The organism is Micromonospora sp. NPDC048040 (assembly GCF_055587185.1).
This window is the reverse complement of sequence record NZ_JBVJGT010000048.1, coordinates 1466-53042: the sequence shown is the minus strand read 5'-3', so window position 1 is coordinate 53042 and position 51577 is coordinate 1466. Positions and strand designations below refer to the sequence as shown.

The window sequence follows — 51577 nt, the reverse complement described above, 5'->3', positions numbered from 1 at the left end:
GCAGATCGCGTCGGCCTCGGCGGACATCAACGCCTGCGCGAACGTTCTGATCATCGCCTGCAACACGTCCGGCGACGCGCCCTCGATCTGCTCGCACAGCAGGTCAACAGGGTTCACACTCTCTGATGCGGCCATCGCGTCCTCTCTTCCTTCTCTGACTTGGTCGTCTCGAAGGATCGACGCGATGGCCGTCTCTCATCTACGCAACACGCCCATCACGGGCAAGTCGTACACCACTTCCCTGGACGCAGCCGGCCCAGCGGCATGCTCACGCACGTTTGCCCAGGTCGCCTGAAGCATAAACCGGCCGAGTAAAGGGGTCGTCGCACCACTCCCCGCCACCATCGACTCCCCTGCCCCCAGCCAGACGAGCAGCGCATGACCTCCGTCGGCTGTCGTGGGAGTTGTCGGAGGGCGGGGTCGACCACGAATTCATGATCGCCGTTCATAGCGAATAGCAACGGCGACGGCAGGCTGCTCATGATTCCGAACCGTCCGGCTCCGTGTGGCCGCCTGATATCGACCTATTCATGCCAGCCGCATTCAGAGGATCATCGACGGCTTGAGGGAGCAGATCCCGATTGGCGCGCAGCGCGCGAAGGCCAAGGGTCTCCTGCGGGATTCTCTGCCGCCCGTGGAGTAGTCGGACGACCGCCTCGTGCAGTGCTTCCGGCATCCACGCAAGGAGTGCGCTGGGGTCGCTGATGCCGGTGTTGGACCTGTCTGGGCGAGGAACGCCATGAGCGAGGAGCCAGTCATACAGCGCGACCGCCGGTCGAAGGGGCGGCAACTTGTGCGCGTTCGCCGTCGCGGCGGCGCCGGCTGCGATGCGCAGTCCGGCGGCGTCGAGGTCGCCCACGTAGTACAGAGCGGTTGGCGCCGGATCGAGCAGGTTGACGGCTGTGATGGAGGAGGGGAACTGGTTGCCGCAGCCCCATCCGATGTGCAGGTCGGGGCGCACGTCGGGATCCAGTTGCCGGGCGGCCTGCAGAAGCGAATGGAACGTCGCGTTGTTTTCCGCCACCAGCAGCCGCGTCGGCCCTACCCCGGGGATGTGCTGGGAGGGAAAAGGTACGGGCGTCGGGTAGCACGCAAGCAGGTCGAGGGTCAGTGCGCCGGTGGTGAACAGTCGTTTGGTCGTTTCGATGGCGAGGGCCTTCTCGTCGTCGAGGATCTCCAACGAGCGTTCCTCAAGGGGGACGGGTTCGGCGTTGGGGTTGTTCCGCAACCAGATGCCGATTTTGTCCAGAAGTTGGTATTCGTCCGGTCGGCTTGCGATCGCGGCGGCTGCTTCGAGTGCTTGTGGCCAGACTCGCGGTGTCGGTGCCGCTTGGGTCCGACGTGGCTTCGTCGGCTTGCCCACCCAGATCGGCAATGGCGGTTTCGTTCGATCGTCCCAGCCGGAGCGTGCCCTCGGCAGCACGACGGCGCCCGCTTCGGCGAGGCCGGTCAGGATGGCGGCGAGCCGGGCCCGTGCTGCCGGATCGCCGACGAGCGTAGGGTCGACGGCGGTGGCATGCCGTAGCAGGCCGTCGACCCGGACTCGATTGGTCGGCTGCTCCGCGATGTAGGCAGCGATGATGTCACCCAGCGTCGTAGTCATGTCGACGTCTCGGGCTGGGCGTGCTTGCCGTGACCGCTGGACGACTCGTCGTGTGCGACCCGGACGCCGGTGATGAGGCGCTGGTTGGCTTCGTCGGTTAGCGTGTCGTCCGCGACGATGTAGCGGCGGTTCCGGGTGCGGCCCGGGCGGTTGTCCAGCCGGATGACGTTGGGGAACCGGGATACGGCATCGGGGTCTTTCACCCCGGTGGTGTACACGAGCTGGACTTTGTGTGCCGCAGCGACGGCTCGTTGGAGGCCGACGAGGCTGCCGTGTGAGGCACGGCCGATCGGGTTGTCGAGTAGCAGCACGCCGCCCGAGCGATCCCGGCGTCCGGCGTTGACGGCGCGCAGTGCCGCGATGGTGCAGTAGAGCGCGACGCAGACGGTCAGCTTCTCTCCGCCGGACCATTTGCCAAGCCGGGTGATGTCCTCGGTGGTGGGCACGAGGTCCAGGGCGGGTTTGAGGACCTTGACGGTGAAGCCCCGGGTTCCGGCTGCCTCGTGGACGGCATCCTTGAGCAGCGGCAGTCCTTCCGGCTTGACGCCATCGGCGATGCGCCGCTCCACGACGCGGTTGACGTAGGTGCGCAGATCCGCGTCGCTGGCAGGTGGTTCGAAGGAAATTCGGAGCATCTGCTTCCCGGCCCAGCCTCCGGTCTTCGTCGCCACTCGCGAGTACCGTTCGGCCTTGCGTAAGGTGTCGAGGGTGTTCGAGACGAGGCGGCGAGGGAGTCGGTCACGATCGCCTGGTCCTTGGCGATGTCGGCGAGTTCCCCGTCGATCATGTCCGCGCGCAGTCTGAGCTGGTTGGCCAGCGTTCCCGCGTGCTGCGCCAGCACCTCTTCGGTGTCGTGGAGCAATCGATCTTTGGCGGGTGTGGCGACCCCCGGGTACCTGCCGCCTGTTGTCCGCAGGTCTCCGACCGCGTTCGCCCGGGAGACCGCCGCGTCGCTCGCGCGCTTCTCCGCGGCACGCAGCGCTTGCACGACAGCCTGTTTGTGGGCCTTCGCCTCGTCGTCGGACCCGGCGAAGGGCGTGACACCCCAGCCGGCCGGGTCGGGAAGGCCGTCGGCGAGCAATTCGAACGCGGTGACCCGGCCCCGGTATTCGCCCTGCTTGCCCTCAAGGTTGCGGAGTTCTCGCTCTGCAATTGCCCGCTTTTCGATGGACGCTTGACCGATCCCCTCATATTCGGCGGCCAGGTTGTCGGCCTCCTCCGCTGTGGTCGGTTCAACGGGCAACGCGCGCTTGGGTGGATCGGTGCGCCGTGCTCGAATTCGGGTGAGGGTCGCCGAGTGCTGGGCGATGTCGCCGGAGGCGCGGCCCTTTCGGCCGACCGCCTCCTCCTTGGTTTCTCGAGCGGCGGCCAGTGCCGCCGCCCGAGCCGGCCTGGTCTGTCCCTCCGCGGTGGTGAGCAGGACACCGGCACGTTCCAAAACTTCGGCACTGACTGCGGCGAGGGCCTGCGTTTCGGTCGCCAGCGCAGCTGCGAGGTTGCGTTCCCGCTCGGCGAGTACGGACTGGGAGGCTTGGACCTCCCAGGCGCGGGCGGCCTCTTGGCGCCGAGCGCGGAGGACATCGAGGGACACCACCGGATCGTCGGGAACCTCCGGTTCCGAGTCGAGGAATGTCAGGCCGGCCGCCTCGCCCCGGTATGCATTGGCGGTCCTGCCCTCGGCGTCGGCGAGCCTGCTTTGCTCGGTGGCGTGGTCGAGCGCCCGGTTGGCCTTCTCCGTGAGGCGCTCGGCCCGGGTGTGGGCGTCCTCGGCTCGGGACTCGGCCTCGGCGAGGTCCCTACGCCATTCGACAGCTGCCTCCATCTTTTGGATCAGGCCGGACAGGCGGGCGCGGGATGTCTCGATGTCGGAGATCCCGCGCTGCGTACGCTGCTCGGCTGCGGTGTCAGCCGCCTCTGCCTGGTCGATCTCGGCGAGATCCACGCGAGCCTTGTCGAGTGCTGCGGCGACATCGCGCAGGGTGCTGTCGAGGTCGTCGACGCGGCTGGTCAGGCTGTCGAGGTGCCCGGCGGGGCAGCCGGCGAGCAGTTCGGTGAGCTCGCCGAGCAAGGACCTGTCGGCCTCACGCGCCTCGGTCAGGCGGGACCGCTGCCCGTCGTACGCCTCGGCGCGGCCCGCGACCTGGCGAACGGTGCCTTCGGCCCACGCCGGATCCACCAAGCCCCGATGCAGTCCGGCCCACACCGGAGCAGGTGCATCGGGGTCCGCACGGGTGGAGCCGACGATCGCGGCGGCGGCCTGCGCGGTGTAGACGCCGACGAGTGCTGTGGTCGCCGTGTCGACGCCGGTCAACGTGGCCGCGGCGGCGTCGGCCTGGGAGGTGGGAATGACGAGACCGACGCCGAGGCGCGCGAGGTCCGGGTCCGTGACCGTCTCGAGCAGGCGTGCACCGGGTAGCAGCGTACGCAGGTGGGCCCAGCCGGTTTCGGCCATGACGCCGTGTTCGGCCAGAACAGCCTGGACTCGTTCGGCGTCAAGCGTGGTGGGTAGCAGCCCGGTGCGCGCGTGTACGTCGAGGATGCGCTGGTCGTCGATGCGTTCGGCTTCCAGCCGCACCAGCGCCACGTCGGTGTCGACGATCGCGTCGGACAACCGGCGGGTCAGAGTGTCCGCCTCTGCCCAGAGGTCCACGGGCGCGTCGCCGGTGGCCTCGGTCAGGTCCTGCACGCGTTCGCGTGCGACGAGTTTGGCTGCGCGTTCGGCGAACGCGGCACGGTCCTCCGCGAGCCGGGTACGCTCCGCGTCGAGCCGGACCTGCTCACCCGTCAGCGTAGTGAGCGCGCCCGTCAGGGCGCGCCGAAGCGCCGGGCGTTGCTCACGACGGCTCTGGATCTCGGCAAGAACGCCCGTGAGAATGGTGTGCTGTTCGGCGAGAATGACGTCATGCTCGGCCGGGTCGGTCTGCTCATTCGGGAGCACGCCGTCGCGGACAGCCGTGCGTAGGTCTGTGGCCAGCGACTCCAGCCGGGCGGTCGCGGTCGCCACATCCTTGTCCGCTGCCTGGGCCTCCTGGCCGGCCTTCTTCGCTGCCGCGCGGTGGGCCTCGACGTCTGCCCTCGCCTTGGTGGCGGCTTCGGTGGCCGTTGCCGCCGTAGCCTCGTGGGCGTCGACAAGTGTACGCAGCCGGGTTCGCAGGCGAGCTGTGTGCTCGTCGTGCTCTCGCCGCAGTGGCGCGGTGCGCTCCCATTCCTCGCCGGCCTCCCGCCGCGTGCGCTCCAGCGCGTCCTGCAACTCCTTCTTCTCCGCCAGGTGTCCGGCGGCCTCCCAGGCTTCGATGAGTTCGGCGGCGTTGCTGATGTCGGCGTCGGCCTTGCTGAACTGGTCTTCTGCGGTGACCAGTCGTATCTGCGCGGCGCGTTCCTCGTACAGGTAGACAAGCTCGTACGCGGCGCCGCCTTCGGTCACCGCTGCCGCGCGTCGCTTCTCGATGCCGTCGCGCTGCGCGGCGAGCGCCTCGATCTGACTGTTCGCCTGCGTGACCGTCGCGGCGAAAGCGGTGGACAGTTTGGCCGCCTCCTCGACGGCCTGTTGGAGGGCGACCGCTGACGCGTCGACCTCCTGCTGGCAGACGTGGATGCGGTCCAGGCCCGTTGCCGAGTCGAGGCAGAAGTCCCGCTCAGCCGTCTTGGTCGGCTTGGTCGCTAGCAGCGACGCTATCGAGGCCAGGCGATCGGCGACGCTGACTGCGTCTTCGGGTGCGACCGTGAGGTCGATGAGCAGGTCGATGAACTCGCGGGCGGACGAGAACCGGAACATGTCCTCCACGCCGCCCTCGACGTGGTTCATCTGCTTCTGGGTGCGAAACAGCGCCGGGTCGAGGCCCCGGCTGGTCAGCGCGGTCGTCCACTCGTGTTGCTTCTCGGTGGTGACCAGATCCATAGCTTGCGGGTAGGTCGTCGCGCACTCCTTCAGGGCTGCGACATAGGCCGCCCGGCGCCGGGGCGCGCCCGTGGCGTCGAGGATGGGGAGCCGGTGCAGGTCCAGCACGCCTGGCACGGCATAGAACGCGTAGAAGGTCGTGTCGAGCCGGTCCCGGGCGCGGTCGGCGTCGGCGGGACGGCGCAGGTCGGACCATTCGTAGACGACGCCGGTAATGAGAATGCGGTCCGGCGAGCCGTCCAACGTGTCCGAGGCGGCCGGGTGCCACGCTGCGACGGTGTGCGCGGTGTCGCCGCTGTCGATGTAGTCGGTGAGGCTGCGTTTCACCGCACGCCCCATGAAGTCGATTGCTCGCGGCAGCAGCAGCGCGTAGAACAGCGACAACAGCGAGGACTTGCCGCCTCCGTTACGCAGCCACACGACCGAGTCGGCGGGATGACTGCTGCCGCCGTCCGGGCCGGTGAGGTCGAGCGTGACGTCGGTGAAGCGAGCGGATCTCTCCCCGATCGAGTGGAGCCGGAACGCGGCCAGATGGTAGGTCATGCTCACTCCCCGTCGTCCGCGGCGTGCGGCTGGACAGCGGGGCTCGACGGCCGGATGTGCGGCCGTCGAGCAATGTCCGCCAGGAAGGTATATCCAGGTTCACCGGCCATGTCCTTAACCTGGACGCGGAACCGCTCGGTGAGCATCCAGGTCCCGCCTGTGCTGTCGGCACGGGCCATGCCCTGCTCCACGAGCCAGGCAAGGACGTTGCGAACCCAGTACAGGGTGCATTTCGGCGACAGCCGCCCGGAGCCGCGGCCCTTGTCGCCGACGAGCGTGGACGGCATCTCGTGGTAGGCCCGCCACGCCTCGTCCAGGCCGTCGTCGGGGACCAGCTCGCCAGCGGCGTCGTGCTCTTGCAGGCGCTCGCACATCGCGCGCATCCACTGCTCAAACTCGACGTCCGCCACGCGGCGAATTCGTTCCTCCTCCAGGTCAGCCGGGCTGGGGTAGGCGTAGGCGGCCACGCCGACCAGGACCAGCCCGGCCATCAGGCGCCCGATCCGGGTCGCCGCGTGGGGCATGTCGCCGACCCGGTAGGCGAACGGGGACTCGGGGCTGACGCCGAGGACGAGTCCGAAGTCGCCGTCGGACAGGACGCTAGCGTGCAGGCCGTGCAGAACAGCATCGGCGGCGATGCGGAAGTCGGACTCCGTGCGGTACCGGCCGAGCACCCGACGGTATTCATGGCTGCGCCCGGGTCGCTGGGTGGGTTGCAGCGCATACGCAATGAGGGTCCCGATGTCGGTGTGATCGTTCTGCGTCAGCGTCATCGCGTCTCCGCGTGTATCCAGGGGTGGTCGGTGACCGGTTGCGGGTCGGCGGTCGCCAGGGCGTCGGGATGCGGAACGATGATCAGGTCGTAGCCGTCCCATCCCGGCAGATCGAGCTTCAGATCGTCGGCGTCCGCAACGGCACGCGGCCCCAGGATCCGTGCGGTCAGATCGACCGATGCGGTGTGCTCGGTATCGGTCTCCTCGGGCGCGAAGCACCACAGCGCAGCCAGCGCCAGGATCTCCGCGGTCCGCTGCCGATCGATGCCGCTGTCCAGGCCGGGATCGGCCAGGGCACTGGCGAGCAGCGCCGACAGGCGGGCGGGCAGGCCGATCCTGGCGACGACCCGCCGCGCAGCGTCCACGATGTCCGGTCCGATCGTCGGCGGATCCGGGTCTCCCGCCTCATCATCGCCGTCGTCGTCGTCACGATCGTCGGTGGAGTCGCGCACCGCCCACAGGTCGTAGACCAGCCGGTACAGCCGGGGCAGTTTTGGAGGGCGCGGACCGGTGATGTCCGACAGCCACCTGTCGGTGACCACGAGGGCGATCTCGCTGTCCAGGCCGAGCAAGGGGGTGAGGATCTCCCGGCTGAGGTCGGGCAGGTGGCCTAGCGCCGGTGGCCGAAACGATTGCCGATCCTGTTCCTCCAGGAACACGCTGCGGGCGGCGATGACCTGCCGGTGCAGCGCGTCGTGCCGACGCGAGCATTCGGTGAGCAGCGCGGCGATCCGGGCTGCCGTCATGGTCACCTGCTGGTCGTCGGACTCCAGCGACTCGCGGACCTTGGCGAGCAGGCGGTGCTCGGCCTCCATCCTGCCCGCGATGTGTTCCCGGGCTGTGGCTAGGCGTTGCGGAACGACCGTTGCCCACTCCTGGATGACGGCACGCAGGTCCCGGCGGGTGTTCTTGATCAGCTCGTGGAGGTCCTCGGCGAGCGAGACAGACAGCAGCCGAGCCCGGACCGCAGCGCGTTCCGCGGCGTCGAACGCCCCTTTGGCCAGCTGGCGTTCCAGTAGCACCTCGTTGGCGACCTGCTCGTCTTCGACGTCGAACTCCAGTCCACCGACCAGCGCGTTAATCGCGTCGCGGGTGGCGTTGAGGACGACCTCGCCACGCACCGGGTCCTCTCGCTCGATCAGCAGCCGGAACTGCACCTGCCGTCGCTGGTGGGTCCGGGCCTCGTCTGTGAAGTCGCTGATCCGGTAGGTGAACGGCGCCTCGCGCTCGCCCCGGTTCAGGAGCGCGTCGACGGTGTACTCGCCGACGCGGCGGTGCTCCGATGCGGGCCGCTCCGGTGCGGTACGGCGGGCGAGCGTGGTGAGGCCGTCCACGACGTCGTCGTAGGTGGCTTCCTCCTCGAAGCCCTGCTGTGCAATGACCAGATCAATCGCGGCGAGGGCGAACGTCGCGACGTCGTAGAGGGCCGCCGGCCAGTCCTGCCGGTTCGCGGCGACGATCGCCTCGGTGATCGGGCGGGATCGCATGAGCACCGCAACCCGCGCCGGGAAGGTGCGGTCAAAGACTGAGAGTTCCGCCGAAGCCGGTGACCCGGACACGGCGGTGCCGCCGGCTAGGTCGAAGAGCTCGCCCACTCATCCCCCTTTCAATGCGGACCGGTAGTACACGGTAACCGCAAGTGGCGACCTGCCAGCCGCGCCCGCCGTCGAGGAGCGTCAGGCCCAGCCAGCCGTCCGAGACCTCCCCCGCCCGGGCTCGGGCCGCCGTCCTCGAACGCCAATAGGCCGAGCGGCAGGCCCTGCGCGCCGAGCGAACCGCCCGGTCAACCCGGTGGCTCGCCGCGACCGCTGCCGCTTAGGGTGCGCGGGTGAACGAAGCCGGATTCCCGAAGCGCCTGTTCGACCGTATCGACGAGCTAGAACGGCTCCGGCATCCCGATGACGGTTCCCTCGCGGTACACGCAGGGTCGATTCTGGCGGTCGCCGATGCTGCGGCCGCACCCTTCACGGTCAGCCATTACGCTGCCCGGCATCTCGACTTCGCCATCGACCATCTGACGGCGATCCGGGCACTGATCGTCAACGCGGACATACTGCCGACATACGCGGCGTTCACCCTGCTGCGTGCGGCGGTGGAAAACCTCGGATCCGCCATGTGGCTCATATCCGGCAAGGACGCGACCGAGCGTGTATTGAGGGCGCTGCAGGCGCAGTACAGGGACGCAGTGGATTTCCGGAAGGCCGACGCCTTGCTGGAGCCACACTTCCCCGAACTCACACGCAGTGACGGTATTGGCGAGCGCTTGGACCAAGTGCGGGCGGTTGCCGGCCGAAACAGCTTGTCGATGGCCAAAGTCAAGAAAAAGGACCCGTGGAACCAGATCGTGCGGTCGCTCGGCTTCGACGACACGACTAAGGACATGGCCGAAAACCTATGGAAGAGCTGCAGCGCGTGCGCGCACGGCGACGAATGGACATACACCTTGATGGACTTTGAGGAACTACCTGGCTCCACCGTTGGGATCGTGCGGCTGAAGATCGCACCGCCGGCTGCCATGCTCGCCAGCATGCTGTCCCTAACGCTGACCATGGCAGAACACGTTCTCGATCTTTTCGACAGCCTGCGGCTACCGTCGCTGGGCCGCTGACATCGTCTTCGCCACGGCGCGCATCCCTTGCACGCGCCGCGGCGTTCGACGGCTGCCATCCAACCGGCACGCAGCCGCTCCAGCGTCGACTCCTCGACGACACGGCGTAGCTCGGCTCGGACGTCTCCGGTCGGCAAGAGTGTGTTCCCGGCTTCGTCGGCCAGCTCGGTGGCCTGTGCCCCGTCGGGAAACTCGAGCATCGAGGCGCCTGGCACGGCAGCGCCGGCAGGGCTCATCGAGCGCACGAGCGCGGCCATGCCGGTTCCGTTCAGTTCGGAGCCGTCGAGTGCCACGGTCGTGGATATCAGCTGGAAGTCGGCCGGGGTGAAAGGCTCAGCGAGCCCGGGGCCTTTGTCGAAGGGCAGCAGCTCGGCCGGGGCGAAAGAGATCCCGGCGGCCTTGATTCGAGAGTCGATGCGACGCATCCGCCGGGGAATCAGCGCGGTCGTGTCCCGGCCCGGAAGTCGCTTCGCCGCGTCCTGCGCCAGATCGCCGGCGTCCTCACCGCCCGTGACGGGATCCGGCAAGGCGAGGGCGACAGCGGAGAGGAAGGCGGCTCGGACGGTCGGCTCAGGCACCGCGTGCCCGTCGCCGAACGCGCGCAGCGCTACGTCGTGAGTGCGCTGCCCCCGGCGAGCGTGGGAGCCGAGCCAGCTGACCAGGTCGGCCGCTCCGGGCGCGGGCTGTGAGGAACTCCCCCGAAGCTCTGCCTGATGGGCGTGTTCGCGGGAAGCAGTCCCACGCGACGCCAGTGCTCAAGCTGCGTATCGGTCACGAGGACGTCCTGTTTCCGGGCGTAGTCGATCAACGCCTGGTCTGCAGGGCTTGGTGGCTTCCGGGGCACGCCGTCGAAGATACGCGGCTGAGTGCACACAGCCCCGCAAACTCATCCGGTTTAGGGACCAGCGGCGATGTTCTTCTGATCGTGCCGCGGCCACCAGGGTCGCGGTCTTCCCGACGAAGGAGAGCCTGAACCATGTCTCGCCGCGGAACGCCAACCCGCAGGAAGCCGCCCCGCCGGCCTCTGCCTTCTGCTACCACGAGTACGCGCCGGGCCGCGGGCCGCCGAACCACGGTCACCGGCGGCCTTGCCCTCGTGGCGGCCCTGGCTGGTCTGCTCGCCGCTCACAGCTCGTCGTGGGCCACCGGCCTCGACACGGCGCTGACCGTCGCCGCCGCCTGTGCCGCGTTCGCCGCACGCCCGCCCCGCTAACCGCCGTGCGCTCACCTGCCTGACCGGTGGTCCAAGGGAAGGTGTCACACCCTGCTGATTCACTGTCGGCAAACCCCGTCAAGGAAAAGTGTGTCCTATTGAACCAAATCCTCGCTCCGGTTAAGCGGCGTGACAGCGCGCCAGGGACATCTGCCGAACAGCCGTGCCCTTGTCATCCGGAGTCGAACATCGGTGCCGACCGTCGCCGAACACCGCCAGCGCCGGGCAGGTCGCCGGCGGCAGACCACTGCCCGATGTTCCCGAGGGGCACGGATACCGCTTGGCGGTCTCCGAACTTGGCGTCGTGGTCCAGTATCCTGAGCGGCCGGTCCGCACGAACAGGTCGTTCCTGGAAGGAGCGTGGGCGGTGCGTCTGATCGCCGGCCGGTATGCCGAGATCGCGAACACCCGTCGTGTTGGTGGTCAGGCGGAGGTCTTTCAAGCCGCCGACTTGCATCAGGGCGGCAGGCACGTGGCCGTGAAGCTGGTTCCCGCCACCTCCGATGAGATCTACCGCATCTACTTCGAGCGGGAGACCGCGGCGCACCACAAGCTGGACCACCCGAACATCGTGTCGCTGCTGGACAGCGGCACCGACCACGACGCCGGCGTGTACTACGTCGTGCTCAGCTGGGTTCCGGTGTCGCTCAAGGATTGGCTGGTAACCGCGCCCGAGACTCCGGGCTGGGACGATGTTGCTGAGGTCATCGCGCTGCCGTTGGCGTCGGCGTTGGCCCACGCACACTCGATGGCGGTGCTGCACCGCGACATCAAGCCCAGCAACGTGCTGTGGGACGGTGAGAAGCCGCTGCTCGCCGACTTCGCCCTGAGCAAGATCAAGGACCAACTCGCGGGCGCAACCGACGCGACGGTTGCCGGGATGACCAGCGCGCCCTGGGCACCACCGGACCTGGCCTCGCGCGGCTCGACCAGGTTCGACGTCTACAGCCTGGCCGCGACGCTGCTGCAATGCGTCACCGGCTGGGAGCTACGTGACCTGCCAGACATCGCCCGCGCGCTCGATGAGGCCGACCTGCCGCCCGCTGTCCTGGCGCTGCTGCGACGCTGCCTGAGCGTCGATGCGGCGAAGCGGCCGGCCGACGGACAGCAGTTCTACCTCGAGCTGCAGGCCATCCAGGCGGCGCGCAGCGAAAACTGGCACGACCAGAAGGTGCTGTCGTTCGAGCTGTCTGGTACGGCGCGCCGATCGCTGGAGGAGGCCGGTGACGGCCGCTCTGCCGACAACGTCATCGCGGGGCTGCTCGGCGCGGCTTCCTACGTACTACCCCGGCTAAAGAACATCGCCGGGCGCACGGTGCTTACCGCCGACGAGTTCCGCCTTATAGGGGACCAGGTCGAGTTGGTGCTGGTCTTCAAGAATCGCCACCAGCTGCTCTGTACCCGCGCTGAGATCAAAGACTTCGACGAGCTCGAACGCTGGCGCCAGAAAGACGAAGCGATCGTCCTGGACAGCCGCGACCTCACCTGGACGACACTGCGGTCGACAAACCCGCAGAGAGCCGCCGCAGCCGCTGACGAGCTGCGTCTGCTGCTGGAAAAGGCTGTCCAAGACGCGGGTGATCGCCACAGCGACACCTTCAAGCAGGCACGGCTGACCAACTGGTCACAGCTGATCGAGGCCAAGGAAGCGCTGGAGAAACGCCTTGAGGAACCCATCACCTACACGCGGGTCAGCCGCGACGGCGCCCTGTTCGACGTGGAGACGACGACTCCGCTGACCGGCGCGTTCCTTGACCAGGAGCGCATGGCCCGCCCCGTCGACGAACCCGCGATGCGGGGCGTTGCGGTGACGATCGCCGAGGTCGACGGCACGGACATCACGGTGCGGGCGACCCGACCCGGCGCCGATCTGCCCTTCCACGGGGTGCTGGTGCGAGACCGCACCCCGTCCCAGGCCGCGATCCGCCGGCAGAAGACCGCGCTCGCCGCCCTGCGCGACGGCAGCTCCGCCCGCCCGCATCTGCGTGAGCTGGTGCTGGATCCGTCAGTGGCGAGCGCGCCGGAGCCGGTGGCGTTCGAGCCGCTGCGCCCGGACTTCGACGACGACAAGAAAATCGCCGTCGCGCACGCGCTCGGCTCGCCGGACCTGTTCCTCGTCCAAGGTCCCCCCGGCACGGGCAAAACCTCGTTCATCGCCGAACTCGTTCACCAGCACCTTGCCGCACGCCCTGGCGACAAGATCCTGCTGGTCAGTCAGATGCACGTCGCGATCGACAACGCGGTCACTCGGCTGTACCGCTCCGGCGTCACCTCGGTCGTGCGTCTGTCGAGCCGCGACGACAACGTCGACCCGGACGCCGCTCACCTACTGCTGTCGAACAAGCTGCGCGCGTGGGCGGACGAGATTCGCGCTCGCGCCCGCGCCGGCATGGCCGCGTTGGCCGATCGCGAGGGTCTACAGGTCGACCATCTGTCCCTGGCACTTCGTGTCGAGGAAGCCTTGGCCACCCTGCGGCAGAAGACCGAGATCGCCGAGCTGCTTGGCCCGCTTGATGACGACGACCGGCTCGACAACGAAGACCTGCCCGAGGAACGGGCCGAGCTGCTGGCGGACTATCTGCGCGCCGTCGAGCGCGCCGACACCGCCGCCGCTGAAGTCCGCACCGCAGCCAGGGCCCTTGAGGTCATCGTGCCGGACGACTTGGGGGAGCCGGAGCTGGAGAAGCTCGTCGCCACCCTGCTGGACGCGCCCGGCGCCGGGCCGCAGCTGCGGGAACTGCTGCGGACCCAAGGCGACTGGCTGGCCAGCCTCAACGACCCGCAGACGGCTGAACCGATGTTCCTTCCCACCCAGAGCGTGGTCGCCGGGACCTGCATGGGCTTCTTGGCCAACCCTCACATCCAAAACATGCAGTTCGATCTGTGCATCATCGACGAGGCATCGCGGGCGACCGCCCCTGAACTGCTGGTGCCGATGACCCGGGCCAAGCGGTGGGTGATGGTGGGCGACACCAAACAGCTCCCACCCATGGTGGAGGAGGTGTTCGAGCATCGTGACCTGGTCGAAACCTTCGACTTGGACAAGATGTTCCTCACCTCGTCGCTGTTCGACATCCTGCTCGGCGAGGCACCGCCGGCCTGCACGGCCAGTCTGGTCACCCAGCACCGCATGGCCGAACCGATCGGTGAGCTGATCTCTCAGGTCTTCTACAGCGGCACCCTCGTGCACGACCCTGTACCGGTCCTCGCGCCCGAGTCTGTTGACGACAGCGACCGGCTGGTGTGGTTCTCCACCAGCCGACGCACGAACCGCCACGAGGACGCCCGCCACGCCGGCAGCGTGAGCACGTCGAACAAGCTTGAGGCGAAGAAGGTCGCCGGACTCGTCGCGCGCCTCGACACGGACGTCCACGCCGGCAAGTACGCCCGCACCGACGGCGGCAAGCTGGAAGTACTGATCCTCACCGGATACCGCCGGCAATGCACTGAGATCGAACGCGCGCTCCGGCGCCTCACCCTGCGGCACGTCGCCGTGCAGGTCAAGACCGTGGACGCGGTCCAAGGACGCGAAGCCGACGTGGTCATCTTCTCCGTCACCCGCAGCAACCTCAGCGGCGAACTCGGCTTCCTCGCCGACCAATACGAGGGCCGCGTCAACGTGGCCCTGTCCCGCGCCCGGGAACTGCTCTGGATCGTCGGCGACTCCGAATTCTGCAGCAGCAAACAAGGCCCCCTCAACCGAGTACTCACCCACATCACGACCACCGGCGGAAGGGTGCAGTACCTGTGAGCCGCGACATCTTCGCCGACGCCGCACGCCGCCACGCCCACGCGCTGCCGGGACACACCCTGCTCGCCGCGGAGCCGTGCGCCATCCCCGCCTCCGTGCTGACTGTCGACGTTCTGGTTGAGCAGTCCGAAGACCTCGAAGCGAGCCAGAAGTACACCCTGCGCGCCCTGCTCGGCGGCATCGACACCGTCGAAGACCTGCAACTGTTTCTCGGCCTCAACGACGGCGACACCGGCCGCGCCGTCGCCGGACTCCTCCTCGCCGAGTACATCACCTACCAGCCACCCGCCGACGGCGGCGTGCGGCGCCTGCAGCTGCTGCCCGCCGGGCAGGAAGCCGCCCGCGACGCCCAGCTACGCCGCCCAATGCCCACCACCATGCCGGTCGTCTACGACCGCCTCACCGGCACCGTGACCGACTGGCGACGCAACTCCCTACGCCGCTCCAGCCAGGCGAAAGCTGATCCCGGGCGCCTCCTACTGCCACCGGCGAACAGCATGCCGGTCCGCGCCGTCGACCTCAGCCTCGCCGCGCTCACCAGCACCCTAGACCCGCGCAGCCGCGACGGGGCACGCCTGCTCGGCATCAGCGGCGTCACCGAGAACCGCAACTTCTACCACGACGCCATCCTGCTCGTCTTCACCGACGACGAGACCCGCCAGATACGCCTCGGCGTCGACGTCGACGGCAAGTGGAGCGAACCGCACACCGCCGCGCTGGAGAGCATCGGCGCCGTCGAACGCCTCCGACTGTCGGCCGCGCCGGTCGAACACCCCCACGCACCCGTCACCGACCCCGGCGAGCGGCTCAGCAAAGCAGAAGTCCTCGCCCTCCAAGCGGGCGGAGACGATCCGGACGGAGACGGTGCGGATGCCAGGTTGAGCCGGGCGGCGATCCGCTGGCTGGGCGTGTACGAACACCCGGCCTGGCTCGACGCCGCCCTCGCCACCTCACGGCGGCGGCTGCTCATCAGCAGCCCACAGATCCGCACGGCCGTCGCGTCCAGGCCGTGGATCCGTGCCCTGGAGAAGCTGTCCCGCACCGTCGACGTGACGATCGTGTGGGGCCCCGGTGACAACGACCAAAGCGATCAGGAAGCCCTCGACGCCTTGCACGCAGCCGCGGGCCGCGCCAACCGCCTCGCCGTCGTACGTGTCGCCACCACCCCGGCGAAAATGCTCATCAGCGACAGCTACTACATCACCACCAACTTCAACTGGCTGTCATTCCGCGGCGAGCCGTCACGCATCTACCGCCCAGACGACGGCGAACTCGTCCAGGACCATGCACTCACCGACCGCGCCTACGACACCTACCTGACCGAGGCATGCGCCCACGCGGTCGACGTGGTCGGCACCCTTCCCGCCAAATACCGCGCCGAGGCCGGGCACGACTCTGACGCCACCCAAACGAACCAATACCTCGCACCAAGCAGCGAGATCGAACGAGAGGCCCGTCGGCCGACGGCGCCATCGAAGGCAGAACGACGCCGGGCAGCACTCAGCAAGCTCGCAGCAGGCCAGACCGTCGCAGGACCGGTGAAGAGCCTGACGCCTTTCGGTGCCTTCGTCACCCTGGGCGAGATCGACGGCTTGATCCACATCTCGCAAATGGCAGACCACCGTGTCGAGCACCCGTCCGAGGTCGTCAACGTGGGTGAGACGGTCACCGTGCAGATCCTCGACGTCGATATCGCGCGCGAGCGGGTATCGCTGTCGCTGAAGGCGGCGGCCTCCGCCAGCTCTGAACCGGGCCGGCCGGGACCTGAGCCGCCAGCCTCGCCCTCGAAGACACGTCGTTCCCGCTGATGCAGCCCTGCCCGGCTGCGGGCTGCTGTCCGGCTCACGCAGAGGCCGACCGGCAAACGGTGCAGCCTAGTACTCCAGCCGCACTTGGCTGAGTCGTTGTCGTCGCTGGTAGTTGCTTGTTTTGGCTCGGAACTGGTGGCGGCGCCCCCACCATGACCATCGATTGATGTGGTCGCGGGTTCGTCTGTGAGTGATCAGGTGTGCCAGGAGACGTCGAGTCTCGGCGAGGCTGAGGGGGACAAGTCCGGCCCGGTCGGCGGTGCCCCCTTTTGAGCCCCGGTGGCGGTGACGGCGAGGAAGGCGTGGGCGCACATAGCGAGGGTTATGTGGCGGTACCAGGCGTCGTAGCGGCGCACCTGATAGTCGTCCAGGCCGACCTGAGGTTCCCCCGGCAGCTCGGAGACTTTTGATCATGGCCTGACACGCCCGACCAGGAGATTCTCTGTGCTCGCCCCTCGTAAGTATCGCCCCGCGGTCGACCGCACCGTCCGGGTGTCGGTCGGCTGCGGAAATCGTCACTCAACGCCGTGGTCGCGGCGGTGCGCCGCCAACGCCCGCCGGTCCGGCCGGTGCGCGGGATCCGCCGTCAGCGGCAGTTCGACCCCGGCGAACTCGCCGTAGTGATCGAGTCCTTCCGCAACCCGGACTCGGTACGAGTCGTCGATCCAGAGCAGCCCTTGGTCGAAGAGGTTGTGTAGGTCCGCTCGGAGTAGAAGGCCGTTGGAAACCCGGTTGGTGGCCGGCCCGTCGTACGGCTCGATGTGCGCGGCCTGCAGTGCCGCCTCCACGCCGCAACCGCTGATCACACAGCGGCCCTGGTATGCCTCGATGAGCCGGCGACGGAAGTCGGCCTGTCCCTGTCGGGCCGTCACCTGCGCCAGCCGCCGACGGCGGCCCTCCGGCAGTCCCTCGGGTTCGGGCGCCCGGGCCTCACCCAGGATCTTGGCCAGGCGGTCCGATTCCACCGGCTGCATGGCGCGAACGCCCTGCACGACCTTCTCCAACACGTCTGTTCCCGCCACGCCGCGTCGCAGCAGGAAGCGGGTCAGCGGCACTTCCCAGCGGATTTCCAGCCGCCACTCCGAACAGTCGCCGTCGGCGTAGAGGTAGGGGTCGGCCCAGGCGGTCCCGGCGGCCACGATCCGTCGGTGCGGGGTGCTGGCGTAGACCCAGATTCGGTCTCCGGCCCGGATCTGATGGAAGCAGGAGGAGAGGTGCCAGTCGTCGTATGCGCCGTCGGCTGGCAGGCTCCCGAACATGTCCAGCACGTCCTGGTCGTAGCCCCACGCCTCGGTCCGGTCGTTCACCGGATAGATCCACTCGGCGGCCGGGCGTGCGCGGCCCAGTACCTCGTCGACAAGCCGGGGGCTGTGCCCGGCGCCCTGCATGGTCCGCGCGGTGAGGAGGGTGGAGGTCAGGTGCCGGACTGCGGCGGCGAAGCGCTCGTCGGCGAGCGCCGCGACCAACTGGTCGTACGGACCGCACACTCGAACCTGGTCCGGTCCCGCGTCCTGGTAGTCCGACGGCTCCTCGGTGAGGCCTGGAAACTCCCGGGCCAGGGCACGGCTGGTCGGCCAGCGCCGGCGGAGCACGGACCGCCGGACGACGACGAACCCCTCGGCTAGGTCCTGGTTCTCCGGATCGATCGGTTGGTGCAGAACGAAAGTCTCCATCGTTCGCATGCACACCGCGGACAGCCGGCGCGGGTTGCTCTTGGTGTTCGGTAGGCAGGAGAGGGTCCAGTACTCCCGCTCCGTGCCGGCCGGGTCGGTCACCGCGACGTTTAGGTATGCCCGGTTCGCCTCGACCACGGCGGCGTAGTACCCGCTCTCGCTCAGCCGTTCGAACTGGCTCTTGCCGTTGGCCACCATGCGCTTCGTCGACTCCTCGCCCCGGCCTTGAGGCCGACGACCCGAGCGCCCCCAAGTGGGCGATGAAGGAATGGTGATGCTAGTAAATGCGCTAGGCGGATCGATGCCGTCGGCGAGAGCCGCGCCCAGAATGGGACCAACGCCCGACGCGGAACGACCCGCTCGGGTGGCTGTCGTCACCGGAGCGCTCCTCTCGGTGGCACCCGCAGAGGTTGTCACGGTTTGGTGGACCGAAGCAGGTTGGGAAGCGACGACTCCGCCGAGCGATCAGAAAGGCAGGTGCCCCAGTGGCCCCGATCGAGGTCGCCGGTCGACCGGTGAACGACCCGCTCGGCGTCTTCGTCGACTACTGCAAGCGGCATGCCCGCACGGTCCGCGCCTACGACTGGCTGGCCGGCACGCATCCCGTGCTGACGCCGAAGCTCATCAAGGTAACTCGCGCACCGTACATGGGCAGCAGAATCAGCCGGGAACAGGAGCGCCACCTGCTCTGGCTGAGCGAGACCGCGCCCTGGGACGACGTCCCGCTCGACGCCCAACTCCGCGACGCCGACCCGATGCTCGACGACGGCTGCTACGACGGTGCGCTCCGGCTGTACCAACACTTCTTCCAGGAGCGTCCGCGAGGGCTCGGGCACGCGAAGGTGAGCAAGGCCCTGCACCTGGTGCGGCCTGGGCTGTTCCTCATCCTCGACAGCGCGCTGCTGCGGCGGTACCGGCGGGCTGCCGAGGGCGCGGCGCGTGACCTGCAGCAGGCAGGCAGCCGGCACGCACCACCGCGGCGGGCCTACTGGGCGGCATACCGCACGGATCTGCTGCGGGCCGCCGAGGGCCTCACGTTGTTACGGGCCGCCGCGCGTCACCACGACGATCCGCTGGTCGCCGAGGCGGCGGATCGCCTGTCGGACGTGCGCCTGCTGGACATCCTCGCCTGGATGCCGGACCGAGGAGCTTCGGCGGCCTCGTGACGGTCGCCCCTGCGATGCCAGTGCCAAGAAGGTGGCCATGGGACGTCAGGATCGGCCTCAAGCCGATACGGTCGGTGATATGACCTTTGTGGACGCCGGCGAGGGACTGCCCACGCTCGGCAAGCTCGAACTGCTCGATGTACGGCAAGTCTGGAAGCACGAGGCGCACAGCTTCACGCCGTGGTTGCTGGCGAACGCGGATGTGCTCGGCGAGCTGCTCGGCATGGACTTGTTGCTGTCGTCAGCGGAGCACCCGGTGGGCGGATTCTCGCTGGACCTGATTGGTGTCGACGAGGCGACGAACGAGACGGTGATCATCGAGAATCAGCTGACGAGGACGGACCACGGCCATCTGGGGCAGTTGCTGACCTACGCCGGTGGGACGGATCCGGTCAACGTGGTGTGGATCGCGACCGAGTTTCGCGAGGAACATCGGGCCGCGTTGGACTGGCTGAACACCCGTACGGATGAGAACACGCGGTTCTTCGGTATCGAGATCAGCGCGGTACGCATTGGCGAGTCGGTGCCGGCGCCCCTCATGCGCTTGGTCGTGCAGCCAAATGACTGGGGCAAGAAGCTCAAGGCGATCGCCAAGGGCGACACCGCGGCGAGCGATCGAGCCTTGGCATACCAGGAGTTCTGGACGAGGTTCCTGGAGACGGTCCATGACCGCAAGCTCGGGTGGACGACGTCGACCAAGGGCTCGCCGCAGAACTGGCAGTCCCTTCCCGCCGGCATGAGTGGCATCTCGTACGCGTGCACGTTCGGCCGTTCGGGGCTGTCGAGCGAGATCTTCTTCCAGCACCCTGACCCGGCCGTCAACGACGCGCGTTTTGCCGCCGCCCGCGCCAAGCTGGAGCCGACATTCGGAGACATGCTGGCGTACGAGCCGTTGCAGGGCAGGAAGGGTTGCCGCATCGCGGAGTACCGCAAGGGTGACATCGGCAACGGAGACGACTGGGCCGAGTACGTGACATGGTTCATCGATGCTCAGATCCGACTCCGCACGGGGATAGCCGACGCTGGTGGTCTGGCCTCGCTCATCACTCCCTAGCGGTGCATCATTTCCGAAGAGGCGATCGGCGGGGAGGCGGCGTGCCACTGTACGAGATCGACGGCGACCACCTGCGGCGACACGACGCGGCCCGGTTCGCCGCCCTCGGGCTCTACGAGCGCAAGGACCTGCAACGACTCCTTCGGGACGACATCGCCGTACTCAGCCCCGACCTCCTGGTCGTCGCCGAGGAGTTCGGCAACTGGGAGGACTCCAGGCGCCGGATCGACCTGCTCGCCGTCGACAAGTCCGGGCATCTCGTGGTCATCGAACTGAAGCGCACGGACGACGGCGGGCACATGGAGCTCCAGGCGCTGCGGTACGCGGCGATGGTGTCGGCCATGAGCTTCGACGAGGTGGTCGCCGCCTACGAGGCGCACCTGGCCAGGACACGACCCGACGACGAACTCGACGCGCGCGCCGAGCTGCTCGGCTGGCTGGACGTCAGTGACGGCGACGACGCTCCGCTCGTCTCGTCGGACGTTCGCATCATCCTGGTGTCGGCCGACTTCGGGCGGGAGCTGACCACCGCCGTGCTGTGGCTCAACCGGTTCGAGGGCATGGACGTCCGCTGCGTACGCCTCATCCCGTACCAGATCGACGGGCGGATCCTCCTCGACATCCAGCAGGTGATCCCGCTGCCCGAGGCGGCCGACTACCAAATCCGGGTCGGCCGCAAGGCCACGGAACAGGAGCGGCAAAGCAGCGACAACCGGGACTGGACCCGCTACCACATCGTCATCGACGGCCAACCGCTGCCCGATCAGAACAAACGCCGGGCAGTACGACTGATGATCGAGAGTCTCGTGACGCGAGGGGTACCAGCGGCAGCCATCGGGAAGGTGCTCACACCCGGTCGCTTCCGACCGCTCAAGGGAGAGCACCACACCGACGAGGAGGTCCAAGCCGCGCTCGCCGAGCAGTACCCGAACGTGGATGCCCGCCGCTGGTTCACCGACCACGCCTTCGTGGAGAACGGCACAACCTGGGTGGTTCGCCGGATCTGGGGCCGCAACACCGAGCCCACGCTCACCGCACTGCGCGATGCGTTCCCGGACGCACGAGTCGGCTTCCAGCGCGCAAGCACCTGACGCCGGACCAAGATACGTCAGGACCAGGGAACAGCAGTGTTCTGTCGTCAATGCCGTCATGGACCCGCCCGACACGAGCCGCATACCGTCAATAACGGACGGTCACGACGGCCATCGGCTTCACCGACAACGACGAACGCGCTGGTCACGCAGCCATTGGCAGTAACCGGAAGCCGCCCGCCTGGAACTCGCGCAGATACGCGTCGAGCTCGGGGGCGTTGTCGTCTCCGGCCGCCGCCGTCCCGACCCGTCAATCGCTATCCGGGCATCAGAGCCGCCTTCGGTGGGGTCCTGTCGGTGGCAGGTGCGAGGATGCCGCGCAACCGATCTTGGGATGCCTCGTGGGGACCTGAGGACAGCGGACCGTTCGACAACGACACCGCCGCTGACTGGTGCGGTGACCTCAACGACGCCGACGCGGCCGAGCGCCCGGTGCTGCTCCGCGAGGCGCTGAGCCGGGCCGCCGGCGAGGACGGCTACCTCGACTCCGATGTCGCCTGCGAGGCGATTTCCGTAGCCGCGATTGTGGCCGCACAGCAGCCCGGCGGGCAGCCGATCACCTCCCCGTACGCGCCGGATTTCCTGCTCGACGGCGGCCGGCTCGATCTGCCCGACGACCTGGCGGTACTCGCGGTGAGGGCCCTCGACCGGATCATGGCCGCGGACTCCGAATCGCGCGACCCGTGGCAGGACGCCACCGTGGGCGGCGTCAACCCGGCCTTCGACGTCGTCGGCGATTTGCGGAAGATGTTGGCGGCGTAGTGGGCGGGCATGGTGCGATGTCCGGACGCATGCCGTGCTCGCCTTGCCCAAGGATCTGGTGGCAGGCATGGGTGTGCCATGGCCGCGCAACGCGGACGAGTTCAGGCGGAGCCTGCGCAAGCATCGCCATGTGTCGGCAACCGTGACCGACATCTCGCGGGCGCCCGCCTGACAGCACCGCTGGGCGTTCTGAGCGGCGCTGAGAGTGCCGGGTTGAATGACATGGTGATCTCAATGCAGGCGGTTATCGGGGTTCCAGTGTTCGACGCCGGATCGTCGTCACCATGGCCGGTGGCCCCGATGGCGCCCGGCTCATGGTTGGCGCTCGAGGAAGGGTGCATCGATGAGCAGGTCGGGCTGTTCGTGGCCGTCCTCGCTGATCGGATCGATGTTGCGTCTCCGAGCGGCCGGGATGAGGTCGTGGACGCGCTGCTGGCCCAGGAGTTCCTCATCGTCGCTGGTGGCCTGCGGGTATGTAACACCACCACCGGAACGGCGGTTACGCCAGGCTGTTGCGCCGGCCTGGAGGAATGGCGGGACTGGACGCAGGTTATCTCCGGTGGTTCGCCGTGGCTGGGCCATGACCCGGGCCCGGAGGTCGAGGTGGTCGGCGACGATCTACGCGTGTGGCAGGACGGCGGTCCGAACCGGCATTGTGGCCGCTGGGCCGGGCTCCATGTCGACATGCCCCGTAGTGCACTGCCTGACCTGCTGCTGAGTGCGCAGCGGGACCTGGTCGGCTTCCTTACCGCCCTGCATGAGTGGGCCGATCGGGCCGGTTTAAGGCAGCGAGGAATCGACCTGGCGGAAGCAATCGACAACAACTTCACGATCACGGCGCCACTGGACTTGGCGATCGGCTAACCCCGCGACGCCATCGGCGTTCGCGCGGGGATGACCTCTACGATCGTCGCAATTTCGGCAACCGGGCCGCCCTCACCCGTGGATCCCCGGCGGTCGATGAGCGATGACGGCCAGTCGTGCTGCTGCGATTGATGCATCTTGGGGTGGCGAACATCTTCGCGGCACCCCCGCCTACTGACTCACGAGCGACCGGACCAAGGACATCAAGGTTCTCGCCCTGCGAGACCAGGTCGTGGGGCTGGCGCGCCAGCTCGGCGAGCAGCGTCGCGGTCCGACCCGAGCGATCGGCGTTGCTGCCCGCGCTGCTGCACCAGGTACCGCGCAACGTGGTGCGGCGGCTCCGGGTGGGCCGTCTGGAGACGATCCTTCGGTGGCATCGGCGATTTCACCGCGCCGCCATGCGGCGCGCTCCCGGCCCCAGCGCCCGGATCGCCGTTCCTAGCCGGGCGCGGCTGCCGGACCAGCTCCCTGTAAACAAAAGGGCCGATAGCAGGGCAGAGGGACCGTGTCCTTTATTTCCGAGATCGTCCGCCGTTAAGCGGTTCAGCAGCGGCCACAACGACGCCGATGCGGTACGCCTACCAGGCAATTCACAGCGGAGGCAACCTAGATCGGCTCGCTAAACCACCCGAGTTAAGGGTTCCAGCAGCGCCTCACACGCCACCACGTCGAGCCAGAACAATAAACTGAGGGCTCCCGCAAGTCGCTGACCTGCGGAAACCCTCTCGCTGTCGGGACGGCCGGATTCGAACCGACGACCCCTTGACCCCCAGTCAAGTGCGCTACCAAGCTGCGCCACGTCCCGATGCCCCCGCGCGGTTCTCCCCGCGACAGCCGGTACAGCTTAGCGCACGATCATCCCGTCGTCCGCATTGGCCCCTCCTGCCCCCGAGCCGCGTCGCCCACCTCACCACCCGCAGAGCGTCCTAGGAGGATAGGTAAGAGAATGGGAGCGGAAAATGCCGGATGGGAGCGGTGCTCCCATCCGGCATCAGGTCCGGCCAGGGGTCAGCCGTGCGCCTTACCGCGGCCGCCCGGGCCGAGCTTCTTGCGGGGGCGTACCGAGATCTCGATCGGGCTGCCCTCGAAGCCGAACTCCTCGCGCAGCTTGCGCTCGACGAAGCGCTGGTAGCCCGCGTCCAGCGGACCGGTGGTGAACAGCACGAAGCGCGGCGGGGCCACGCCGGCCTGGGTGGCGAAGAGGATCTTCGGCGCCCGGCCGCCGCGCACCGGGTGCGGGGTGGCCTGCACCAGGGCGGTCAGCCACGAGTTGAGCTGCGCCGTCGGCACCCGGGTCTCCCAGCTCGCCAGGGCCTTGCGCAGCGCCGGGGCGAGCTTGTCGACCGCCCGGCCGGTCCGCGCCGACAGGTTGAGCCGGATCGCCCACGGGATCCGGCGCAGCTCGCGCTCGATCTCCTTGTCCAGGTAGTACCGGCGGTCGGCGTCGACCAGGTCCCACTTGTTGAAGGCGATCACCAGCGCCCGGCCGGCCTCGGTGACCATGGACAGGATCCGCTGGTCCTGCTCGCTGATGACCTCGCTGGAGTCGAGCAGCACCACCGCGACCTCGGCGGCCTCGATCGCCGACGCGGTCCGCAGGCTGGCGTAGTACTCGGTGCCGCTGGCCTTGCCCACCCGCTTGCGCAGGCCCGCCGTGTCCACCAGCTGCCAGGTCTCCCCGCCGATCTCGACGAGGCTGTCCACCGGGTCCACCGTGGTGCCCGCCACCGAGTCCACGACCGCCCGCTCCTCGCCCGAGAAGCGGTTCAGCAGGCTGGACTTGCCGACGTTCGGCCGGCCGACGAGGGCCACCCGGCGCGGGCCGCGCGGGCGGTGCTCGACGATCTTCGGGGCCTCCGGCAGCGCGTCCATGATGGCGTCGAGCAGCTCGCCCGAGCCGCGGCCGTGCAGCGCCGACACCGCGTACGGCTCGCCGAGGCCGAGCGACCAGAGCGAGGTCGCCTCCATCTCGATGGAGGTGTTGTCGGCCTTGTTCGCGACCAGGATCACCGGCTTGGCGCTGCGGCGCAGCATGCGTACCGCCGCCTCGTCCACATCGGTCGAGCCGACCATCGCGTCGACCACGAACAGCACCACGTCGGCCGTGGCGACCGCCGTCTCGGCCTGCGCCGCGATCGCGGCCGCCCGGTCCTTGGCGTCGGGCTCCCACCCGCCGGTGTCCACCACGGTGAACTGCCGGCCCGCCCACTGCGCGTCGTACGGGACGCGGTCCCGGGTCACCCCGGGGATGTCCTCGACGACCGCCTGCCGGCGGCCGATGATCCGGTTGACCAGGGTCGACTTGCCCACGTTGGGACGGCCGACCACGGCCACGACCGGCTGCGGGCCGGTCACTTCCTCGGTCTCGACGTCCGGTTCCCGCAGCTCCACCCAACCGTCGGCGTCGGTCATGCCACGCCCCGCTCGGTCAGCAGGTCACGCAGGCGCGCGACGACCTCGTCGATGCCCAACTCGGTCGTGTCGAGCACCACAGCGTCGGCGGCCTGGGTCAGCGGGTCGGCCTTGCGGGTCGAGTCGAGCCGGTCCCGCCGGGCCAGGTCGGCGGCGGTGGCCGCCACGTCGGTGGCGTCCTCGGCGCTGCGCCGGGCCGCCCGGGCCGCCTCGGAGGCGGTGAGGTAGACCTTCAGGTCGGCGTCCGGCGCCACCACGGACCCGATGTCGCGGCCCTCGACCACGATCCGGCCGGCGTGGGCGATCATCTCGCGCTGCCGGGTGACCAGCAGCGCGCGCACCGCCGGCACGGCGGCCACGGCGGAGACCGCCCCGGTCACCTCCGGGCCGCGGATCTCGGCGTCGACGGTCACGCCGTCGGCGGTCACGCCGTACCCCGTGGGGTCGGTGCCGATGCGCAGGTCCACCTCGCCGGCGACCTTGGCCACCGACTCGGTGTCGGTCAGGTCGACACCGGAGCGCAGCACGGCCCAGGTGATGGCCCGGTACATGGCGCCGGTGTCGAGGTAGCGAGCACCGAGGCCGACGGCGAGCCGCCGCGAGACGGTGGACTTACCCGAACCGGACGGCCCGTCCACAGCGACCACGCAGCGCCCGGCCCGTACGTTTTCCTCCACCGTTGTCCTCCTCAGCCCGTACCCCACGAAACGCCCACCGCGTCCCGCGAGCGGTTTCCACACGTCCTCAATCATGCCCGGCGGCGCGCGAGGTCGCCGCCGGCCGCCGGGCCGCCACGGAGCCTACCGGCAGCCGTACCCGCGAGCCGGCCGGTCAGTCACCCACGGCCTTGAACAGGGCGGCGACCTCCGCGTTGGTCAGCCGCCGGGTGCGCCCGGCGCGCAGGTCGCCCAGCCGGATCGGCCCGATGGCGGTACGCACCAGCCGGCTCACCGGGTGGCCCACCTCGGCGAGCAGCCGCCGGACGATGTGCTTGCGCCCCTCGTGCAGGCTCAGCTCCACCTGGGCGGTCTTGCCCAGGGTGTCCACCACCCGGAAGGCGTCGACCTTCGCCGGGCCGTCCTCCAGCTCCACGCCGGCCGTCAGCCGCCTGCCGAGGTTGCGCGGGATCGGCCCGGACACCTCGCAGAGGTAGGTCTTCTGCACCCCGTACGACGGGTGCATGAGCCTGTGCGCGAGGGTGCCGTCGTTGGTGAGCAGCAGCAGGCCCTCACTGTCGGCGTCGAGCCGCCCGACGTGGTAGACCCGCTGCTCCACCCGGTTGCCGAGGAAGTCGGCGAGCGCCGTCCGCCCCTTCTCGTCGGCCATGGTGGAGACGACCCCGCGCGGCTTGTTCATGGCCAGGTAGACCAGACGGGTGTCGGCGACGAGACGCTCGCCGTCGACGTGGATGACGGCGGTGGCCGGATCGACCTTGTCGCCGAGCTGGGCGACCCGCCCGTTGACGGTGACCCGGCGGCGGAAGATCAGGTCCTCGCAGGCGCGCCGGGAGCCCACGCCGGCGGCGGCCAGCACCTTCTGGAGGCGCTCGGCCCCCTCGAAGACGGGCGCGTCGGGGCGGGGGGTGCGGTCATCGCGTGGCATCGGCAAGCTCTTCTACGTCGTCGGGAAGGAACGGGGCCAGCGGCGGGAGGTCGTCGACGCTGTTCAGCCCGAGCTTCTCCAGGAACATCGTGGTGGTCCGGTAGAGGAACGCCCCGCTGTCCGGTTCGGCGCCGCACTCCTCCACCAGCCCGCGGGAGACCAGGGTACGGATCACCCCGTCGCAGTTGACACCCCGGATGGCGGAGATCCGCGACCGGGTCACCGGCTGCTTGTAGGCGACCACGGCCAGTGTCTCCAGCGCGGCCTGGGTCAGCCGCACGGACTGCCCGTCCAGCACGAACCGTTCGACGTAGGTCGCGTATTCCGGTCGGGTGTAGAGACGCCAGCCACCCGCGGCCCGGCGCAGCTCGAAGCCGTGCCCGGCGGCGGTGTAGCCCGCGGCGATCTCGTCCAGCATCGGCCCGATCCGCTCGGCGGGCTGCTCCAGGACCTGGGCGAGCGTCAGCTCACTGACCGGCTCGTCGACCACCAGCAGGATCGCCTCCAGCGCCCCGCGCAGCTCCGCGTCGTCGAGTTCCGGCGCCGGCGCGGGTGCCGGCGCCGCCCGCCGCCGCCCGGCCGGCTGCTTCGTCGGTACGCCCGCCGCCGGGTCCTGTGCCGCCCTGTCCGCCCGCTCCGCGCCCTGTGCCGCCCTGTCAGTCCGCTCCGCGCCCTGTGCCGCCCTGTCAGTCCGCTCCGCGCCCTGTGGTGCCGTGGCAGTCCGCTCCGCGCCCTGTGGTGCCGTGGCAGTCCGCTCCGCGCCTCGTTCCGCCGTCTCGCCCTGCTCGGCGCCCTCCCCCGCGGCGTTCCCGAGGGTCTCCCCCGTGCCGTCGGCCGGCGCGGCGAGGATCTCGGAGGGATCCGGCCCCTCCGGGGGCAGGTCGCTGCCAGGGTCACCCGAAGGCGACTCGGCCGGCGGGGTGGGGCGCTGCCAGGGTGGGATCCAGGCGGCGGCCTGGTCCGCCAGGGAGTTCCGGCGCTCCTCGCTGCTCATCCGGTCTGCTCCTCCGTCGTCGCCGTCCCGTTCCCGCCCGCCGCCGCGCCCGCCCCGGCCTCGTGGGCCGGCCCCGCCGCACTCGCGGCGGCGCCCGGCGGGCCCGCGGTCGGTGTCTGGTCCGCCGGTTCGGCGGGGGTGCCGGCGTACTCGTCGATGTGCAGGTCCGGGCCGCCCTCGGCGGGGCCGGTCCAGCGTACGGTCAGCTCCTCCAGGGCCTGCTCCTGGACGAAGGCGACCAGGCCCTCCCGGTAGAGCTCCAGCAGCGCCAGGAACCGGGCCACCACCTCCAGGGTGGCGTCGCAGTCGGCGCAGAGCAGCGAGAAGGTGGCGGTGCCGGCCCGGCGCAGCCGCTCGGTGATGATCGCCGCGTGTTCCCGGACGCTGACCCGGACCATGTGCACGTGGGCGATCGACACCTCCGGCACCGGCTTCGGCGTCATCGCTTTGATCGCCAGCTTCAGCAGCCGCTCCGGGCCGATGCCGAGCACCAGGTCCGGCAGGGCCTCGGCGTACCGGGGCTCCAGGGTGACCGCCCGGGGGTAGCGCCGGCCGCCGACCTCCTCCAGCGCGGCGATGTGCGCCGCCGCCTCCTTGTACGCCTTGTACTGCAGCAGTCGGGCGAAGAGCAGGTCCCGCGCCTCCAGCAGGGCGAGGTCCTCCTCGTCCTCGACCTCGGCGGCGGGCAGCAGCCGGGCGGCCTTGAGGTCGAGCAGGGTGGCGGCGATCAGCAGGAACTCGCTGGCCTCGTCCAGGTCCCACTGGTCGCCCATGGCCCGGATGTACGCGATGAACTCGTCGGTGACCCGGTGCAGCGCCACCTCGGTGACGTCGAGCTTGTGCTTGCCGATCAGCTGGAGCAGCAGGTCGAACGGGCCGGTGAAGTTCGCCAGCCGGACGGTGAAGCCGGCGCTCTCCGCCGCCTCGGGCACGCCCCCGGGACCCGTCGGCACCTCGGCGGCGGGCTCGGCGGCCCGCACGGGCGGCTGCTCCGGCGTCGCGGGCGGATCGAGGGGTGGCGCGGTCACCGGAAGACCGTAGTCCACGCCCCGGACGCCTCGGCGCGAAGGTGCACCCTGGGCCTACCGCTCCGCCTGGGCGGCGATCACCTCGCGGGCGAGCTGGCGGTAGTTGCGGGCGCCGGACGAGGCCGGGTCGAGCGTGGTGATCGGGGCACCGGCGACGGTGGACTCGGGGAACTTGACGGTCTTGGTGATCACCGTCTGGTAGACCTTGTCGCCGAACGCCTCCACCACCCGCTGGAGCACCTGCCGGCAGTGGGTGGTGCGGCTGTCGTACATGGTGGCGAGGATGCCCTCGAGCTCCAGGTCGAAGTTGAGCCGCTCGCGCACCTTGTCGATGGTGTCCAGCAGCAGGGCGACACCGCGCAGGCTGAAGAACTCGCACTCCAGCGGGATGAGCACGCCGTGCGCGACCGTGAGCGCGTTGATCGCCAGCAGGCCCAGCGAGGGCTGGCAGTCGATCAGGATGTAGTCGTACTCCTTGCGGATCGACCGGAGCACCCGGGCCAGGGCCATCTCCCGGGCGACCTCGTTGACCAGCTGGATCTCGGCCGCGGAGAGGTCGATGTTGGCCGGCAGCAGGTGCAGCCCCGCCACGTCGGTCTTGATCAGGACGTCCTCGGCGGTGACGTCGTCCTGCATGAGGAGGTTGTAGACCGACAGGTCGAGGTTGTGCGGGTTGACCCCCAGCCCGACCGAGAGGGCGCCCTGCGGGTCGAAGTCGACCAGCAGCACCTTGCGGCCGTACTCGGCCAGCGCGGCGCCCAGGTTGATGGTCGTGGTGGTCTTGCCGACGCCGCCTTTCTGGTTGGCCATCGCGATGATCCGGGCCGGGCCGTGCCGATCGGTCGGCATCGGCTCGGGAATCGGCTTGCGCATCGTGTAGGCCGCCGGATCCGCCGGGCCGAGATCCGCCCCGAGTGTGGCCTGCTGCTCGCGGAGCTCCGACGTCCAGGTCTCGGCACGGTCACCGTTGCCAGCCATGTCCTCGTTGCCCCCTCCCGACGACCACCCGGCGTCGGAGCCGTCCGACGTCCTGCGCGGCGCCGCTGCGCACCCCGTCTGCCTCGCCCCAGGAGGTCCGCGCCGATGCCGACTGTACGCCACCGGCCAGCGGGCCGGTCGCACCCGCTCGGCGTGTCGCCGCCCCGCCGACCAGGCCACCCCCGGCGGACCGGCCGACGCCCACCGGCCGGACGGTCGACGGGTCAGCCGCGGGCCCGGGGATGGGCGGTGGCGTACACCTCGCGCAGCCGCTCCACGGTGACCAGCGTGTAGACCTGGGTGGTGGTCACCGAGGCGTGGCCGAGCAGTTCCTGCACCACCCGCACGTCCGCGCCGCCGTCGAGCAGGTGGGTGGCGTAGGAGTGGCGCAGGGTGTGCGGGGAGACCGCCTGCGGCCCGTCCACCGGCAGGCCGGCCCGCTGGGCGGCGCGGCGCAGGATGGTCCAGGCCCCCTGCCGGGACAGCGCGCCGCCACGGGCGTTGAGAAACACCGCCGGGGTGCCCCGGCCGGCGGCGGCCAGCCCGGGCCGGGCGCGCACCAGCCAGGCGCTCAGCGCCTCGACCGCGTACCCGCCGATGGGGACCAGCCGGGTGCGGCCGCCCTTGCCGCGCAGGACGACGGTGCCCTCGCCGACGTCGAGGTCGTCGACGGCCGCGCCGACCGCCTCGGAGATCCGCGCCCCGGTGCCGTACAGGAACTCCAGCAGCGCCCGGTCGCGCAGCGCGAGCGGCGCCCCGTCGCCGGTGGCGGTCACGGCGCCGGCGGTCTCCAGCAGCCGGACCACGTCGTCCACCGGCAGCGCGCGGGGCAGCCGGCGCGGCGGGGTGGGCGGGCGGACGTCGCGGCTGGGGTCGGCGCCGGCCAGCCCCTCCCGCAGCGCGAAGCGGTGCAGCCCGCGCACCGCGCTGGCCGCCCGCGCCGCGGACGAGACCGCCAGCGGCGGGTGCGCGTCGTCGCCGGCCCGCAGCCGGGACAGGTGCTCCTCGACCTGGCCGGGGCCGACCGCCGCCAGGTCCGGCACCCCGGCCGCCGCCAGGGTGGCCAGGTAGCGCTCCAGGTCCCGGCGGTACGACGAGAGCGTGTTCGCCGACAGTCCCCGTTCGACGGTGAGGTGGTCCAGGTAGCCGCGGACGGCACGGCGCAGGGCCGGCGCGGGCTCCGCGCCCGCGCCGGCCCCGTCCGGTGTGCCGGTCAGCCCGCCGCCCCTCAGGCCAGTGCGTCGGCCAGCGGCAGGGCCCGCATGCCGTGCGCCTCGGCGACCGGGCCGTAGGTGACCTGGCCGTCGTGGGTGTTCAGGCCCAGCGCCAGCGCCGGGTCGCGGCGCAGCGCCTCCCGCCAGCCGTGGTTGGCCAACTCCAGGGCGTACGGCAGGGTGACGTTGGTCAGCGCGTAGGTGCTGGTGTGCGGCACGGCGCCCGGCATGTTCGCCACGCAGTAGAAGATCGACTCGTGGACCTTGTAGGTCGGGTCGGCGTGCGTGGTGGGACGCGAGTCCTCGAAGCAGCCGCCCTGGTCGATGGAGATGTCGACCAGCACGCTGCCCGGCTTCATCCGGGAGACCAACTCGTTGGAGATCAGGGTCGGGGCCTTCGCACCGGGCACCAGCACCGCGCCGATGACCAGGTCCGCGTCGAGCACGGCCCGCTCGATCTCGTACGCGTTGGAGGCGACCGTCTGGAGGTGGCCGCGGTAGATGGCGTCGGCCTGGCGCAGCCGCGCGACGTTCTTGTCCAGCAGCAGCACCTCGGCCTGCAGGCCGAGCGCGATCGCGGCGGCGTTCATGCCGGAGACGCCGGCGCCGATGACCACGGTCTTCGCGGCGTAGACGCCGGAGACGCCGCCCATCAGGATGCCCCGCCCGCCGCCCTGCGCCTGCAGGTGGTACGCGCCGACCTGCGGTGCGAGCCGGCCCGCCACCTCGGACATCGGGGCGAGCAGGGGCAGCGACCGGTCCGGCAGCTCCACCGTCTCGTAGGCGATGCCGGTCACCTTGCGGTCGAGCAGCGCGTCGGTGCATTCCTTGGACGCGGCCAGGTGCAGGTAGGTGAAGAGCACCTGCCCCTCGCGCATCCGGTGGTACTCCTCGGCGACCGGCTCCTTGACCTTGAGCACCAGCTCGGCGGTGTCCCACACCTCGTCGGCGGTGGCCAGGATCTTGGCTCCGGCGGCGGCGAAGTCGTCGTCGCTGATGCTGGACCCGACCCCGGCGCCGGCCTCGACGAAGACCTGGTGACCGCTGCGGACGAACTCGTTGATGCCCGCCGGCGTGATCGCCACGCGGTACTCGTGGTTCTTGACCTCGCGGGGGATTCCGACCTTCACGATGCAGACACCTCTCTCCGGGGCTGCTCTCCCCCGACTGCTCGGCGCCACGACGGCCCCTTTGCCGCCGCGATCCACCGGTCCCGTCGGCGGCAGTCTAGGCGCGCCGCCGCCCGAAATGAGCCAGCACAGTGACATCCGGTGCCCGCCCACCCTGACGAAGTGTCAGGCGTCGACCCGGCCGGCGGTGGGACGCCCCCTCAGCCGTCAGGACAGTGTTAGTCCATTATCGTCCCATCCAGTGGGTCCCGCTGCGGACACGACGAGAGTGGATCACTAGGGTGTCGCCTCATGACCACACCTCCTTACCAGCCCGGGTACCCGACGGGCGTTTCCGACAAGAGCAAGCTCGTCGCCGGTCTCCTCGGCATCTTCCTGGGCGGCTTCGGTGCCGGCCGGTTCTACATGGGCGACACCAAGACCGGTGTCCTCCAGCTCGTGGTGAGCATCGTGACCTGCGGCTTCGGCAGCATCTGGGGCCTGATCGACGGCATCCTGATCCTGGTCAACGGTGGCGTCGACGGGCAGGGCCGGCCGCTGCGCGACTGACCCGACCGGAACGACGAAGGGGCCGTGCGGCGAACCGCACGGCCCCTTCCGCCGTGTATCGCGTCCGGCTCGGCCGGCTCAGCGCGGCGGCGGCGTGTCCGCCCGGCGCAGCGCCGACCAACCGGCGTCGCGGCCCCGGGCCGCGGCGAGCAGCCCGGCCACGCAGGACGCGTTGGTGATCTCCCCCGCGAGGACCATGCCGACCGCCTCGTCCAGGTCGATCCGGACGACCTGGAGGTCGGCCTCCTCCTCGCTGCGCTCGTGGCGCCGCTCGGCCGGCACGTCGGTCAGGTCCCGGGCCAGGAACACCCGGACCAGCTCGTTGGTGAAACCCGGCGAGCTGTGCAGGTCGACCAGGACGTCGAGCCGCCCCGCGACGAGGTCGACCTCCTCGGCCAACTCCCGGGCCGCGGCGGCGGCCAGGTCCTCGCCGGAGACGTCGGTCAGCCCGGCGGGCAGCTCCCACAGGTGCCGCCCGACGGGGTGGCGGTACTGGCGGATCAGCACCACCTGGCCGGCGGAGTCGAGCGCCACCACGGCCACCGCGCCGACGTGCCGGACGAAGTCCCGGACTCCCGTCCCGCCGCCCGGCATGGTCACCTCCTCGCTGACCACGTCGAAGATCCGGCCGCGGTAGCGCTCCGTGCGGGAGCGCACCTCGTAGCGGTGCTCGACGGCGCTCACGCCGCCGCCCCGCTCGGCGTGACGGCGGCGCGAGGCGCCGCGCTGCTGGGCCCGACGGGTCGCTCGCTCCGCTCGTTCACGAGGCCGACGCCGCCTTCGCGGCGGCGCCGCCGTTGCGGGCGGCCTTCTTCGCCGCCGCGTTCTCCGCCGCCTCCAGGTCCACCGGGAGCTGGTCGGCCTCGGAGTACGCCACGGCCGCCTTGACGAAGGAGGCGAAGAGCGGGTGCGGCCGGGTCGGGCGGCTCTTCAGCTCCGGGTGCGCCTGGGTGGCCACGAAGAACGGGTGCAGGCCGCGGTCCAGCTCGATGAACTCGACCAGCCGGCCGTCCGGCGAGGTGCCGGAGAAGCGCAGGCCCGCCTTGGTGAGCTGGTCCCTGTAGGCGTTGTTCACCTCGTACCGGTGCCGGTGCCGCTCGCTGATCTCGGTGCTGCCGTACGCCTCGGCGACCAGCGAGCCCTCGGTCAGCTTCGCCGGGTACGCCCCGAGCCGCATCGTGCCGCCCAGGTCGCCCCTGCCGGCGACGATGTCCTCCTGGTCGGCCATGGTGGCGATGACCGGGTGCTTCGCCTCCTCGTCGAACTCCAGCGAGTTGGCGCCCTCCAGGCCGGCCAGGTGCCGGGCCACCTCGATGGTCATGCACTGCAGGCCGAGGCAGAGGCCGAGCAGTGGGATGCCGTTCTCCCGGGCGTACCGGGCGGTGCCGATCTTGCCCTCGATGCCGCGCACCCCGAAGCCGCCCGGGATGACGATGCCGTCCACGCCGGCCAGGGCGGCCGCGGCGCCGGTCGGGGTGACGCACTCGTCGCTGGGCACCCAGCGCAGCTGCACCCGGGCCCGGTGGCCGAAGCCGGCGGCCCGGATCGCCTCGCTCACCGACAGGTACGCGTCGGGCAGGTCGACGTACTTGCCGACCACGGCGACGGCGACGGTGTGCCGGGGCTGGTGCACCCGGTCCAGCAGGTCGTCCCAGCTGGCCCAGTCCACGTCCCGGAAGGAGAGGCCGAGCCGGCGCACCACGTACGCGTCGAGGCCCTCCCGGTGCAGCACCTTCGGGATGTCGTAGATGCTCGGCGCGTCCGGGGCGGCGGTGACCGCCTCGCGGTCGACGTCGCAGTAGAGCGACAGCTTCTGCTTGACCTTGTCGGGGATCTCCCGGTCGCAGCGCAGCACCAGCGCGTCGGGCTGGATGCCGATGCTGCGCAGCTGGGCCACCGAGTGCTGGGTCGGCTTGGTCTTCAGCTCCCCCGACGGCGCCAGGTACGGCACCAGCGAGACGTGCAGGTAGAAGCAGTTGTCCCGGCCCAGGTCGTGGCGGACCTGCCGGATCGCCTCCAGGAACGGCAGCGACTCGATGTCGCCGACCGTGCCGCCGACCTCGGTGATCACGACGTCCGGCACCTGGCCGTCGTCGTCCGGGTCGGCCATGGCCAGGATCCGCGACTTGATCTCGTTGGTGATGTGCGGGATGACCTGGACGGTGTCGCCCAGGTACTCGCCGCGCCGCTCCTTCGCGATCACGTCCGAGTAGATCTGGCCGGTGGTGACGTTCGCCTTCCCGGAGAGCGCCCGGTCCAGGAAGCGCTCGTAGTGCCCGACGTCGAGGTCGGTCTCGGCGCCGTCCTCGGTCACGAAGACCTCGCCGTGCTGGAACGGGTTCATCGTCCCCGGGTCGACGTTGAGGTAGGGGTCGAGCTTCTGCATGACCACGCGCAGGCCGCGCGCGGTGAGCAGATTGCCGAGGCTGGAGGCGGTGAGGCCCTTACCCAGCGAGGAGGCGACGCCCCCGGTGACGAAAATGTGCCTGGTCGTCCGTGCTGAAGGGGCCAAGGCCTGCTCCCGTGTCGTCTGTCGCGGTCGTGCAGACCGCCGTGCCGATCAGCAAAGTGATCACGCGATCCACGGGATTCCACGGTAACACCTCACCCGCCCCCGCCGCCCGGCGCACCCGTACCGGCCGTCCGGGTGTCGCCGACCCGGTCAGGAGGCCGTGACCTCGCTCGATGGCCGGCCGGCCGGCGCGTCCGGCCCGGCGACCGGATCCGCGGTGCTCGCCCCGGCGCCCGCCCCCGGGCCGTCCGGGCCGCCGTCGTCCGATCCCCCGCCGCCGCCCGGCCCGTCGCCGGTCCCGCCCGGCCCACCGTCGCTCTGGCCGGCCCCACCCGGCCCACCGTCGCTCTGGCCGGCCGCGTCGGGCTGGGTGCGGTCGGTCGAGTGGTCGAGCACCCGCAGCGCGGCCAGCGCCGCCATCGGCACCACCAGGGCGCCGGCCGCGCCGGCCACGTCCAGGGCGTCGCCGCCCAGCACCCCGCCGATCACCGCGGCGACGGCGGTGCCGGCCATCGCCGCCCGCATCGCCGGGTAGATGCCGAACAGCCGCATCAGCCCGCCCCACGGCTGGAGCAGGGCGAACCAGACCAGCAGGGCGCCGGCCAGGGCCAGCACGGTCAGCGGGCTGTTGACCAGGGTCTCGAAGTTGGCGGTGCTGGAGCGGTGCACGGTGAGCCCGCCGGTGCCGTCGCCGACGGCGGCCAGGAACCGGCCGAGGCTGCCCCGTTCGGCGGCGGGCCGGCGCAGGTCCAGCACCGCGAAGCCGATGGTCAGCGCCAGCCCGGCCATGGTCGCCCAGGCCAGCCGGCTGATCGTCAGCCAGCCGCCGGCGCTGATCGCGGCGGCGACGCTCAGCCCGGCGGTCAGCGCGATCGCGCCGACCGGGTCGGAACCCAGGTACGGGCTGCCGACGACCACCACGGCCGCGCCGCCGACGAGCACCATGACGGTCGGCCGCCAGGACCGGCGGACCCGCTGGGCCAGCCACCCCGCGCTCAGCAGGGCGCCGGCCAGGAACACGCCGAGCCCGACGGTGCCCAGCCCGGCGTACCGGCCGCCCTCCAGGGCCGAGTAGCCGACCACCCCGTTGAGCTGGAGGCGGGCGCCGGTGAGCACGTCCACCCCGACGGCCAGCGTGGTCAGCCCCGCCACCGCGCCGAGCGGGCCGAGGGTGCTCGCGTACCCCGGCGCCAGCCGGACCACTGCGGTCGCGGCAACCAGCAGCAGCACGGTCACCCCGGCGAAGTAGAGGCCGGCGTGGTCGCCGCGCCACCACGGCACCGCGTCGGCGAGCAGGGCCGCCGGCACGGCCAGGGCGGCCCCGATCAGCAGCAGCTCGACGACCGACACGACCCGCCGCGACACCGGCTCCGGGCCGTACGGGCCGGCGTGCCGGCGGGCCCGGCGCAGCAACGGCAGCACCGCCACCGCCAGGAGCACCTGGACGCCGGCGAGCAGGGCGAAGAACCAGTCCGCCACCCGCCGTTGGGCGGCCGCCTCCCGGTCGGCGTCGGCGGGCTGCGCGATCGCGGCGGCCAGGTCCGCCGGCCGCCCGCCGACCGATTCGGCCGGCCGACCGAGGAAGAGCCGCTCGGGCATCGGCCGGCCCAGCGCGGTGAGCGCGGTCGGTGCGAGGTCGACCAGTTGCAGGTAGCCCTCCCGGCCGGTGCTGGCCGAGGTGAGCCATCCGCGCTCCCAGCCCGGCCCGTCGGCGACGGCCACGTGCAGCCGGGACGGCACCTCGGTGTCGGACACCCCGGCGACGATCACCAGCGAGCGGGGCGGCCGGGCGGCGAGCACCCGGGCCAGCCGGGCGTCGGCCTCGCGGGCCGCCGCGGCCCGGGCCGTCGGGTCCTCGCCGGTGACCGTGCCGAGGTCGACGATGCTCAGCACGCACGAGCCGAGCAGCTCGGCGGGGTCCTCGGGCAGGGCCGCCGCGTACCGGTCGACCCGGCCGAACGGCCGGGCGGCGGCGACCGCCGCACCGGGCCCGACCGCCACCGAGCAGCGCACCGACTCCGACAGCGCGCCGGGCACCGCGCCCCACGGCAGCCGCTCCTGGTTGTGCAGGACGACGCTCTCCTGGTCGGGCAGGTTCGCGCCGATACCGTCGGGTTGCTCCACGGTCACCGCCGTCGGGGGGCAGCCCCCGACCTGCCGGCTGCCGTTCCAGGCGGCGTAGCTGCCCGCCCCGAGGGTCAGCCAGCCGTCCACGGGGCAGGTCGGCCGGTGCGCGGAGCGCACCGAGAGGGAGCCGATGGAGCCGTCGCGGGCCATCCGCCACAGCGTCGGGGTGGTCTCCGGGTCGACGTCCTCCCAGCGCAGCCCGGCCACCCCGGCAAGCACGACGAAGTCGGCGGTGCGCTCGGGCGCCTCGCGGTCCGGCCGGGCGGTCAGCGCCGCGATGCCGAGCGCCACCACGACCAGGGTCAGCAGGGCCGGGGCGAGTCTGCGCAACATCACCGGCGTCCCGTCGACGGGGCGTGACCGTCACGTCCGGGTTCGGCGGGCCCCCCGTCGGTGCCGGGGAGCGCGGCTCCTGCCGCGTCCGGAGCCAGCTCGGCGTAGAGCGCCGCGAGCTGGGCGAGGGTGTCCGCCTCGGTGGGCCAGGTCGCGGCCCGGGCGGCGCCCCGCCGGCCCAGTTCGGCCCGACCGGCCTCGTCGTCGAGCAGGGCACGCACGGCCGCGTCGACCGCGTCCACGTCCCCGGGCGGCACCAGCGCCGCGGCGTCGCCGACCAGCTCCGGCAGGCCCCCGACGGCGGTCGCCACCAGTGGTACGCCGGCCCGCATCGCCTCCTGCGCGAAGAGCTGGCGGGCCTCCCAGTCGCTGGTCACCAGCGCCAGGTCGGCCCCGGCGAGCAGGTCGGCCACGTCGGTGCGGTGCCCGAGCAGGGTCACCGGGGCCCGGGCGGCGGAGATCCGGGCGGCCAGCGGCAGGTAGGCCGGGCCGCTGCCGGCGATCACCACGGCCGGCGCCGGGGTCCGGATGCGCCACCGGGCGGCCGCGTCGACCAGCACGTCGTACCGCTTCTGCGGGTGCAGCCGGCCGACCGAGAGGATCAGCGGCTGGTCCGGGCCGACGCCGAATTCGGCGCGGACGGCGGCCCGGCGGCGGCGCGGCGCGGGCAGCGCCGGCGCGGCGACCGGGGCGAGCCGGGCGTCCGTCGCGCCCAGCGCGGCGGCCCGCTCGACGAGGTCGGCGGAGGCGCCGAGGGCCACGCGGGCGCCCCGGGCGACGACCCGCTCGACGAGGCGGGACATGCCGCCGCGCAACCCGCCGGCGAGCACCGCGTTGTGCCAGGTGACCACGAGGGGCACGGCCGGCCGGGCGAGGACGCCGACCAGCCCGGCCCGCAGCCCGTGGGCGTGCAGCACGTCGACCGGCTCGGCGGCGAGGGCCCGGCGCAGCGCGGCCACGGCACGGGCGTCGGCGGGGGTCGGGCTGGCCGAGATCTCCACCGGCCGGAACCGGGCGCCGACGCCGGTGAAGTCGAACTGTTCCTGCGTCGCGGCGGGCCCGCAGACCAACACGGCGGTGCCCGCGGCGGTCAGCCCCTGGGCGAGGGAACGGACGTGCTGCCCCACCCCGCCGGTGCTGGAGGCGAGCAGCAGGGCCACGGTGCCGCGCCAGTTGGTGTCCGGTGTCGGTTCCGTCACCGGGACCACCCCCGCTCGTCGGTCGCCGCCGGCCGGTCACCCGTCCTGCACCCGCTCACCGGGACACCGTCTCCTTCCCGTCACCCCGTTCCGGGGGGATCTCACCCTCACCCGTCCGTTCGGCGGGGGCCGCCGGCCCGCGCCGGCCCCGGCTCAGCCGCCGGAGCACCCCGGCCAGCAGCGGTCGCACGTCCCGCCGGTCGACCAGCCAGACGACGGCGAGGAACACGACGCCGACCAGGACTCCGGACAGCATGCCCTGCACGAGTGCGGCCGGTGTCGTCGGGGTGCCGTCGCCGGCCGCGTCCAGCCAGCGGGTGGCGGCCGTCCCGGCGAGCGCCGCCAGGGCGCCGGCGAGCAGCCCGGCGGCGCCGGCCCGGCCGACGCCGGCGAGCGCGGCGGCCCCGGCCGAGCGCAGCACGGCGGCGAGCAGCAGGCCGCCGAGCAGCAGCATCCCGGCCGAGTTGGCCAGGGTGACCGCCAGCACCCGGTCCGCCACCGGGAGCAGGGCCGCCAGCGGCACCGCCGCCACCGGCACGGCCAGCCAGCCGGCGGTGATCGCCACGGTGGCGGGGCGGGTGTCGCCGCGGGCGTAGAGGGCCCGGGAGAGCACCGCGAAGAGGCCGTAGCCGAGCAGCCCCGGGGCGAAGCCGGCGATCCCGGCGGCCGTGGACCCGGGATCGTCCGGGTAGAAGAACGAGGCGACCGGCGCGGCGGTGCCGACCAGGGCCGCCGCGCCGAGGCAGCTGAACAGCAGCACGCCGCGCGCGGTCGAGGAGAGCGTGCGCCGGTAGTCCCCGTCGTCCCCGGCGGCCGCCGCGGTCGCCAGCGTCGGGTAGGCCGCCACGGCCAGCGGCACCGCCAGCACCGCCCAGGGCAGCAGGTACATGGTCTGGGCCAGGTTGAACACCTGCGGCGAGCCGGTCGGGCCGCCGGAGACCCGGTTGAGCAGCACCAGCAGCGCGATCTGCTGGGCGGTGACGGTGACGGCGCCGGCCAGCGCCAGCCCCTTCACCCGCGCCCGGGCGTCGGCGGGGAACGCGTACCCGGGGCGCAGCCGCAGCCCCAGCCGGCGCAGCGGGATCAGCAGCGACAGCGACAGCACCACCACGCCCGCCGTGGTGCCGCCCGACAGGATCAGCTCGCCGCCGCGGCTCACCTGCGCCACGCTCGCGCCACGTCCCTCGGCGCCGCCGAAGGCGAGGTAGACCACGATCACGGTGAGGCTGGACAGCAGCGGCGCGATCACCGGCCAGGCGAACCGGCGGTGCGCCTGGAGCACGCCGGTCAGCACGATGCCGATGCCGTAGAGCGGCAACTGCGGGGCGAAGACGCGCAGCATCCGCGCGCCGGCGGCCACCTCCGCCTCGGAGCGCCCCTCGCTGATCAGCGACACGACCGGGTCGGCCGCCACCGCGACCAGCACGGCCAGCGGCACCAGCAGGGTGACCGTCCAGGTGAGCAGGGCGCCGGTGGTGGCGGCCACCGCGCGCCGGTCCCCGGCCGCGACCGGCCCGGCCAGCAGCGGTACGACCAGACTCGCCAGCGCGCCGCCCGCGACGATCTCGAAGATGATGTTCGGGACCGTGTTGGCGATCACGTACATGCCGCCGAGGTCGCTCTTCTGCACGACCCAGGTGAAGACGGCGGTGCGGCCGAACCCGGCGAGCCGGCTGAGGACGGTGAGGACGGCGATGAGCGCGGCCGCTCCGGCGACGCGGCCGGCGCCGGCGAGGGGTGCCGGGGTCGTCACGTCAGTCGGCGCGACGGCCCAGCGCGTCGAGTTCGCGCAGCCCGGGGGTGCGCTGGATGACCTGGGTGAAGCTGACCTTCTCGCTGGCCGCGGTGAGACCGGCGAGCACGGCGAGCAGCCCGGCCCGCCCGACCGGCCCGGTACGCGCGGCCAGCGCCACGCCCAGCAGCGCGCCGAGCGCGTTCGCGCCGCTGTCGCCGAGCATCACGTCCTCGCCGAGGTCGTCGGGGAGCAGCCCGGCGGCGGCGCCGACCGCGCCCGCGGCGATTCCGCCGTGCGGGCCGGCGGCAAGCGGGGCGCCGAGGAGGATGCCGGACTTCAGCGCCCGGCCGGGTCGCAGGTCGAGCAGGTTCAGCAGGTTCGCGGTGCCGGCGATGACGCCCGCGCCGAGCAGCACGTCGATGCCCCGCCCCAGCGTGCCCTGCCGCTGGCGGCGGCGGTGCCCGGCCACCCGGGGGTCGGTGGCGAGCAGCGCGGCGGCGCCGAGCCCCGCCGCGCCCACCCCGACGACCTTGACGAGCCCGGCGGTGACCCGGCCCTCGCGCAGCGCGGCCAGGTGACCGGCGAAGCCCTTGGCCGCCTTCTGCTCCGGCCGCGCCCCCACCACGTCGTCGTAGAGCCCGACGGCCCCGGCGCCCACCCCGGCGACCAGGGCCGCGGCCCCCGAGGACGCGCTGGAGGCGCCGAACGCGCCCGCGCCGGCGGCCCCGGCGGCGAGCGCCGGCCCGGCGGCCAGGGTCACCGTGCGGCCGCGGAAGTTCGTCCGGTCCAGGGCGGGGCCGGCCGGCGAGGTACGCACCTCGCGCAGCGCGTACCGGGCGGCGGCGGCGCCCGCCCCGGCGATCAACAGTCGACCGAGCAGACTCACGCGGCCCCCTCCCGCTCGTGCGTACGGCTGGATCCGGACACCGGGGTACGTCGCTCGCTCACTGGGGCAGTCTAGGCAGCAGGGTGGCGTTGTCGCCGACGCCGTACTGCCCGGCCTTCTTCTCGGTCACCTGCTGCACCATCGCGAGGGCGGTGACCAGCTGGCCCTGGACGGTGTTGGCGTTGTCGACGGTGGAGATGCTCTGCACCAGCACCGGGTCGCTGCGGACGGCCGCGACCAGGTTGCCGCCGGTCGAGCCGTTGCCGGCGACGACGATCGTCCCGACGCGGTCGAACTGCTCGGCGACCTTGAGCACCGACTCGTCCTTCTTCGCCGAGTCCTTGTCCACGTACGGCTGCCCGCTGACCACGACGACGGCCTCCGCCGACGCGCTGACCCGCTCCTCGGTGGTCAGGTAGTTGGCGTTGGTGTACGCGGCCAGCACCGCCCGCCGGTCGGCCTCGGTGACCGGGGTGGCGCCGGTCGCCCGGTCCAGCAGGACGCTGGCCAGCAGCGCGCTGGACGTCTCCACCCCGTTGCCGTTGCCCGGCAGGTCGGCGGTCGGCGCGCTGGTGGGGCGCGCGGCGGTGACCGCCAGTTCCAGCAGGTCGTTGTTGTTGTCCGGATTGATGAACTTGTCCTGCAGGTCGATGCGGCCCGTCATCTCGGCCCCGCCGAGCTGGAGCATCTTGACCACGCCCTCGGTGTGGTCCCGCCCGGTGGGCAGGGTGACCACCACCACCCGCTTGCCGGCGAGCTTGCCCGGCAGGAACAACTCCGCCATCTGGGCCGCGAAGTCCTCCTCCAGCTCCAGTTCCTTCTCCATGCTCTGGACCTGCTGGCGCATCAGCTGGTTGTCCTTGCGCAGCCCGTTGACGTTCTCCTTGAGCGAGTCGGCGACCGGGCCGTTCAGTGCGGCGGTGCCGACCACCAGACCGATCGCCAACGCGAGGAAGACCGCGGTCAGGGACACCACGTGGTACCGGAAGTTGATCACACCTGCAGCCTCTTGATCGGTCGGACGCTAGAAAAGCTGTTCAAGCTGGAACACGAAATTGTTCCACCACTCGGAAACCACACCCAAATACGCCTTGCCGACGGTGGAGACCGCCACGGCGGAGGCCATCGCCGCGATCGCGGAGAGCACCAGCAGCAGCAGCGAGGACCCGGAGATGCTCTGCCGGTAGAGCCGGCTCACCCCCTTGGCGTCGACGAGCTTGCCGCCGACCTTGAGCCGGGTCAGGAACGTGGAGGCCATGCCGCCGCGGCCCTTGTCCAGGAACTCCACCAGCGTGGCGTGGGTGCCGACGGCGACCAGCAGCGAGGCGCCCTTCTCGTCGGCCAGCAGCATGGCCAGGTCCTCGCTGGTGGCCGCGGCCGGGAAGGTCACCGCCGGTACGCCGAGCCCGGTGACCCGGGCCAGGCCGGGCGCCCGCCCGTCCGGGTAGGCGTGCACGATCACCTCGGCGCCGCAGCGCAACACGTCGTCGGTGACCGAATCCATGTCACCGATGATCATGTCCGGCGTGTAGCCGGCCTCCACCAGCGCGTCCGCGCCGCCGTCGACGCCGATCAGCACCGGCTTGAACTCGCGGATGTAGGGGCGCAGCACGTCCAGGTCGGCCTTGTAGTCGTAGCCGCGCACCACGATCAGGCAGTGCCGCCCCTGGATCTCGGTCTGGATCTCCGGCACGCCGACGCCGTCGAGGAGCAGTGCGCGCTCCTGCTTGAGGTAGTCCATCGTGTTGGCGGCGAACGCCTCGAGCTGGACCGACAGGCCCTCCCGGGCATCGGCCATCGCCTTGGCCACCGTCTCGGCGTCCTGGAGGCTGCCGTGCGCCACCGGCTCGTCGCCGACGTAGACGGTGTTGCCCTCGATCCGGACCGTGTCGCCCTCACGGATCCGCTCGAAGATCCCCTCCCCCAGGTCGTCGAGGAGCGGGATGCCGGCGCCGATCAGCACCTCCGGCCCGAGGTTGGGGTAGCGACCGGAGACCGACGGCTTCGCGTTGAGCACGGCGGCGACACCGACCGCGACGAGCGAGTCGGCGGCGACCCGGTCCACGTCGACGTGGTCGATGACCGCGATGTCACCGGGGCGGAGCCGGCCGACCAGGCGTTTCGTCCGGCGGTCCAGGCGCGCGGTGCCGAGGATTCTGCCCGGTTCCGCGTTCCGGGTCCGGCGCAACGTGGGTAGACGCATCGTGACCATCCTGGCATGTGAGGCAGGCATTTCTGTCGCGACATGCCTGAGCAGGGCCGCCTACCCAGGGAAGCACACTAGCGCGCAGGCCGGTGTGCCTGTGCTCACAATCGCCGCCCTCACGGACGCCTTTCCCGGGCCGCCACGGCGAGAAGCTCCTCGGCATGGGCGATACCCAGGTCGGAATCGGGCAAACCCGCGAGCATCCGGGCCAACTCCCGGGCCCGCTCCGTGTCCTCCACCACGCGGACCCCGCTCGTGGTGACCGCTCCGCCCGTGTCCTTCGCCACCACCAGATGCCGGTCGGCGAACGCGGCGACCTGCGGCAGGTGGGTGACCACGAGCACCTGGTGGCTACGGGCCAGCCGGGCCAGCCGCCGGCCGATCTCCACCGCCGCCTGGCCGCCGACCCCGGCGTCCACCTCGTCGAAGACCAGCGTGGGCGGCCCGCCCGAGCCGGCGAAGACGACCTCGATGGCGAGCATCACCCGGGACAGCTCACCGCCGGAGGCGCCGCGCTGCAACGGCAGCGCGGGCGCGCCGGGGTGGGCCAGCAGGCGCAGCTCGACCTCGTCGCCGCCGTCCGGGCCGACGCCGACCTCGGCGCCGTTGACCGGCAGGCTCGGCTCCGCCCGGCCGGCCGGCCGCGGCAGCACCGCCACCTCGATCCGGGCGTGCGGCATGGCCAGGCCGGCCAACTCGACGGTGACCTGCTCCGCGAAGCGGGTCGCCGCCTCCTGCCGGGACGTCGACACCCGGCCGGCCAGGTCGGCGACCTCGCCCGCCAGCCGCGCCGACTCCCGCTCCAGCTCGTCGAGGAACTCGTCGGAGGTGTCCAGGTCGGACAGCCGGGTGCGGGCCCGTTCCGCCCAGGCGATCACGCCGTCGACGTCGTCGGCGTACTTGCGGGTCAGGGCGCGCAGCGCCGCCCGGCGCTCGTAGAGGGCCTGCAACCGGGCCGGGTCGGCGTCGAGCGCGGCGAGGTAGGCCGACAGCTCGGCGGAGACGTCCGCCACCAGCGTCGCCGCCTCCTCCAGCCGCCCCGCCAGCTCGCCGAGCGCCGGATCCGTGCCGGCCTGCGCCTCCAGGGTGCGCCGGGCGGTGCCGAGCAGCGCCGTGGCGTCGGGGGTCTCGTCGGTCGCCTCCACGCCGCCGGCCACGCACTGGTGGGCCAGCTGCGCCGCGGTGCGCAGCCCCTCGGCGTGCTCCAGCCGCTGCGCCTCCGCCTTCAGCTCGTCGTCCTCGCCGGGCTGCGGGTCGACCCGGGTGATCTCGTCCAGGCCGAGCCGCAGCAGGTCGGCCTCCTGGCTGCGCTCGCGGACGTTGCGCCGCCGGTCGGCCAGGTCGTCGACCACGGCGCGCCAGCGGGTGTACGCCTCGCGCAGCGCGTCGAGCAGCTTCTCGTGCTCCGGGCCGGCGAACCGGTCCAGCGCGGCCCGCTGCTCGGCCGGACGCAGCAGCCGCAGCTGGTCGGACTGGCCGTGCACGGCGACCACCTGCTCGCCCACCTCGCCGAGCATGGCCACCGGCATGCTGCGCCCACCCAGGTGCGCCCGGGACCGACCCTCCACCGTGACCGTGCGACTGAGCAGCACCGAACCGTCCTCGTCGGGCTCGCCGCCGGCGTCGACGACCCGGGTGTGCACGGCGGCGGCAACCCGGCCGTCGAGCCGCAGCCGCCCCTCGACCACCGCCCGGCCGGGCTGGGCACGGACCCGCCCCGCGTCGGCACGGCCACCGAAGAGCAGGCCGAGGCCGGTGACCACCATGGTCTTGCCCGCACCGGTCTCGCCGGTGATGACGTTCATGCCGCCGGTCAACGGCAGCGTGGTGTCCTCGATGACGCCCAGTCCGGTGATGCGCAGCTCTTCCAGCACAGCAACCGACAGTAGACGCGGCCCCCGACAGTTGACCAGCCGGCACGGGCGTACCGGGGCGTCGCGCCCCGCCTCACCACCGGCCGGGCGCCCCGGTGCGGCTGGTCACCGCCGGTGCCGACACGCGCCACGGACGCGCTGTCAGCGGCGGTTGCCGCGCCAGCCGTGCACGGGCAGGTCGAACTTCGCCACCAGCCGGTCGGTGAACGGGCGGTCCCGCAGCCGCACGATGCGCACGGGCAACGCGCCGCGCCGCACGGTGACCCGGGCCCCGGGCGGCAGGTCGTAGACGCGCCGGCCGTCGCAGGACAGCACCGCGAGGGTGGTGAACGGGTCGACGGTGATGGCGAACGTGGAGGTGGGCGCGGTGACCAGCGGCCGGCTGAACAGCGCGTGCGCGCTGATCGGCACCAGCAGCAGGGCCTCCACCTCGGGCCACACCACCGGCCCGCCGCCGGAGAACGCGTACGCCGTCGAGCCGGTGGGGGTCGCGCAGACCACGCCGTCGCAGCCGTAGCGGGACAGCGGGCGGCCGTCCACGTCGACGAGCAGCTCCAGCATCTGGGCGCGCTCGCCCTTCTCGACGCTGATCTCGTTGAGCGCCCAGGACTCGATGGTCGGGCCGCCGTCGAACTCGGCGGTCACGTCCAGCGTGAGCCGCTCGTCCACGGTGTAGTGCCGGCCCACCACGTCCCGTACCGCGCTGTCCAGGTCGTCGATCTCCGCCTCGGCGAGGAAGCCGACCTTGCCGAGGTTGATGCCGAGCAGCGGCGCCTTCGCCGGCCGGGCCAGCTCGGCCGCGCGCAGGAACGTGCCGTCCCCGCCGAGCGCGAAGACGATCTCCGCGCCCTCGGCCGCCTCCAGGCCGGTCACCGGCACCACGCCGGGCAGGTCGAGGTCGTCGGCCTCCTCGGCGACGACCCGTACCTCGAAACCGGCCGCGATGAGGTCGGCGGCCACCGCCCGCGCGTGCTCGGTGCTGCGGCGGCGGCCGGTGTGGGTCACCAGCAGGGCCGTGCGGCTCACCGGGACGGCCGTCCCGTCGCGCCCGCCCGGCACCCGCACCCGCACGGCCCAGCCACGACCGCGGGGCTCGCCTGCTCGCTCACCCGGCCACCTCCTCCGTCGCCGTGTCCGGCAGGTCGCCGGACGGCGCCGGGCCCTGCGGCCCGGCGGTCACCACGGCACGCACCCGATCCGGGTCGGCCGGCGGTGCGTCCCGGCGTAACCATACGAAGAACTCGACGTTGCCGCTGGGCCCCGGCAGCGGGCTCGCGGCCACGTCGGCCAGACCGAGGTCGAGCCGCGCCGCCGCGGCGGCGACGTCGAGCACCGCCTCGGCGCGCAACGCCGGATCGCGGACCACCCCGCCGGCGCCGACCCGCTCCTTGCCGACCTCGAACTGCGGCTTCACCATCAGCGCGAGGTCGCCGTCGGGCCGGGTGCAGCCGGCCAGCGCCGGCAGCACCAGCCGCAGCGAGATGAACGACAGGTCGGCGACCGTGAGGTCGACCGGCCCCCCGACGGCCTCCGGAGTGAGCGTACGGACGTTGGTGCGCTCGAAGACCCGCACCCGGGGATCGTTGCGAAGCGGCCAGGCGAGCTGCCCGTAGCCGACGTCGACGGCCACCACCTCGGCCGCGTCGGCGCGCAGCAGCACGTCGGTGAAGCCGCCGGTGGAGGCGCCCGCGTCCAGGCAGCGCCGGCCGGCAACGGTCAACCCGCCGGGGGCGAAGGCGGCCAGCGCGCCGGCCAGTTTGTGCCCGCCCCGGGAGACGTACTCCGAGCTGGGGTCCTCGCCCGTGACCAGCAGCGGGTCGGCGGGGTCGACCATCGCGGCGGGCTTGCGGGCGGGTACCCCGCGCAGCTGGACCCGGCCGGCCTCCACCAGCGCGGCGGCCTGCTCCCGGGAGCGGGCCAGGCCGCGGCGGACGAGTTCGGCGTCCAGCCGGTTACGACGTGCCATGCGTGGTTCTTCTCCGGTCCGGTCAGGCCTGGTCGATGGTGGCGAGGGTTTCCCGCAGCGTCTCGTACGCCGCCTCGTACTGCGCGATCTGGTCGGCCGGGGCGAGCGTCGCGGCGTTGGCCATCGCGCGCACGGCGGCGTCGACGGCGGGGTGGCGCGCCTCGTCGAGGTCGTCGAGCGGCTCGGGTCGCGGCGGCCCGGGGCGCGGTCCGGGCGTGGGGCCCGGCCGGGCAGCGGACGGCGGGCCGGGACGGGCACCCGACGGCGGGCCGGGACGGGCAGGGCCGGTCACGAGCCGCTCCCGGCCGCGAGGCGGATCACGCCTCGCCGCCCGGCTGCTGCCTGCGGGCGGACGCCTTCTTCACCGGCCGGGCCGGCCCGGCGTCGGCGCCCTGGGCCTTCGCCGTCGGGACCTGCTCGACGTGGCCGCCCTCGGCCGGAGCGACGGCCGACGGCGCCCGCTTCGCCACCGCCTTCTTCACGACCGCCTTCTTGGCCACGGCCTTCTTGGCGACCGCCTTCTTGGCCACCGCCTGCGTCGCGACGGGCGCGCCCGGCCCGGCTGTGGGGGGCACGGCCGGCTCGGCGGCGCCCGGGGCCGCCGACGAGGTGGTGGGTGCCGACGGCGGCGGGGTGGCGGGGGCCGCGGGGGTCGTCCTGGCCTCCCGGAGCTGGCGCTCCAGCTCGTGCACCCGGCGGGTCAGCTCGGCGACCTCGTCGGCGGTGGCGAGCCCCACCGCGCCGAGGGCGCGGTCGACCTCGAACCGGACCAGCTTGGTCAGCGCCTCCCGGTTCGCCGCGCCGGTGGAGACGAGTTCCTCGGCGAGCGCCTGCAACTGGCCGGCGGTCGCCCCGCCCGAGCCGACGAGGCGGCGCACCGCGTCCTGGGCCTTCTTCCGGGGCGCCTCCGTCAGGCCCATGGCCAGCTCGAGGTAGGCGCGCCACGCGTCCTGCATGCCTGAGTCCTTCCGCGGGGCGGGGGTGTGCAGGTGTCACGCTACCGGGCACCCCGCGACGCCCCGTGCGGTACGGTGCCGGGGACGGCGTGGCGAACGGCGAGGGGGCGACAGTGGCCAGCGTGGACGAGTGCCGGCAGGCGTTGCAGGAGCTGGCCGCCCGGCTGGACCGCAACGCGGAGACGGTGCGGGAACGGATCGACCTGGACCGCACGCTGGCCTGCCGGATCACCGACCTGGACACGGCCTTCCACGGCCGGCTCGCCGACGGCCGCCTGGTCGACCTGGCCGACGGCGACGACCCGAAGGCGAAGATCGCGCTGAGCACGAGCAGCGACGACCTGCTCGCGTTGGTCCGCGGTGAACTCGACATCACCCGCGCGGTCACGTCCCGGCAAGTGTCGATCAAGGCGAACCCGCTCGACCTGATGAAGCTGCGCAAGCTGCTCTGAGCCGCGGCCGAGGCAGCCTGCTCCGAGCCCCGGGCAGGGCGGCCCGACCGCCACGGTAGAACCGGGCCGGGAGGGCGGGACCGTTCAGGCGGACAGGCCGAACGCGGTCAACACCTGCTCGGCCGCCGCCGACCCGGCACGCACGCGCGTCGCGTCCCCGGTCCAGGCGGCCGCGCACAGCGCCGCCACGGCGGCCAGCGGGCGGCCCGCCCCGGACAGCTCCAGCGCGCCGTCCCGCGACGCCACCGACCAGCCGTCCGCGGGGCCCGGGACCCGCACCACCGCCGCCGGGTCGAAGAGCCCGGCGAGGTCCATCGCAACGTACGTCGGCCGGTGCTCCGGCGGGGCGGCGAGCAGCTCGGCCACGTCGCAGACGCCGGTGAGCACCAGCAGGCTGTCCAGGCCCGCCCGCCGGGCGCCCTCGATGTCGGTGTCCAGCCGGTCGCCGACCACCAGCGCCCGGCCCTCGCCGGCGCGGCGGGCCGCGGTGGCGAACAGCGCCGGCTCAGGCTTGCCGACGACCACGTCGGGATCCCGCCCGAGCGCGGTCCGCAGCGCGGCGACCAGCGCGCCGTTGCCCGGTAGGGGTCCCCGACCGCTGGGCAGCGTCCGGTCGGTGTTGGTGGCGATCCAGGTCGCCCCGCCGCGTACGGCCACCGACGCCTCGGCCAGGTCCACCCAGCCGACCTGCGGCCCGTACCCCTGCACGACGGCGACCGGCGACTCGTCGGCCCGGGACACCGGCGTCAGCCCGGCGGCGCGGACCTCGGCCCGCAGTGCCTCGGCGCCGACCACCAGCACCGCGGCGCCGGGAGGCAGCCGGTCGCGGAGCAACTCGGCGGCGGCCGCCGCGGAGGTGAGCACCTCCTCCGGCCGGGCGGGAACCCCGATCCCGGTGAGCAGGTCGGCCACCTCGCTGGAACGGCGTGAGGCGTTGTTGGTCGCGAACGCGACGCGCCGCCCCTCGGCGTGCAGTTGGCCGACCGCCTCGACGGCGCCGGGGATCGGCCGGTCGATCAGATAGATCACCCCGTCCAGGTCGAACACGACCAGGGCGTACCCGTCGACCAGCCGCTCCCCGGCGTCCGCCGTCATCGCTGCGGGGCGTCCGACTCGGCGGTGCCGGCCGACTCGCCAGGAGCGGCGGCGTCGGTCCCGGTGCCGTCGGCGGTGGGGCCGGCCGCGACAGCGCGCGCCTCGTCGTCGGTCAGCTCGTCGTCGGCCAGGTCGTCCGTCGACACGTCCGCGCTCCCGGTCTCGTCCCGCTCGTCGGCGGTCCCGGCCTCGTCCCGTCGCCCGTCGTCGTCGCGCTCGGCGTCGCCGGTGAGGTCGGCATCCGGACGGGCCGGCACCGCACCCGGGGCGCCCGGACCGGCGGCGATCGCCTCGGCGGACTCCTCGTCCTCCTCGTCGCCCTCGATCACCACACCGTCGAGCTCCAGCAGGCGCTCGGCGGCGTCGGTCTCGCCCTCGGTGTCCGCGTCGGCCGCCCGAGAGAACCACTCGCGGGCCTCCTCGCGACGACCGACCGCGAGCAGCGCGTCGGCGTACGCGTAGCGCAGCCGGGCCGTCCACGGCTCGGCCGCCTCGACGGTCAGCTCGGGAACCTGGAGCATGGCCACCGCCGCGTCCTTCTGGCCGAGGTCGCCGCGCGCGCCGGCCGCCACGATCAGCAGCTCGATCGCCACGGCCTGGTCCAGCTTCTCCCGGTCCGCGCCACGGAACAGGTCGATCGCCCGCTCCGCCCGACCCAGCGCCCGCTCGCAGTCCGCGAGCACCGCCAGGTGGCTCTGCAGCCCGGTCATCCGGTGGTACGTGCGCAGCTCCGCGATCGCGGTCTGCCACTCCCCCGCGTGGTACGCGGCCAGGCCCACCGCCTCGCGGACGGCGGCGATCCGGGACGCCAGCCGACGGGCGGCCAGCGCGTGCGCCAGCGCCTCCGCCGGGTCCTCGTCGATCAGCTGACCCGTGGCCACCAGGTGTCGGGCGACCGTCTCGGCGACCGGCTTGGCCAGCGACAGCAGCTCGGCCCGGACGTCCTTGTCGAGGTCGGTGGCGACGATCTCGTCGGGCAGCGCGGGAGCCTGGGTGCGCTCCCCCTCCGCCTCCGGTCGCTCCCGCCGCTCGTCGCCCCGGAAGCCGCCCTCGCGGCGCTCACCGCCACGGAAGCCGCCCTCACGGTCGCCGCCACGGAAACCGCCTTCGCGACGCTCGCCACCGCGGAAGCCCTCACGGTCACCGCCGCGGAAACCACCCTCGCGACGCTCGCCGCCCTCACGACGGAACCCGCCTTCGCGACGCTCGCCACCGCGGAAGCCCTCACGGTCACCGCCGCGGAAACCGCCTTCGCGGCGCTCGCCACCGCGGAAGCCCTCACGGTCACCGCCACGGAAGCCACCCTCGCGGCGCTCACCGCCACGGTACCCACCCTCGCGGTCACCGCCACGGAAGCCGCCGCCCTGGCGCTCGCCGCCCTCACGGCGGAACCCGCCTTCGCGGCGCTCGCCACCACGGAAGCCGCCCTCGCGGTCACCGCCACGGAAGCCGCCGCCCTGGCGCTCGCCGCCCTCACGGCGGAACCCGCCTTCGCGGCGCTCGCCACCACGGAAGCCGCCCT

General features: G+C 72.0%; 40 protein-coding genes, 1 tRNA gene and 2 pseudogenes. 11 read left to right on the top strand and 32 right to left on the bottom strand.

The genetic code is table 11. The features are described from left to right. The 6 genes and pseudogenes from ACZ6O2_RS29140 to ACZ6O2_RS29115 form a co-directional block, all read right to left on the bottom strand. Positions 1 to 135, bottom strand: a pseudogene (locus ACZ6O2_RS29140) (IS256 family transposase); the annotation flags it as partial. Between the two features lie 343 nt (positions 136 to 478). Next, positions 479 to 1603, bottom strand: coding sequence for a Wadjet anti-phage system protein JetD domain-containing protein (locus ACZ6O2_RS29135; protein WP_466025078.1), 1125 nt, complete (start codon positions 1601 to 1603; stop codon positions 479 to 481). Continuing rightward, positions 1600 to 2049, bottom strand: coding sequence for a hypothetical protein (locus tag ACZ6O2_RS29130; RefSeq protein ID WP_466025077.1), 450 nt, complete (start codon positions 2047 to 2049; stop codon positions 1600 to 1602). The genes ACZ6O2_RS29135 and ACZ6O2_RS29130 overlap by 4 nt, the downstream gene beginning before the upstream one ends. Continuing rightward, a complete protein-coding gene (locus ACZ6O2_RS29125) occupies positions 1992 to 6044 on the bottom strand; it encodes a coiled-coil domain-containing protein (protein ID WP_466025076.1) in 4053 nt (1350 codons plus the stop codon). The genes ACZ6O2_RS29130 and ACZ6O2_RS29125 overlap by 58 nt, the downstream gene beginning before the upstream one ends. A gap of 2 nt (positions 6045 to 6046) precedes the next feature. Continuing rightward, entirely contained in the window at positions 6047 to 6817 is a 771-nt protein-coding gene (locus ACZ6O2_RS29120; RefSeq protein ID WP_466025075.1) for a hypothetical protein, read from the bottom strand. Next, the gene (locus ACZ6O2_RS29115) at positions 6814 to 8412 is read right to left on the bottom strand and encodes a hypothetical protein (RefSeq protein WP_466025074.1); all 1599 of its coding nucleotides are present in this window, start codon (positions 8410 to 8412) and stop codon (positions 6814 to 6816) included. The genes ACZ6O2_RS29120 and ACZ6O2_RS29115 overlap by 4 nt, the downstream gene beginning before the upstream one ends. A gap of 233 nt (positions 8413 to 8645) precedes the next feature. On the opposite strand from ACZ6O2_RS29115, the gene ACZ6O2_RS29110 reads away from it, so the two are divergent. From ACZ6O2_RS29110 to ACZ6O2_RS29100, 3 genes are all read left to right on the top strand, one after another. Continuing rightward, the gene (locus ACZ6O2_RS29110) at positions 8646 to 9425 is read left to right on the top strand and encodes a hypothetical protein (protein WP_466025073.1); all 780 of its coding nucleotides are present in this window, start codon (positions 8646 to 8648) and stop codon (positions 9423 to 9425) included. Positions 9426 to 11005: 1580 nt separating this feature from the next. Then, positions 11006 to 14389, top strand: a complete 3384-nt coding sequence (locus ACZ6O2_RS29105; protein WP_466025072.1) for an AAA domain-containing protein — start codon at positions 11006 to 11008, stop codon at positions 14387 to 14389. Continuing rightward, on the top strand, positions 14386 to 16197 hold the full coding sequence (locus ACZ6O2_RS29100) for a S1 RNA-binding domain-containing protein (protein WP_466025071.1): 1812 nt from the start codon (positions 14386 to 14388) through the stop codon (positions 16195 to 16197). The genes ACZ6O2_RS29105 and ACZ6O2_RS29100 overlap by 4 nt, the downstream gene beginning before the upstream one ends. A gap of 194 nt (positions 16198 to 16391) precedes the next feature. Here the strand turns inward: ACZ6O2_RS29100 and ACZ6O2_RS29095 are convergent. Beyond that, positions 16392 to 16577 (bottom strand): annotated as a pseudogene (locus tag ACZ6O2_RS29095) (IS701 family transposase); the annotation flags it as partial. A 135-nt stretch (positions 16578 to 16712) separates the two neighbouring features. Then, complete coding sequence (locus tag ACZ6O2_RS29090) at positions 16713 to 18068, bottom strand: HNH endonuclease (RefSeq protein ID WP_466025070.1); 1356 nt, start codon at positions 18066 to 18068, stop codon at positions 16713 to 16715. A 287-nt stretch (positions 18069 to 18355) separates the two neighbouring features. Between ACZ6O2_RS29090 and ACZ6O2_RS29085 the strand changes: the two genes are divergently transcribed. The 5 genes from ACZ6O2_RS29085 (at position 18356) to ACZ6O2_RS29065 (ending at position 22807) form a co-directional block, all read left to right on the top strand. Beyond that, entirely contained in the window at positions 18356 to 19036 is a 681-nt protein-coding gene (locus tag ACZ6O2_RS29085; protein ID WP_466025069.1) for a DUF6308 family protein, read from the top strand. Positions 19037 to 19115: 79 nt separating this feature from the next. Continuing rightward, positions 19116 to 20090 (top strand): DUF4268 domain-containing protein, encoded by a 975-nt coding sequence (locus ACZ6O2_RS29080; RefSeq protein ID WP_466025068.1) that lies wholly within the window; start codon positions 19116 to 19118, stop codon positions 20088 to 20090. Between the two features lie 41 nt (positions 20091 to 20131). Further along, positions 20132 to 21181, top strand: a complete 1050-nt coding sequence (locus ACZ6O2_RS29075; protein ID WP_466025067.1) for a hypothetical protein — start codon at positions 20132 to 20134, stop codon at positions 21179 to 21181. A 312-nt stretch (positions 21182 to 21493) separates the two neighbouring features. Continuing rightward, on the top strand, positions 21494 to 21943 hold the full coding sequence (locus ACZ6O2_RS29070; protein ID WP_466025066.1) for a DUF4259 domain-containing protein: 450 nt from the start codon (positions 21494 to 21496) through the stop codon (positions 21941 to 21943). Positions 21944 to 22165: 222 nt separating this feature from the next. Continuing rightward, positions 22166 to 22807 carry a hypothetical protein gene (locus tag ACZ6O2_RS29065; RefSeq protein ID WP_466025082.1) on the top strand — a complete coding sequence of 214 codons (642 nt, stop codon included), beginning with the start codon at positions 22166 to 22168 and terminating at the stop codon, positions 22805 to 22807. 731 nt (positions 22808 to 23538) lie between these two features. Here the strand turns inward: ACZ6O2_RS29065 and ACZ6O2_RS29060 are convergent. The 9 genes from ACZ6O2_RS29060 to ald all read right to left on the bottom strand — a co-directional run bounded on the left by ACZ6O2_RS29060 (position 23539) and on the right by ald (position 32165). Then, positions 23539 to 23612, bottom strand: a tRNA-Pro gene (locus ACZ6O2_RS29060). A gap of 203 nt (positions 23613 to 23815) precedes the next feature. Further along, positions 23816 to 25219 (bottom strand): ribosome biogenesis GTPase Der, encoded by a 1404-nt coding sequence (gene der, locus ACZ6O2_RS29055; protein ID WP_466025065.1) that lies wholly within the window; start codon positions 25217 to 25219, stop codon positions 23816 to 23818. Continuing rightward, entirely contained in the window at positions 25216 to 25896 is a 681-nt protein-coding gene (gene cmk, locus ACZ6O2_RS29050) for a (d)CMP kinase (RefSeq protein WP_350712388.1), read from the bottom strand. The genes der and cmk overlap by 4 nt, the downstream gene beginning before the upstream one ends. A gap of 154 nt (positions 25897 to 26050) precedes the next feature. Next, positions 26051 to 26821 carry a pseudouridine synthase gene (locus tag ACZ6O2_RS29045; RefSeq protein WP_466025064.1) on the bottom strand — a complete coding sequence of 257 codons (771 nt, stop codon included), beginning with the start codon at positions 26819 to 26821 and terminating at the stop codon, positions 26051 to 26053. Beyond that, positions 26808 to 27815, bottom strand: coding sequence for an SMC-Scp complex subunit ScpB (gene scpB / locus ACZ6O2_RS29040; RefSeq protein WP_466025063.1), 1008 nt, complete (start codon positions 27813 to 27815; stop codon positions 26808 to 26810). The genes ACZ6O2_RS29045 and scpB overlap by 14 nt, the downstream gene beginning before the upstream one ends. Next, positions 27812 to 28843: a segregation and condensation protein A gene (locus ACZ6O2_RS29035; RefSeq protein ID WP_466025062.1), complete on the bottom strand. Its 1032-nt coding sequence runs from the start codon at positions 28841 to 28843 to the stop codon at positions 27812 to 27814. The genes scpB and ACZ6O2_RS29035 overlap by 4 nt, the downstream gene beginning before the upstream one ends. 54 nt (positions 28844 to 28897) lie before the next feature. Next, positions 28898 to 29821 (bottom strand): ParA family protein, encoded by a 924-nt coding sequence (locus tag ACZ6O2_RS29030; protein ID WP_036375269.1) that lies wholly within the window; start codon positions 29819 to 29821, stop codon positions 28898 to 28900. A gap of 224 nt (positions 29822 to 30045) precedes the next feature. Continuing rightward, the gene (locus tag ACZ6O2_RS29025; RefSeq protein ID WP_466025081.1) at positions 30046 to 31038 is read right to left on the bottom strand and encodes a site-specific tyrosine recombinase XerD; all 993 of its coding nucleotides are present in this window, start codon (positions 31036 to 31038) and stop codon (positions 30046 to 30048) included. Between the two features lie 11 nt (positions 31039 to 31049). After that, positions 31050 to 32165 (bottom strand): alanine dehydrogenase, encoded by a 1116-nt coding sequence (ald, locus tag ACZ6O2_RS29020; protein ID WP_350712384.1) that lies wholly within the window; start codon positions 32163 to 32165, stop codon positions 31050 to 31052. 291 nt (positions 32166 to 32456) lie between these two features. Between ald and ACZ6O2_RS29015 the strand changes: the two genes are divergently transcribed. Continuing rightward, positions 32457 to 32714, top strand: coding sequence for a TM2 domain-containing protein (locus tag ACZ6O2_RS29015; RefSeq protein WP_357463500.1), 258 nt, complete (start codon positions 32457 to 32459; stop codon positions 32712 to 32714). Positions 32715 to 32792: 78 nt separating this feature from the next. Here the strand turns inward: ACZ6O2_RS29015 and ACZ6O2_RS29010 are convergent, their stop codons facing one another. The 13 genes from ACZ6O2_RS29010 to ACZ6O2_RS28950 all read right to left on the bottom strand — a co-directional run bounded on the left by ACZ6O2_RS29010 (position 32793) and on the right by ACZ6O2_RS28950 (position 48508). Beyond that, complete coding sequence (locus ACZ6O2_RS29010; protein WP_350712383.1) at positions 32793 to 33398, bottom strand: NUDIX hydrolase; 606 nt, start codon at positions 33396 to 33398, stop codon at positions 32793 to 32795. A 76-nt stretch (positions 33399 to 33474) separates the two neighbouring features. Then, positions 33475 to 35226 carry a CTP synthase gene (locus tag ACZ6O2_RS29005; RefSeq protein ID WP_466025061.1) on the bottom strand — a complete coding sequence of 584 codons (1752 nt, stop codon included), beginning with the start codon at positions 35224 to 35226 and terminating at the stop codon, positions 33475 to 33477. 150 nt (positions 35227 to 35376) lie between these two features. Further along, complete coding sequence (locus ACZ6O2_RS29000) at positions 35377 to 37686, bottom strand: hypothetical protein (RefSeq protein WP_466025060.1); 2310 nt, start codon at positions 37684 to 37686, stop codon at positions 35377 to 35379. Continuing rightward, positions 37686 to 38885, bottom strand: coding sequence for a glycosyltransferase family 4 protein (locus tag ACZ6O2_RS28995; RefSeq protein ID WP_466025059.1), 1200 nt, complete (start codon positions 38883 to 38885; stop codon positions 37686 to 37688). The genes ACZ6O2_RS29000 and ACZ6O2_RS28995 overlap by 1 nt, the downstream gene beginning before the upstream one ends. 55 nt (positions 38886 to 38940) lie before the next feature. Then, positions 38941 to 40638 (bottom strand): murein biosynthesis integral membrane protein MurJ, encoded by a 1698-nt coding sequence (gene murJ, locus ACZ6O2_RS28990; RefSeq protein ID WP_466025058.1) that lies wholly within the window; start codon positions 40636 to 40638, stop codon positions 38941 to 38943. A gap of 1 nt (position 40639) precedes the next feature. Further along, positions 40640 to 41506, bottom strand: coding sequence for a hypothetical protein (locus ACZ6O2_RS28985; protein ID WP_350712378.1), 867 nt, complete (start codon positions 41504 to 41506; stop codon positions 40640 to 40642). 58 nt (positions 41507 to 41564) lie between these two features. Continuing rightward, positions 41565 to 42503, bottom strand: coding sequence for a copper transporter (locus tag ACZ6O2_RS28980; protein WP_357463479.1), 939 nt, complete (start codon positions 42501 to 42503; stop codon positions 41565 to 41567). 27 nt (positions 42504 to 42530) lie between these two features. After that, positions 42531 to 43709, bottom strand: a complete 1179-nt coding sequence (steA, locus tag ACZ6O2_RS28975) for a putative cytokinetic ring protein SteA (RefSeq protein WP_350712376.1) — start codon at positions 43707 to 43709, stop codon at positions 42531 to 42533. A gap of 119 nt (positions 43710 to 43828) precedes the next feature. Then, positions 43829 to 45586 carry a DNA repair protein RecN gene (recN, locus tag ACZ6O2_RS28970; protein WP_350712375.1) on the bottom strand — a complete coding sequence of 586 codons (1758 nt, stop codon included), beginning with the start codon at positions 45584 to 45586 and terminating at the stop codon, positions 43829 to 43831. 141 nt (positions 45587 to 45727) lie between these two features. Continuing rightward, positions 45728 to 46612 carry an NAD kinase gene (locus tag ACZ6O2_RS28965; protein WP_350712374.1) on the bottom strand — a complete coding sequence of 295 codons (885 nt, stop codon included), beginning with the start codon at positions 46610 to 46612 and terminating at the stop codon, positions 45728 to 45730. A gap of 79 nt (positions 46613 to 46691) precedes the next feature. Then, entirely contained in the window at positions 46692 to 47552 is an 861-nt protein-coding gene (locus tag ACZ6O2_RS28960) for a TlyA family RNA methyltransferase (protein ID WP_350712373.1), read from the bottom strand. Between the two features lie 22 nt (positions 47553 to 47574). Continuing rightward, entirely contained in the window at positions 47575 to 47844 is a 270-nt protein-coding gene (locus ACZ6O2_RS28955) for a hypothetical protein (protein WP_350712372.1), read from the bottom strand. A gap of 25 nt (positions 47845 to 47869) precedes the next feature. Continuing rightward, positions 47870 to 48508 carry a phasin family protein gene (locus tag ACZ6O2_RS28950; RefSeq protein ID WP_350712371.1) on the bottom strand — a complete coding sequence of 213 codons (639 nt, stop codon included), beginning with the start codon at positions 48506 to 48508 and terminating at the stop codon, positions 47870 to 47872. 113 nt (positions 48509 to 48621) lie between these two features. Here ACZ6O2_RS28950 and ACZ6O2_RS28945 point away from each other — a divergent pair, with 113 nt between their 5' ends. Beyond that, positions 48622 to 48960, top strand: a complete 339-nt coding sequence (locus ACZ6O2_RS28945) for an SCP2 sterol-binding domain-containing protein (RefSeq protein WP_466025080.1) — start codon at positions 48622 to 48624, stop codon at positions 48958 to 48960. Between the two features lie 84 nt (positions 48961 to 49044). On the opposite strand, the gene ACZ6O2_RS28940 is transcribed toward ACZ6O2_RS28945, so the two are convergent. Further along, complete coding sequence (locus ACZ6O2_RS28940; protein WP_466025057.1) at positions 49045 to 50055, bottom strand: HAD-IIA family hydrolase; 1011 nt, start codon at positions 50053 to 50055, stop codon at positions 49045 to 49047. Continuing rightward, the gene (locus ACZ6O2_RS28935) at positions 50052 to 50981 is read right to left on the bottom strand and encodes a tetratricopeptide repeat protein (protein ID WP_466025079.1); all 930 of its coding nucleotides are present in this window, start codon (positions 50979 to 50981) and stop codon (positions 50052 to 50054) included. Before ACZ6O2_RS28935 ends, ACZ6O2_RS28940 begins: the two co-directional genes overlap by 4 nt. On the opposite strand from ACZ6O2_RS28935, the gene ACZ6O2_RS28930 reads away from it, so the two are divergent. Continuing rightward, positions 50940 to 51577, top strand: a 638-nt coding sequence (locus tag ACZ6O2_RS28930) for a hypothetical protein (RefSeq protein ID WP_466025083.1), incomplete at its 3' end; no start/stop codon positions are given. The genes ACZ6O2_RS28935 and ACZ6O2_RS28930 overlap by 42 nt on opposite strands.

What these genes read in the sequence shown, in the direction of transcription:
- ACZ6O2_RS29135 (WP_466025078.1), bottom strand. Translation starts at nt 1,603, where the DNA reads ATGACTACGACGCTGGGTGACATCATCGCTGCCTACATCGCGGAGCAG.
- ACZ6O2_RS29125 (WP_466025076.1), bottom strand. Translation starts at nt 6,044, where the DNA reads ATGACCTACCATCTGGCCGCGTTCCGGCTCCACTCGATCGGGGAGAGA.
- ACZ6O2_RS29120 (WP_466025075.1), bottom strand. Translation starts at nt 6,817, where the DNA reads ATGACGCTGACGCAGAACGATCACACCGACATCGGGACCCTCATTGCG.
- ACZ6O2_RS29090 (WP_466025070.1), bottom strand. Translation starts at nt 18,068, where the DNA reads ATGGTGGCCAACGGCAAGAGCCAGTTCGAACGGCTGAGCGAGAGCGGG.
- ACZ6O2_RS29080 (WP_466025068.1), top strand. Translation starts at nt 19,116, where the DNA reads ATGACCTTTGTGGACGCCGGCGAGGGACTGCCCACGCTCGGCAAGCTC.
- ACZ6O2_RS29070 (WP_466025066.1), top strand. Translation starts at nt 21,494, where the DNA reads ATGCCGCGCAACCGATCTTGGGATGCCTCGTGGGGACCTGAGGACAGC.
- ACZ6O2_RS29065 (WP_466025082.1), top strand. Translation starts at nt 22,166, where the DNA reads ATGGTGATCTCAATGCAGGCGGTTATCGGGGTTCCAGTGTTCGACGCC.
- der (WP_466025065.1), bottom strand. Translation starts at nt 25,219, where the DNA reads ATGACCGACGCCGACGGTTGGGTGGAGCTGCGGGAACCGGACGTCGAG.
- ACZ6O2_RS29045 (WP_466025064.1), bottom strand. Translation starts at nt 26,821, where the DNA reads ATGCCACGCGATGACCGCACCCCCCGCCCCGACGCGCCCGTCTTCGAG.
- scpB (WP_466025063.1), bottom strand. Translation starts at nt 27,815, where the DNA reads ATGAGCAGCGAGGAGCGCCGGAACTCCCTGGCGGACCAGGCCGCCGCC.
- ACZ6O2_RS29030 (WP_036375269.1), bottom strand. Translation starts at nt 29,821, where the DNA reads ATGGCTGGCAACGGTGACCGTGCCGAGACCTGGACGTCGGAGCTCCGC.
- ACZ6O2_RS29015 (WP_357463500.1), top strand. Translation starts at nt 32,457, where the DNA reads ATGACCACACCTCCTTACCAGCCCGGGTACCCGACGGGCGTTTCCGAC.
- ACZ6O2_RS29000 (WP_466025060.1), bottom strand. Translation starts at nt 37,686, where the DNA reads ATGTTGCGCAGACTCGCCCCGGCCCTGCTGACCCTGGTCGTGGTGGCG.
- steA (WP_350712376.1), bottom strand. Translation starts at nt 43,709, where the DNA reads ATGCGTCTACCCACGTTGCGCCGGACCCGGAACGCGGAACCGGGCAGA.
- ACZ6O2_RS28960 (WP_350712373.1), bottom strand. Translation starts at nt 47,552, where the DNA reads ATGGCACGTCGTAACCGGCTGGACGCCGAACTCGTCCGCCGCGGCCTG.
- ACZ6O2_RS28950 (WP_350712371.1), bottom strand. Translation starts at nt 48,508, where the DNA reads ATGCAGGACGCGTGGCGCGCCTACCTCGAGCTGGCCATGGGCCTGACG.
- ACZ6O2_RS28940 (WP_466025057.1), bottom strand. Translation starts at nt 50,055, where the DNA reads ATGACGGCGGACGCCGGGGAGCGGCTGGTCGACGGGTACGCCCTGGTC.